This is a genomic window from Streptomyces sp. NPDC052012, assembly GCF_040689265.1.
In the GTDB taxonomy this organism is placed as follows: domain Bacteria; phylum Actinomycetota; class Actinomycetes; order Streptomycetales; family Streptomycetaceae; genus Streptomyces.
Window position 1 is genome coordinate 1 of the sequence record NZ_JBFAXA010000028.1, and the last position, 55,640, is coordinate 55,640.

Annotated in this window: 53 protein-coding genes and 1 riboswitch (1 of these 54 running past the window's edge); of the genes, 22 read left to right on the forward strand and 31 right to left on the reverse strand. The window is 72.6% G+C overall.

The window, feature by feature from the left end; all coding sequences use genetic code 11:
- Positions 1-1,022, reverse strand: a 1,022-nt coding sequence (locus tag AB0412_RS30910; protein ID WP_366405897.1) for a methylmalonyl-CoA mutase family protein, incomplete at its 3' end; no start/stop codon positions are given.
- Positions 1,023-1,189: 167 nt separating this feature from the next.
- On the opposite strand from AB0412_RS30910, the gene AB0412_RS30915 reads away from it, so the two are divergent.
- Positions 1,190-2,071: a L,D-transpeptidase family protein gene (locus AB0412_RS30915; protein WP_366405898.1), complete on the forward strand. Its 882-nt coding sequence runs from the start codon at positions 1,190-1,192 to the stop codon at positions 2,069-2,071.
- A gap of 192 nt (positions 2,072-2,263) precedes the next feature.
- Here AB0412_RS30915 and AB0412_RS30920 read toward each other — a convergent pair whose 3' ends face one another.
- The 4 genes from AB0412_RS30920 to AB0412_RS30935 all read right to left on the reverse strand — a co-directional run bounded on the left by AB0412_RS30920 (position 2,264) and on the right by AB0412_RS30935 (position 6,106).
- Complete coding sequence (locus tag AB0412_RS30920; RefSeq protein ID WP_366405899.1) at positions 2,264-3,436, reverse strand: hypothetical protein; 1,173 nt, start codon at positions 3,434-3,436, stop codon at positions 2,264-2,266.
- Positions 3,436-4,110 carry an RNA polymerase sigma factor gene (locus tag AB0412_RS30925; protein WP_366405900.1) on the reverse strand — a complete coding sequence of 225 codons (675 nt, stop codon included), beginning with the start codon at positions 4,108-4,110 and terminating at the stop codon, positions 3,436-3,438. The genes AB0412_RS30920 and AB0412_RS30925 overlap by 1 nt, the downstream gene beginning before the upstream one ends.
- 388 nt (positions 4,111-4,498) lie before the next feature.
- Positions 4,499-5,344 carry a hypothetical protein gene (locus AB0412_RS30930; RefSeq protein ID WP_366405901.1) on the reverse strand — a complete coding sequence of 282 codons (846 nt, stop codon included), beginning with the start codon at positions 5,342-5,344 and terminating at the stop codon, positions 4,499-4,501.
- Positions 5,345-5,488: 144 nt separating this feature from the next.
- Complete coding sequence (locus AB0412_RS30935) at positions 5,489-6,106, reverse strand: RNA polymerase sigma factor (RefSeq protein ID WP_366405902.1); 618 nt, start codon at positions 6,104-6,106, stop codon at positions 5,489-5,491.
- A gap of 364 nt (positions 6,107-6,470) precedes the next feature.
- On the opposite strand from AB0412_RS30935, the gene AB0412_RS30940 reads away from it, so the two are divergent.
- The gene (locus AB0412_RS30940; RefSeq protein WP_366405975.1) at positions 6,471-9,152 is read left to right on the forward strand and encodes an FG-GAP-like repeat-containing protein; all 2,682 of its coding nucleotides are present in this window, start codon (positions 6,471-6,473) and stop codon (positions 9,150-9,152) included.
- A gap of 58 nt (positions 9,153-9,210) precedes the next feature.
- Here AB0412_RS30940 and AB0412_RS30945 read toward each other — a convergent pair whose 3' ends face one another.
- The 4 genes from AB0412_RS30945 to AB0412_RS30960 all read right to left on the reverse strand — a co-directional run bounded on the left by AB0412_RS30945 (position 9,211) and on the right by AB0412_RS30960 (position 12,766).
- Positions 9,211-9,606 carry a hypothetical protein gene (locus AB0412_RS30945; RefSeq protein ID WP_366405976.1) on the reverse strand — a complete coding sequence of 132 codons (396 nt, stop codon included), beginning with the start codon at positions 9,604-9,606 and terminating at the stop codon, positions 9,211-9,213.
- Between the two features lie 152 nt (positions 9,607-9,758).
- Positions 9,759-10,322: a hypothetical protein gene (locus AB0412_RS30950; protein WP_366405903.1), complete on the reverse strand. Its 564-nt coding sequence runs from the start codon at positions 10,320-10,322 to the stop codon at positions 9,759-9,761.
- A gap of 107 nt (positions 10,323-10,429) precedes the next feature.
- Positions 10,430-10,939, reverse strand: coding sequence for a hypothetical protein (locus AB0412_RS30955; protein WP_366405904.1), 510 nt, complete (start codon positions 10,937-10,939; stop codon positions 10,430-10,432).
- Positions 10,940-11,053: 114 nt separating this feature from the next.
- Entirely contained in the window at positions 11,054-12,766 is a 1,713-nt protein-coding gene (locus AB0412_RS30960; protein ID WP_366405905.1) for a glycoside hydrolase family 20 protein, read from the reverse strand.
- A gap of 196 nt (positions 12,767-12,962) precedes the next feature.
- On the opposite strand from AB0412_RS30960, the gene AB0412_RS30965 reads away from it, so the two are divergent.
- The 8 genes from AB0412_RS30965 (at position 12,963) to AB0412_RS31000 (ending at position 18,984) form a co-directional block, all read left to right on the forward strand.
- Positions 12,963-13,466, forward strand: a complete 504-nt coding sequence (locus AB0412_RS30965; RefSeq protein WP_366405977.1) for a 2-oxo-4-hydroxy-4-carboxy-5-ureidoimidazoline decarboxylase — start codon at positions 12,963-12,965, stop codon at positions 13,464-13,466.
- A gap of 212 nt (positions 13,467-13,678) precedes the next feature.
- Positions 13,679-14,059: a succinate dehydrogenase, cytochrome b556 subunit gene (gene sdhC / locus AB0412_RS30970; RefSeq protein ID WP_164332902.1), complete on the forward strand. Its 381-nt coding sequence runs from the start codon at positions 13,679-13,681 to the stop codon at positions 14,057-14,059.
- Between the two features lie 5 nt (positions 14,060-14,064).
- A complete protein-coding gene (locus AB0412_RS30975) occupies positions 14,065-14,547 on the forward strand; it encodes a succinate dehydrogenase hydrophobic membrane anchor subunit (RefSeq protein ID WP_184818201.1) in 483 nt (160 codons plus the stop codon).
- Between the two features lie 19 nt (positions 14,548-14,566).
- On the forward strand, positions 14,567-16,321 hold the full coding sequence (sdhA, locus tag AB0412_RS30980) for a succinate dehydrogenase flavoprotein subunit (RefSeq protein ID WP_366405906.1): 1,755 nt from the start codon (positions 14,567-14,569) through the stop codon (positions 16,319-16,321).
- Positions 16,321-17,100: a succinate dehydrogenase iron-sulfur subunit gene (locus AB0412_RS30985; protein ID WP_366405907.1), complete on the forward strand. Its 780-nt coding sequence runs from the start codon at positions 16,321-16,323 to the stop codon at positions 17,098-17,100. The genes sdhA and AB0412_RS30985 overlap by 1 nt, the downstream gene beginning before the upstream one ends.
- A 167-nt stretch (positions 17,101-17,267) precedes the next feature.
- Entirely contained in the window at positions 17,268-17,675 is a 408-nt protein-coding gene (locus AB0412_RS30990; protein ID WP_366405908.1) for a hypothetical protein, read from the forward strand.
- Positions 17,672-18,187 carry a DUF393 domain-containing protein gene (locus AB0412_RS30995; RefSeq protein ID WP_366405909.1) on the forward strand — a complete coding sequence of 172 codons (516 nt, stop codon included), beginning with the start codon at positions 17,672-17,674 and terminating at the stop codon, positions 18,185-18,187. The genes AB0412_RS30990 and AB0412_RS30995 overlap by 4 nt, the downstream gene beginning before the upstream one ends.
- A 44-nt stretch (positions 18,188-18,231) precedes the next feature.
- On the forward strand, positions 18,232-18,984 hold the full coding sequence (locus AB0412_RS31000; protein ID WP_366405910.1) for a TetR family transcriptional regulator: 753 nt from the start codon (positions 18,232-18,234) through the stop codon (positions 18,982-18,984).
- Between the two features lie 24 nt (positions 18,985-19,008).
- On the opposite strand, the gene AB0412_RS31005 is transcribed toward AB0412_RS31000, so the two are convergent.
- Positions 19,009-21,420 (reverse strand): MMPL family transporter, encoded by a 2,412-nt coding sequence (locus tag AB0412_RS31005; RefSeq protein WP_366405978.1) that lies wholly within the window; start codon positions 21,418-21,420, stop codon positions 19,009-19,011.
- Between the two features lie 165 nt (positions 21,421-21,585).
- Between AB0412_RS31005 and AB0412_RS31010 the strand changes: the two genes are divergently transcribed.
- Together AB0412_RS31010 and AB0412_RS31015 are read left to right on the forward strand one after the other, a co-directional pair.
- Positions 21,586-22,275: a response regulator transcription factor gene (locus AB0412_RS31010; protein ID WP_366405911.1), complete on the forward strand. Its 690-nt coding sequence runs from the start codon at positions 21,586-21,588 to the stop codon at positions 22,273-22,275.
- Positions 22,272-23,795, forward strand: coding sequence for a HAMP domain-containing sensor histidine kinase (locus AB0412_RS31015; RefSeq protein ID WP_366405912.1), 1,524 nt, complete (start codon positions 22,272-22,274; stop codon positions 23,793-23,795). Before AB0412_RS31010 ends, AB0412_RS31015 begins: the two co-directional genes overlap by 4 nt.
- An 8-nt stretch (positions 23,796-23,803) precedes the next feature.
- Here the strand turns inward: AB0412_RS31015 and AB0412_RS31020 are convergent, their stop codons facing one another.
- The 3 genes from AB0412_RS31020 to AB0412_RS31030 are packed head-to-tail and all read right to left on the reverse strand — an operon-like array spanning position 23,804 to position 25,987.
- Positions 23,804-24,331, reverse strand: coding sequence for an isochorismatase family cysteine hydrolase (locus AB0412_RS31020; RefSeq protein ID WP_366405913.1), 528 nt, complete (start codon positions 24,329-24,331; stop codon positions 23,804-23,806).
- 57 nt (positions 24,332-24,388) lie between these two features.
- Positions 24,389-25,714 carry a metallophosphoesterase gene (locus AB0412_RS31025; protein ID WP_366405914.1) on the reverse strand — a complete coding sequence of 442 codons (1,326 nt, stop codon included), beginning with the start codon at positions 25,712-25,714 and terminating at the stop codon, positions 24,389-24,391.
- Between the two features lie 24 nt (positions 25,715-25,738).
- Positions 25,739-25,987 (reverse strand): hypothetical protein, encoded by a 249-nt coding sequence (locus AB0412_RS31030; RefSeq protein WP_366405915.1) that lies wholly within the window; start codon positions 25,985-25,987, stop codon positions 25,739-25,741.
- Positions 25,988-26,078: 91 nt separating this feature from the next.
- Between AB0412_RS31030 and AB0412_RS31035 the strand changes: the two genes are divergently transcribed.
- Positions 26,079-27,368 (forward strand): D-alanyl-D-alanine carboxypeptidase, encoded by a 1,290-nt coding sequence (locus AB0412_RS31035; protein ID WP_366405916.1) that lies wholly within the window; start codon positions 26,079-26,081, stop codon positions 27,366-27,368.
- Here AB0412_RS31035 and AB0412_RS31040 read toward each other — a convergent pair.
- From AB0412_RS31040 to AB0412_RS31055, 4 genes are all read right to left on the reverse strand, one after another.
- The gene (locus AB0412_RS31040; RefSeq protein WP_366405917.1) at positions 27,316-28,251 is read right to left on the reverse strand and encodes a YihY/virulence factor BrkB family protein; all 936 of its coding nucleotides are present in this window, start codon (positions 28,249-28,251) and stop codon (positions 27,316-27,318) included. The two genes, AB0412_RS31035 and AB0412_RS31040, sit on opposite strands and share 53 nt — an antisense overlap.
- On the reverse strand, positions 28,239-28,646 hold the full coding sequence (locus tag AB0412_RS31045) for a GtrA family protein (RefSeq protein WP_366405979.1): 408 nt from the start codon (positions 28,644-28,646) through the stop codon (positions 28,239-28,241). The genes AB0412_RS31040 and AB0412_RS31045 overlap by 13 nt, the downstream gene beginning before the upstream one ends.
- Positions 28,647-28,720: 74 nt before the next feature.
- Entirely contained in the window at positions 28,721-29,665 is a 945-nt protein-coding gene (locus AB0412_RS31050; protein WP_366405919.1) for a decaprenyl-phosphate phosphoribosyltransferase, read from the reverse strand.
- Positions 29,658-30,224, reverse strand: coding sequence for a phosphatase PAP2 family protein (locus tag AB0412_RS31055; RefSeq protein WP_366405920.1), 567 nt, complete (start codon positions 30,222-30,224; stop codon positions 29,658-29,660). The genes AB0412_RS31050 and AB0412_RS31055 overlap by 8 nt, the downstream gene beginning before the upstream one ends.
- Positions 30,225-30,357: 133 nt before the next feature.
- Here AB0412_RS31055 and AB0412_RS31060 point away from each other — a divergent pair, with 133 nt between their 5' ends.
- Together AB0412_RS31060 and AB0412_RS31065 are read left to right on the forward strand one after the other, a co-directional pair.
- Positions 30,358-31,713: an FAD-binding oxidoreductase gene (locus AB0412_RS31060; RefSeq protein WP_366405922.1), complete on the forward strand. Its 1,356-nt coding sequence runs from the start codon at positions 30,358-30,360 to the stop codon at positions 31,711-31,713.
- Positions 31,714-31,724: 11 nt separating this feature from the next.
- Entirely contained in the window at positions 31,725-32,480 is a 756-nt protein-coding gene (locus AB0412_RS31065) for a decaprenylphospho-beta-D-erythro-pentofuranosid-2-ulose 2-reductase (protein WP_366405923.1), read from the forward strand.
- Between the two features lie 15 nt (positions 32,481-32,495).
- Here AB0412_RS31065 and AB0412_RS31070 read toward each other — a convergent pair whose 3' ends face one another.
- The gene (locus tag AB0412_RS31070) at positions 32,496-33,074 is read right to left on the reverse strand and encodes a 2'-5' RNA ligase family protein (RefSeq protein ID WP_366405924.1); all 579 of its coding nucleotides are present in this window, start codon (positions 33,072-33,074) and stop codon (positions 32,496-32,498) included.
- 105 nt (positions 33,075-33,179) lie between these two features.
- Entirely contained in the window at positions 33,180-34,193 is a 1,014-nt protein-coding gene (trpS, locus tag AB0412_RS31075; RefSeq protein ID WP_366405925.1) for a tryptophan--tRNA ligase, read from the reverse strand.
- Between the two features lie 142 nt (positions 34,194-34,335).
- On the opposite strand from trpS, the gene AB0412_RS31080 reads away from it, so the two are divergent.
- The 3 genes from AB0412_RS31080 (at position 34,336) to AB0412_RS31090 (ending at position 36,644) form a co-directional block, all read left to right on the forward strand.
- Entirely contained in the window at positions 34,336-34,896 is a 561-nt protein-coding gene (locus AB0412_RS31080) for a sigma-70 family RNA polymerase sigma factor (RefSeq protein WP_366405926.1), read from the forward strand.
- Positions 34,889-35,758 carry a hypothetical protein gene (locus AB0412_RS31085; protein WP_366405927.1) on the forward strand — a complete coding sequence of 290 codons (870 nt, stop codon included), beginning with the start codon at positions 34,889-34,891 and terminating at the stop codon, positions 35,756-35,758. The genes AB0412_RS31080 and AB0412_RS31085 overlap by 8 nt, the downstream gene beginning before the upstream one ends.
- A 199-nt stretch (positions 35,759-35,957) precedes the next feature.
- Positions 35,958-36,644, forward strand: coding sequence for a hypothetical protein (locus AB0412_RS31090; protein ID WP_366405928.1), 687 nt, complete (start codon positions 35,958-35,960; stop codon positions 36,642-36,644).
- Between the two features lie 68 nt (positions 36,645-36,712).
- Here AB0412_RS31090 and AB0412_RS31095 read toward each other — a convergent pair whose 3' ends face one another.
- The 3 genes from AB0412_RS31095 to AB0412_RS31105 all read right to left on the reverse strand — a co-directional run bounded on the left by AB0412_RS31095 (position 36,713) and on the right by AB0412_RS31105 (position 39,948).
- Positions 36,713-38,167, reverse strand: a complete 1,455-nt coding sequence (locus AB0412_RS31095) for a glycine hydroxymethyltransferase (protein ID WP_366405929.1) — start codon at positions 38,165-38,167, stop codon at positions 36,713-36,715.
- Between the two features lie 32 nt (positions 38,168-38,199).
- Positions 38,200-38,289: riboswitch (ZMP/ZTP riboswitch) on the reverse strand.
- Between the two features lie 72 nt (positions 38,290-38,361).
- Positions 38,362-39,546, reverse strand: coding sequence for a glutathionylspermidine synthase family protein (locus AB0412_RS31100; protein WP_366405930.1), 1,185 nt, complete (start codon positions 39,544-39,546; stop codon positions 38,362-38,364).
- A gap of 54 nt (positions 39,547-39,600) precedes the next feature.
- Entirely contained in the window at positions 39,601-39,948 is a 348-nt protein-coding gene (locus AB0412_RS31105) for a hypothetical protein (RefSeq protein ID WP_366405931.1), read from the reverse strand.
- Between the two features lie 148 nt (positions 39,949-40,096).
- On the opposite strand from AB0412_RS31105, the gene AB0412_RS31110 reads away from it, so the two are divergent.
- Positions 40,097-40,948, forward strand: a complete 852-nt coding sequence (locus AB0412_RS31110; protein WP_366405980.1) for a hypothetical protein — start codon at positions 40,097-40,099, stop codon at positions 40,946-40,948.
- A 238-nt stretch (positions 40,949-41,186) separates the two neighbouring features.
- Here the strand turns inward: AB0412_RS31110 and AB0412_RS31115 are convergent, their stop codons facing one another.
- Positions 41,187-42,572: a PLP-dependent aminotransferase family protein gene (locus AB0412_RS31115; protein ID WP_366405932.1), complete on the reverse strand. Its 1,386-nt coding sequence runs from the start codon at positions 42,570-42,572 to the stop codon at positions 41,187-41,189.
- 47 nt (positions 42,573-42,619) lie between these two features.
- Between AB0412_RS31115 and AB0412_RS31120 the strand changes: the two genes are divergently transcribed.
- The 3 genes from AB0412_RS31120 to AB0412_RS31130 are packed head-to-tail and all read left to right on the forward strand — an operon-like array spanning position 42,620 to position 44,291.
- Complete coding sequence (locus AB0412_RS31120) at positions 42,620-43,129, forward strand: carboxymuconolactone decarboxylase family protein (protein WP_366405933.1); 510 nt, start codon at positions 42,620-42,622, stop codon at positions 43,127-43,129.
- A complete protein-coding gene (locus AB0412_RS31125) occupies positions 43,126-43,572 on the forward strand; it encodes a carboxymuconolactone decarboxylase family protein (protein WP_366405934.1) in 447 nt (148 codons plus the stop codon). The genes AB0412_RS31120 and AB0412_RS31125 overlap by 4 nt, the downstream gene beginning before the upstream one ends.
- The gene (locus AB0412_RS31130; RefSeq protein ID WP_366405981.1) at positions 43,569-44,291 is read left to right on the forward strand and encodes an isocitrate lyase/phosphoenolpyruvate mutase family protein; all 723 of its coding nucleotides are present in this window, start codon (positions 43,569-43,571) and stop codon (positions 44,289-44,291) included. The genes AB0412_RS31125 and AB0412_RS31130 overlap by 4 nt, the downstream gene beginning before the upstream one ends.
- A gap of 29 nt (positions 44,292-44,320) precedes the next feature.
- Here AB0412_RS31130 and AB0412_RS31135 read toward each other — a convergent pair whose 3' ends face one another.
- The 8 genes from AB0412_RS31135 to AB0412_RS31170 all read right to left on the reverse strand — a co-directional run.
- Positions 44,321-45,298, reverse strand: coding sequence for an ABC transporter substrate-binding protein (locus tag AB0412_RS31135; protein ID WP_366405935.1), 978 nt, complete (start codon positions 45,296-45,298; stop codon positions 44,321-44,323).
- A 1-nt stretch (position 45,299) separates the two neighbouring features.
- Positions 45,300-47,249 carry an ABC transporter permease subunit gene (locus AB0412_RS31140; RefSeq protein ID WP_366405936.1) on the reverse strand — a complete coding sequence of 650 codons (1,950 nt, stop codon included), beginning with the start codon at positions 47,247-47,249 and terminating at the stop codon, positions 45,300-45,302.
- Positions 47,249-48,361, reverse strand: coding sequence for a betaine/proline/choline family ABC transporter ATP-binding protein (locus AB0412_RS31145; RefSeq protein ID WP_366405937.1), 1,113 nt, complete (start codon positions 48,359-48,361; stop codon positions 47,249-47,251). The genes AB0412_RS31140 and AB0412_RS31145 overlap by 1 nt, the downstream gene beginning before the upstream one ends.
- The gene (locus AB0412_RS31150; RefSeq protein WP_366405938.1) at positions 48,361-49,890 is read right to left on the reverse strand and encodes a GMC oxidoreductase; all 1,530 of its coding nucleotides are present in this window, start codon (positions 49,888-49,890) and stop codon (positions 48,361-48,363) included. The genes AB0412_RS31145 and AB0412_RS31150 overlap by 1 nt, the downstream gene beginning before the upstream one ends.
- A gap of 495 nt (positions 49,891-50,385) precedes the next feature.
- Entirely contained in the window at positions 50,386-51,906 is a 1,521-nt protein-coding gene (locus tag AB0412_RS31155; protein ID WP_366405939.1) for an aldehyde dehydrogenase family protein, read from the reverse strand.
- 206 nt (positions 51,907-52,112) lie between these two features.
- Positions 52,113-52,808 (reverse strand): hypothetical protein, encoded by a 696-nt coding sequence (locus AB0412_RS31160; RefSeq protein WP_366405940.1) that lies wholly within the window; start codon positions 52,806-52,808, stop codon positions 52,113-52,115.
- Between the two features lie 840 nt (positions 52,809-53,648).
- Entirely contained in the window at positions 53,649-54,011 is a 363-nt protein-coding gene (locus tag AB0412_RS31165; RefSeq protein ID WP_366405941.1) for a hypothetical protein, read from the reverse strand.
- Positions 53,998-55,640, reverse strand: partial view of a hypothetical protein gene (locus AB0412_RS31170; protein ID WP_366405942.1) — the 3' portion only. 139 nt of this gene lie beyond the right edge of the window; 1,643 of the gene's 1,782 nt are visible here — the last part of the coding sequence; its start codon lies off the right edge, out of view — the gene reads right to left on this strand; it ends in the stop codon at positions 53,998-54,000. The genes AB0412_RS31165 and AB0412_RS31170 overlap by 14 nt, the downstream gene beginning before the upstream one ends.

A 55,640-nucleotide genomic window follows, 5' to 3' on the forward strand; every position in this document is an offset into this window, starting at 1 on the left:
GCGATCGCCTCGTCGAAGGAGTTGGTGTGCAGCGACTGCGTACCGCCCAGCACCGCCGCCAGACCCTGCACCGCGACCCGGACCAGGTTCACCTCCGGCTGCTGCGCCGTCAGCTGCACCCCGGCCGTCTGCGTGTGGAACCGCAGCATCATCGACTTCGGATTCCGCGCGCCGAACTCCTCCCGCATCACCCGCGCCCACACCCGCCGGGCCGCCCGGAACTTCGCCACCTCCTCCAGCAGCGTGGTGCGCGCCACGAAGAAGAACGACAACCGAGGGGCGAAGTCGTCCACGTCCATCCCGGCCGCCACCGCCGTGCGCACGTACGCGATACCGTCCGCCAGCGTGAACGCGATCTCCTGCGCCGGCGAGGCGCCCGCCTCCGCCATGTGATACCCGGAGATCGAGATCGTGTTCCACCTCGGGATCTCGGCCTTGCAGTACTGGAAGATGTCCGCGGTCAGCCGCAGCGACGGCTTCGGCGGGAAGATGTACGTGCCCCGCGCGATGTACTCCTTCAGCACATCGTTCTGAATCGTCCCCGTCAGCTGCCGCGCAGACACCCCCTGTTCCTCGGCCACCAGCTGGTACAGCAACAGCAGCAGCGCCGCCGGCGCGTTGATCGTCATCGACGTCGACACCTGGTCCAGCGGGATCCCGCCGAACAGCACCCGCATGTCGTCCATCGAGTCGATCGCCACCCCCACCTTGCCGACCTCACCGTGCGCGATCGGCGCATCGGAGTCATGCCCCATCTGCGTGGGCAGATCGAACGCCACCGACAACCCCGTCGTGCCATGCGCGATCAGATCCCGGTACCGGGCATTGGACTCCGCCGCCGTACCGAAGCCGGCGTACTGCCGCATCGTCCACGGACGACCCGTATACATCGACGGATAGACCCCACGAGTGAACGGATAGGAACCCGGCTCGCCCAGCCTCTCCCCCGGATCCCAGCCCTCCAGGACCTCCGGCCCGTAGACCGGTTCGATGGGCAGTCCGGACTCCGACTCGCGCGTCATCGTGTGAGCCTCCCGCCAGTCGGTGGGTCGTCGGTGGAGGATGTCGTTCGGTCACTCACCACCATGCCCCGTAGTTCGGAACCGGTCACGTCCGGGGAGACATCTGTCAGGCGAGGGCCGGTGGTGTCCCGGTGAGACGGCGGGGGGCTTGGGTGCGTAGGACGGGCATGAGGAAGAGAACGAGCGCCGCCGTCTCGGCACTGGCGGCCGTGTCGGTCTGCGCGGCGGCCGGGTGCACGGTGCAGCCGGCCGGCGGGGACGGCAAGCAGCAGTCGCCGGTGCGCATCGAGCTGCCGAGCGGCACGCCGTCCGGGGCCGGGAAGGACCGGCCGGAGGGATCCGGTGACGGGCGGGACGCCGCCCCGGAGCGGCCCGTGCCGAAGCGGTCCGCTCCCCCGAAGCCGTCCGCGCCGCCGCCGCGGGTGCTGTGGTCCCCCGGTGACACCGGACGCGACGTCCGTGAGCTCCAGGCCCGGCTGCGTCAGGCCGCCTGGCTGCTCCACGGGCCGACCGGCAGGTACGACGAGCTGACGGCGAAGGCCGTCCGGGGCTTCCAGGGCAAGCGGGGACTGCCGCGGACCGGGCGGACCGACACCGTCACCTGGCAGCGGCTGGTGCGGATGACGCGTGAGCCCGGCACCTGGGATCTGTATCTCATGGGCGGCCAGCCGGCCGACGCGCCCGACCCGCGCTGCCGGACCGGGCGGGTGCTGTGCATCAGCAAGTCGAGCCGCACCCTGCGCTGGATGGTCGACGGACGCACGCTGGCGACGATGCCGGTCCGCTTCGGCTCCCAGTACACGCCCACCCGCGAGGGGGTGTTCCGCGTCTACTGGAAGTCCCGGCACCACGTGTCCACGCTCTACGACTCACCGATGCCGTACGCCATGTTCTTCAGCGGCGGGCAGGCCGTGCACTTCTCGTCCGACTTCGCCGCCCGCGGGTACGCCGGTGCCTCCCACGGCTGCGTCAACGTACGGGACGAGGCGGCCATCGCCGGGCTGTACGCGCAGGTGCGCAAGGGCGACAAAGTCGTCGTGCACTGGTGAGGGAGATTCGGGGCGCGGGCGGGACCGGGGGAACGTGTCCCGCCCGCGCCAATGCACGAGCCGCAGGTACGGGGGGAACCCCGGCTCTGTGCGACGGCCGATGACCAGTCGGCTCACTCATTACTGCGCCATGGCGGCCGAAAACGTCACACCCTTCGGCGAAGAAATTTTGGCCGGGCGGAAAAACGCAGGTCAGACGGGCTGGCGGGGAGAAAAATCGGGGTCACCCGGCCGGGTCAACCGGTCATCGAGCACGGCGGACGTCACCCGGGCGTGGCGGCTCCCGGCGCCGCCGTCGGCGGCCCTGGCGCCGGTGTCCCTGCCGTTACCGTTTCCGTTTCCGTGTCCGTCGCCGCCGCCGTGCCGGCCCTGACGGTCCTTGCCGCCGTGCCGGTCGCTGCCGCCGCCGTGCCTGCCGTGGCCGCGACGGTCACTGTCCTTGTCCTCGTCGCCGCCGGCGTCCTCGCGCTCGCCCTCGCCGGCGCGCTCGCGGGTGTCCTGCTCGGCGCCCTTCGTGAGCTCGGAGCCGACGTCGGCGGTGGCCAGGACGCCCTTGCAGTACGTGGCGACGCGGGAGGCGTTGCCGGCCGCGCCCTCGAGCATGCGCCGGCGGTCGCCGTCGAGGCCCCTGCCGTCGCGCAGGTCGCGGCAGGCCGCGGCGATCTGCTTCCAGTCCCGGCCCGAACGGGCCGCCGGGTCACCGGAGTCCGCACCCGGCTTCGCCGTGCCGCCGCCGCCCGGGTCCTTGTCGCCGGGGGCGGCGGATCCGTCCGGTCGCGCCGTGCCGGCGGCGCCCGCGGAGGGCTGTCCGCCGCTGTCGGGGGTGGCGCCGCCCCGCGTGCCCTCCGGTGACTCGGGTGACGCCAGGGGGCGTTCGTTCGGCGCGGCGGTGGCCGTGACAGAGGCGGCCGGGTCGGATCCGGGGTCGCCGGCCGGGCCCGGGAGGACTCCGGTTCCGGCCAGGGCGGCGGCCCCGCCGACCATGCCGGCGGCCACCGCGGCGGCCAGCGCGAACCGGACCGGACGCGTCCAGCGCGGCCGGCGGGCGGTCGCGGGTGCGTCCGTGCGCGGGGTGCCGATGCGGACGACGCCCGCCTCCACGGCCGCAGGTGCGGTCCTGCGGCCCGCGCCGTGCGGCTCGTACCGTCCGTCGCGCTCCTCGCGCGCCTTGCGGAAGGCGGCGAGGGCCGCGGCCTCGCCGGGGAGTTCCTCGCTGGTCAGCGGGGCCGGGGAGAGCGCGCCGAGGGTCCTGGCGAGGCGTTCGGCCCGTTCGCGGGCAGCCGGATCGGCAGCTTCGGGCGGCAGGCCGCTCAGCAAACGCTCCGCCGTCTCGCGGTCCAGCCACCTGTGCTGCTCGTCGGCCATCACATGTCCTTCTGCGTCCGCGCTCGCATATGCGTCACACTCGCGGACGTCACCGCACGGCGGTGCGGTTCTCTCTGGGGCGGGAGGGCGTCGAGCACCCCGGCGGATTCCGGATGCGCCTCCGGATCGTCGCCGATCATGTCCGCCAGTCGTTTCAGGCCACGGTGCGCGGCGGTCCGTACGGCGCCGGGCCGCTTGCCGAGCGTCTCGGCGGCGGTCTTCGCGTCGAGGCCCACGACCACCCGCAGCACGACGGCCTCGGCCTGGTCCTGCGGCAGCCGGGAGATGAGGGAGAACGTGCCGTCGGTGGCCAGCGCCTCGATGGCCTCACCGGCGGTGTCGGACTCGGCGGCCCGCCCGGCCAGCTCGGTCTCGTCGCCGCCGATCGCGGGGCGGCGGCCGCGCATGCGTATGTGGTCCAGGGCGCGGTTGCGGGCGATCCGGGCGGCCCAGCCGCGGAACCGGTCCGCGTCACCGCTGAACCGCTCCAGGTCACGGGCGATCTGCAGCCACGCCTCGGACGTCACGTCCTCGGCGTCGGGTTCGCCGACCAGTGTCCGTACGTACCCCAGCAGCCGCGGGTGCACGGCGCGGTACACAGTCCGGAACGCGGTCTCGTCCCCGTCCTGTGCCGCACGCACCGCGGCGGTCAACTCCGCGTCGTCCCCCAGCACCGCAGGCCCTTCTGCGCCCAGACCGGCGCCGCTCTCGCGGACCGGGTCGCTCGCCGTTGTGGTTCCTCGTTTGGTCGTCGCGGTATCAAGACCGCTGGTGGTCGCGGTGGTCCTGCCCCCGCCACGATGGCGCGAAAGGCACGTTACGACCTGAAACCACTCGCCGTCCATGTCTGTCCAGGATGCAACTAACCCGTGACACAGCGGGGTGTGACAGAAAACGCACTCCCGGCGCTGTAGGTAGTACGGGCCGCCGCGCGGCCCGTGCCGCGCGACGGCCGGGGCCTCTCCTGTGGGGGGTGGCGGCCCCGGCCGTTGCTTTGGCCACGGCACGCCGCAGCCACGGGCGCGTGCGGTGTCGTACGTCCTGCCTGGTCACGGGCGTAGGTTACGGGGTCTTGCCGTCCGGCCGGCCGGGCGCACCCCGGTCGCCGCCCTTGCCGCCGGTCTCACCGCTCCGGTCGCCGCCGGTTCCGCCGCTCCCCTCGCCGCCGGTTCCGCCGCTCCCCTCGCCGCCGGTTCCGCCGCTCCGGTCGCCGCCGGTGTCGCCGCTCCCCTCGCCGCCCGGGTTGCCCGTGGGACCCTTCTCGGCCGGCGCGGGATCAGCGGTCTTCTGCTCCTCCCGCGTCTGCCCGGCGCAGTAGGCGTCGACGTTCTCCTCGCCGCCCGCGGCCTGGGTGAGCCGCTGCCACGCGGTCGCGTCGAGCGCCTTGCCCCGGCCGCCGACCAGTTCGTACGCACGGCAGTGGGCCTCGATGTCCTGTGCCGCGGCGGGGCGGTCCGGTTGCGCCGAGGCGCCGGGGGCGGCGGGGCCGGTGGCCGACGGGCGGCCCGCGGGCGGGCCGGACGGGGCGGGCGAGGTGCCGGTGCGGTCACGGTCGTCGGGGGCGTCCGTGGCGGGTCCGGGGGTGCCGATACCCGCGACCGCGACGCCGCTGAGGGTGAGCCCGGCGAGCAGGACCCCGAGCAGGGCCTTCACCGAGTGGCCGCGCAGCCGTCGCTCACGGGGCCGCCAGTCGTCCCGGCGCCGGGTGCGCGCCCGGTGCGCTCCGCTGTCGCGGGCGGCGCGGAAGGCGGCGAGGGCCCGCTGCTCGGCCTCGGTGGCCTCGCTCTCGGCGGCGAGGCGCAGGGCGGCGGCCAGTCGCTCCTCCAGCGCGGCCTCGTCGAAGCCGCCGGCGCGGCCGTCGGCCTGCCGACGGCCGGGGGCCGTTCGGCCGCTGTGCCCTTCACCCATGTCCGCTGTCCGTTCCCGTCCGGCTGCGCGGCCGGTCCGACGTGTTCGTGGTGCCGGCCGTGCGCCCGCGCCCGTACATACGGCTCAGCAGCCGCAGCCGACTCACGCGCCGCTCGGGCCGGTCCGGGCCGCGGCTGAGGCCGTTCACTTCGACTCACCCAGCGTCCGGGGGCCGTCATCCGTCACACCCGCCGCGCCCAGTTGCTTCGCCAGACGCTTCAGCCCGCGGTAGGCGGCGGTGCGCACCGCGCCCGGCCGCTTGCCGAGGACGCGTGCGGCGGCGGTGCCGTCGAGGCCGACGACGACCCGCAGCAGCACCGCCTCGGCCTGCTCGCGCGGCAGCCCGCGGATCAGTTCCAGGGCGTACTCGGTCGACAGGGTCTCCAGGACCTGATCGTGCGTGCTCTGCGGCCCGGGCAGCTCCAGGACGTCCTGCTCGAGTGCCGACGCGCGGGGCCGTACCCGCTGCCGGCGCAGATGGTCCAGCGCCCGGTGCCGGGCGATCGTCGCCGTCCAGCCGCGGAAACCGGCCCCGTCGCCCTTGAAGCGGCCGAGGTCGCGGGCGATCTCCAGCCAGGCGTCGGAGGCCACGTCCTCGGCGTCGTCGCCGACCAGCCCGCGCAGATAGCCGAGCAGTCCGGGCTGCACGATCCGGTAGGCGACCGCGAAGGCGGCCTCGTCACCCTCCTGGGCCCGCGCGACGACCGCGCCCAGTTCCCCGTCGTTCGCGTGCACGCGGCGGGGTTCCCCTCCCTGGCCCAAGAACTGTCCTCGTCCGTACCGGTTCCGTGGCGGATCCGTGCCGTGCGGCACGGTCGTGCTTGCCCTTGTCCTCCACGGTCATCAGCGCCGGGCCGGACGCAAGTGTCACAGGGAGGCCGGCACGGCGCGGTTTCCCGTGCGGGCGTCGGCGTGACAACGGCAAGCAAAACGTGACGTGTGTCACTTAGGGCCCCGCCGCGGTGATGTTTCTTCAGCGGTCAGCGCTGGAAGAGCGGGCCATCCATGTGACGGATGTGCCACGTGTGACCAATGACTTTCAGGCCCTCGAGGGGCCTTCTATCGGGTGGGGTTCGTCTTGAGTCGTCGTACTCGTCGTACGTCGCGTGCGTACAGACCGCTGAGCCTGAAACGAAGGGCGTGGCTGACGCTCGGCGCGGTGGTCGTGGGAGGGGGCGGCATCGTGACGTACGCCGTCGCCGGGCCGTCCGAGGAGCCCGGGCCGCCGGAGCTGCAGCCCAAGCGGCCCGTCAAGGTGTACGACCTCGCCCTCCAGGGCACCGGCAGCAGCAAGCGTGCGCTGCCGCGCAGGGGAACCGAGCAGTTCTCCCTCGTCGGCGTCTCCTGGACCGGCGCCGCGAAGCACATCGACGGCACCGCGCAGGTGCGCACCCGCGGCATCGAGAGCGGTGAGTGGAGTGCCTGGCAGGACCTCGAGGTGGACGAGGATCCGCCCGAGGACGTCGAGCCGGGCATGCGGGGCGCCTCCGCGCCGCTGTGGGTCGGCCCCTCCGACGGCGTCGAGGTGCAGGTGGTGCGCGCCGACGGCACGTCAAGTGCCGGACTGCCCAAGGGGCTCGAGGTCAACCTGGTCGACCCGGGTGTCGTGACCAAGGCCGAGCGGCGCTACGACCCCGCCTCGGTCGAGCCCGCGGCGTACGCCGCCGAGACCGCTCCCGCCACGGAGCCGGCCGCGAGCTCCGGCGCGCCGAGCACCGGTGCCACCGGGCCGGAGGCCACGGCCTCCGTCTCGCCGTCCGGTTCGCCCTCGCCGTCCGACTCCGTGCCGGCCTCCCCCACGGGATCCGTCCCTCCCACGGACACCGCGTCGCCGTCGCCGACCGCGACCAAGCCGACCGCGCCGCCGTCCACCGTCACCCGGCCGCCCATCGTCTCCCGGGCGCAGTGGGGCGCGGACGAGACGAAGGTGGAGGACCCGCCCACGTACATCGACAAGGTGCAGGCCGTGTTCGTGCACCACACGGTCGGTTCCAACAGCTACAGCTGCGCCGAGTCGGCGTCCCTGGTGCGCGGCATCATGGCGTACCACGTCGAGGTGAACGGCTGGAACGACCTCGGCTACAACTTCCTGGTCGACAAGTGCGGCCAGATCTTCGAGGGCCGCGGCGGCGGCGCCGACCTGCCGGTGACCGGCGCGCACACCTACGGCTTCAACAGCTACTCCACGGGCATCGCCGTCCTCGGCGACTACCAGGGGGACGCGGCGAAGGGCGTTCCGGCCGGCAAGCCGACGCGCGCCGCGCTGGAGTCGGTCGCCCGGGTGGCCGCCTGGAAGCTGGGCCAGTACGGCGGCGACCCCAAGGGCACGGTCACGCTGACCGCGGCGGGCAGCACCGGCGTCTGGGACAACGGTGAGCAGGCCACCCTCAACACCATCTCCGGTCACCGCGACGGCTACGCCACCGCGTGCCCCGGCACCAACCTGTACTCCAAGCTCGGTGAGATCCGCCGCTTCGCCGCGAGCGCCGGGAGGAACGCGGCGATCCCGACCGCGGACCACAACCGGGACGGCGTGACCGACCTGGTCGCCGGTGTGCCGAAGGCCAACGCGGTGCGGGTGGTTCCGGGCAGCGTGAACGGGCCCGTCACCTCCGCAGCGGTCGCGCTCACCCAGAGCAGCCCCGGAGTTCCCGGTTCCTCCGAGTCCGGTGACGGCTTCGGCTCCTCCACCGCCTGGGGTGACGTCAACGGCGACGGCTACGCCGACCTCGCGATCGGCGCGCCCGGCGAGGACGACACCAGCGGCCACGCCGACCGCGGAGCGGTCACCGTCCTGTACGGCCCGGCGCTGAACACCGGCTTCTCGTACACCACGTCCGGCGTCACGCAGACCGGCGCCAAGCTGGGCACCACGGTCGCCGTCGGTGACTTCGACGGCGACGGCAAGGCGGACGTCTTCGCGGCCGGCACCGGCCGGGGCGGCAACTGGAACGCCCGCACGACCGGCGGGGCCACCAAGTACGGCACGCTGACCTCCGCCACGGGTGCGGTCGCCCACCTGGACGCCGCCACCGGTGACTTCAACCGGGACGGCTACGCGGACGTCGCCGTCAACTACCGCGACACCGGCGGCATCGGCCGTGTCGTCCGCTTCGCGGGCTCCGCGTCGGGGCTGACCAAGGCCGGTGTCATCTCGGTCAGGGGCGGCCGGTCGATCGCCGCGGGCGACTTCAACGGCAACGGCTACGACGACATCGTGATCGGCCAGCCGGTCGCCGCCGAGTCCGGCGGCTCCGCGCCGGGCGGCCGGATCACCATGGTCCTCGGCACGTCGAGCGGGTTCACCACGACCGGTCTGAAGACGCTCCACCAGGACACGGCGTCCGTCCCCGGCGGCAACGAGTCCGGTGACGCCCTCGGCACCTCCGTCTCCGCCGGTGACGTCAACGCCGACGGCTACGCGGACGTCCTGGCCGGCGCCCCCGGCGAGGACCTCAGCCGCAGCGGCGCCAACCGCTCCGACGCGGGCGACGCACTGCTGTTCAAGGGTTCCTCGTCCGGTCTCACCGGCTCCGGTTCCATCGCCGTGTCCCAGGACACCGCCGGTGTGCCGGGTTCCACCGAGTCCGGTGACCGGTTCGGTTCCGCCGTGTCGCTGACGGACCTGTCCGGCTACGGCCGCGCGGACGTCACGGTCGGCGCCGAGGGCGAGGACACCTACGACGGCGTCCTGCTGTACGTCCCGGGCAACAGCGCGGGGCTCGGCTTCGGGGACTCGTTCGTGTTCGGCAGGGGCACGCTGGGGATCCCGGCGGACACCCGGCTGGGGCAGACGCTGACGCCGTGACGGCGGGGGCCTCGTGCCGCGGGCGGAGCCGGGTGACCGGTTCCGCCCGCGGGCGTTCTCAGGGCCTCGCGGTCCCGCTCGACGCGTCCCGGCACAGCAGCCGCAGCGACCCGTCGCCCGTGTAGCAGCGGCGGGCCTCCTCGACGGGGTCCCAGAGGCGGCCGTCGGGGGTGCGGACCCAGTGGTCGCCGCCCGAGGCCCACCACTCGCCGCCGGTCTGACGCACGATCACCTCACCGGCGTACGCCCCGAACCCGCGCAGCACCGTCTCGACGGCGGCGTACGGGGCGGACTCGCGGCGGATGCTCTCGATCATCCGGTCGACGCTCCACAGACTGCGCGCCGAGTAGTCGAGGCGCAGCCGTGCTCCTTCGCGCATCGCCGCCACCGCGTCCGCCGCCCACCGGACGGGTTTCGCGGCGGCGGAGGGCCTGGTCTGCTGCTGTGTCGTCACGTTCGTCGCAGTCGTCACATGGGAAAGAGCGCCCCGGCGCCGCGTTTCGTCACGGGATTCCGGCGGCTTTCCGCAACCGGCGCGGGATGGGCGCAGGTCCGCCCCACCTCCACCGCACGACTGTCACAGGTCACCTGGACGGCACCCCGGGACTAACCGTCCCTGCGGCTGCGGCGGGACAGGGCGGCGCGCAGGACGCGGCGACCCTCCGTCGTCACCTCCAGGGCCCGGCGCAGCCCGGCCGGGCCGTGGCCGGCGAGGACCTCCAGGACGGTGACCTGGCGGCGCAGTTCGGCGGCGACGAGCGGTGACATGCCGTCGGTGCGGCCCTCGCGGGGCGCGTCGACGGTGTCGGTGCGGTCCTCGGCGGGGTCGGCGCCGTCGAGGAGGCGGTGGATGCGCAGGGCGGCGACGGAGCAGGCGTCGGCCCAGGGCCGCAGTTCCCCGGCGGAGCGTTCCGCCGGGGCCGCGGCGAGCATGCGGTGCGCGAGGGTCACGGCCTCGTCGGCGGCTCCGGGCTGGTCGAGCTTGTCGCGCAGCAGCGCCAGCTGCTCCGGCCAGTCGCCCGGGGCGGCGTCCGCGGCGAGGCTCGCCCACAGCGGGCGCAGCAGCTCGTCGTCGCCGCCCAGCACCGGCACACAGCGATCCAAACAAGCCAACCCGCTCACGGCCAGCCCGAGCTCGTCGGCCTGCGCGATCCGTTCCACAAGGCTCATCCACGCCTCCCTCAGCGGGGTGTCACGGGCCCCCGGTGAGGCCCTGACGGGCCTCGTCCCTCACGGAGCCCGCACTTCCCCTTACTGCGTGCGACGGCCCGGGAGTGTCACTCGGGTACCACCCCGAGCCGGTCCAGCAGACGGAAGAAGAGGTTTTCGGCCACCGGGTCGGGGTCGGCGGACAACACCTCCACCAGTTCCTCGGCGGACACGGTGTGCCCGGCCTCGGCGGCCCAGTCGACGGCGCGGTCGGCCGCGTCCCGGGGTTCGAGGAAGTAGTCCTCGAGCGTGAGCTCCTCCTCGCCGCCCCCGCCGATGTACCCGGCCATCGCGGTGCGCGCCAGGCAGGTCGTCCACGCGCCGCTCTCCGGCGCCGCCGCCTCCACGACCACGCAGTCGCTGTCCATGACGTAGCCGAACAGCGCCGGTGCGCCGGTCTCGCGTGCGACGTCGTTCATGTTCCCGATGTCGCCGCCGCCGCTCGGGTACTCCCACACCTGCCAGCCGTCCGGCGCCGAGGTGCGCAGGGTCATGCCCTGGGCGGCGCCGGCCAGCGCGTCCAGTTCGGCGAGCGGCCGCTCCCCACGGCCCACGACGAAATACCCCCAAAAACCCATGTGCTGATGTTCCCCCTGATGTATCGGTTCGGGCTCAGCAGAACACCACCACAGTCGCACGGCAGTTCGCAGCCGTATGCGGCAATCCGTCCCTGGTGCGGGGGCGTCGGCGGGTCAGCCGAGCCGGTCCGCCAGGGCGCGGAACTCCGCCCAGGACAGGGCGGGCCGGTCCGGATTCCACAGCTTCTGGACCGTCGCCCGCAGCGGCAGCCGGATACCGGCCGCGACCTGCTCCTGGGTCTGGGAGCGGGGCAGGTCGCCCCAGATGGCGAAGGACCCGCCGATGATCTGGTCGTCGTAGCGCTCCGGCACGGCGGTGGTGCCGCGCAGCACCCGCGGCGTCCACTGCTCGTAGATCCGCTGTCCCGTCGGGTAGACGAAGGTCAGCGGCTCGCCGAGGACGTAGTAGAGGAACTCGTCGTTGTAGTTGATGACCTTGCGGCCCTCGGCGAGATACTCGGCGGGCTGCCGGGCGCCGATCTCCTTGCCGGTCCAGTAGGCGACCTGGATGTCCTTCGCGGCCTGCACCGACCCGCCCCGGAAGAAGCCGTCGTTCCAGGCGCGGGGCGTGCGGTCGTGCGCGCGGACGGTGGCGGCCCGGTCGTTCAGCCAGCCGGTGGTCAGGTCCTCGACGGTCGCCCCGGGGCCGTAGCGCTCCCGCGCCGCGGCGGCGAGCTTCGGGAACGACGCCTCGGGGTCGGACACCACCAGCGCCTGGTACTCGTCGGCGCCGAGGTGCCACTGCCGGCCGGGGAACAGCCCGGCGTACTCCTTCAGCAGGTCGTCGACGATCCGGGCGGACTCCTCCTCGGAGATGTCGATGGCGCCGCGCACGGCCCCGCCGCTCGCGTTGCGCAGCTGGAGGTCCGGGTGCGCGGCGATGACCGCGCCCAGGTGGCCCGGGGAGTCGATCTCGGGCACGACGGTGATGTGCCGGCTCGCCGCGAGGTCGACGATCTCCTTCACCTGCGTCTTGGTGAGGTGATCCCGCGACACGACCTCGGGGTGCGAGTCGGACTCGATGCGGAAGCCCTGGTCGTCGGAGAAGTGCAGCCCGAGCTCGTTGAACTTCAGGTCGCCGAGCTCGCGGATCCGGTCCTCGATCCAGTCGGCGCTGTAGTGCTTGCGCGCGATGTCCAGCATCAGGCCGCGCCGCTGCTTTGCGGGCTCGTCGCGCACCACGCCCTCGGGTGCGGTGCCGGCGCCCTTGATCTCCTGCTTGAGTGTGCGGGTGCCGTAGAACACGCCCGCCTCGCCCGGCCCGCTGACGGTCACCCGCCCGCCCCGCACGGTCAGGGTGTACGACTCGGGATTCGCCCCGGAGTCCCGGTTCAGCACCAGCCGAAGGTCCCCCGCCCGCTCGTCGTCCTTCTCCCCCGCGTACGTCAGTCCCAGCTCACCGGCTATCAGCCGCCCCTCGTCGGCCAGCGCGGGATCGTCCACGACCACCCGGTGGCCTTTCGCGGGCTGCCAGCCCGGTCCGCGCTCGGCCGTGTGGTCGCGCACCGCGGGTATGGTGCGCGGCGCCGCCGACAGCGGATACGAGCGACTGGGACTCGGACTGGGGCTCTCCCCCGGCGTCGTCCCGGCGGCCCGGCCGGACCCGTCACCCCGCCCCTCGGAGGAGGTCGCCGCCGGCCCCTCGGACCCGCCGTCGTCGTCCGAGGAGGCCCAGAGCCCGAGACTGACGCCCGTCGCGGCGACCAGCGCGCCCGCGGTGAGGGCCACGACCGCCACCCGCCGCTGCTTGATCCTCTGCACGGATGCCCGACGCCTGTGCTGCCGCTGCTGCCTGTGCTGACTCACACCCGCCAACCTACGGCCCATCCGGGTGAAGGACGTCGTCGAGCCGTTCCGAAACTCTGCCGTCCGGGTGAATTTCGGATATCGATCGGACACGTCGTGGGCTCACTCGATAACGTGATGTCACAACTCTCACACCATCCACCGGACCCACACGCGACACCCACGAGGACCCACGCTGCCTGCGCACCGTCTCCCAGACCTCCCCGGCCGTGTCGCCATACCCGGACAGTCCCGCGACACGCCCCCACTGATCCTTTTCAACGCGGCCCCGCCGGACGTCGCCCAGCGCACCTTGCTGACCTGCCTGCACAGCCACACCTGGGCCCAGCGCGTCGCAGGCCACCGCCCGTACCCGGACGTGCCGTCCCTCCTGGCGGCCGCGGACGAGGCGGCGTACGACCTGAGCACCGAGGATCTGACCGAGGCCCTGGCCGCCGAGTCGATGCCCGCCCTCCCGGAGGACACCTACTCGGCCGCCCATACGGCCCTGAACGCGGCGCAGGCGGCGTACGAGACCAAGTTCGGACATGTGTTCGTCGTCTGCCTGGACGGGGTTCCCGCGCAGGAGTCCCTGGACCATGTCCTCGAGGCCATCCGGTCACGATTGGCGAACGATCCGGAAGAGGAACGGTCCGTGGTGGCCGACGAACTCCGTGGACTGGCCAAGCAACGGCTGCGGCACGCCCTCAGGGGCGCGGGGAACCGCGCGACCGGCCACTGACACGCCGCACCCGGCAAACCACCGCAAACCCCACCCCGGTAGCCGCTCCCTAGCCCAGACGCGTGCCACTTTGATCACACCGCGAGGCCCCCTGTGAGCGCCGCAGGCAACCGTCGCTACGATGCTGGGGGCCGGTGGACCGTACCCGGCCGGGCCCGACCGACACGACAAAGCCGGCGCGGCCCCAATCCCCGCTCCCGGAGGAAACTTCCGTGCCGGCTGGAACGCTGTACCGCGGCCGGGAAGGAATGTGGTCCTGGGTGGCTCACCGAGTCACCGGCGTCCTCATTTTCTTCTTCCTGTTCGTTCACGTGCTGGACACCGCCCTCGTGCGGGTGTCCCCGGAGGCCTACGACACCGTCGTGGCCACGTACAAGACGCCGATCGTCGCGCTGCTGGAGTACGGCCTCGTCGCCGCCATCCTCTTCCACGCGCTCAACGGCCTGCGTGTCATCGCCGTCGACTTCTGGATCAAGGGCGCCCGGTACCAGAAGCAGATGCTCTGGACCGTCGTCGCCGTGTGGGTCGTGCTGATGCTCGGGGCGATCTACCCCGTCCTCGGTCACGCCGCTCGTGAACTGTTCGGGAGCTGACGCCAATGTCCACGACTGAAACCTCCGCCTCGGGAATCGGCCCCGTCGAGGGCGCGTCCCTCTACTCCGTCGACAACCCGGCGCCGGTCATCGAGCCCCCGCGCAAGCGCACCAAGAAGACCCCGAAGACCACCCGCGGCAACTTCGAGCTGGCCGCGTGGCTGTTCATGCGCCTGTCGGGCGTCGTGCTGGTCGTGCTGGTCATCGGTCACCTGCTGATCCAGCTGGTGCTGGACGGCGGCGTGTCCAAGATCGGCTTCGCCTTCGTGGCCGGCCGCTGGGCGAGCCCCTTCTGGCAGGTCTGGGACCTGCTGATGCTGTGGCTCGCGATGCTGCACGGCGCGAACGGCCTGCGCACGGTCATCAACGACTACGCGGAGCGGCCGAACACCCGGCTGTGGCTCAAGGGCCTGCTCTACACCGCCACGGTGTTCACCATCCTGCTGGGCACGCTGGTGATCTTCACCTTCGACCCGAACATCCGCTAGGCACGGGGCTGCGAGAATCATGAAGATCCACAAGTACGACACCGTCATCGTCGGCGCCGGTGGCGCCGGTATGCGCGCCGCCATCGAGTCGACGAAGCGCAGCCGCACCGCTGTCCTGACCAAGCTCTACCCCACCCGCTCCCACACGGGCGCCGCGCAGGGCGGCATGGCCGCCGCGCTGGCCAACGTGGAGGAGGACAACTGGGAGTGGCACACCTTCGACACGGTCAAGGGCGGTGACTACCTGGTCGACCAGGACGCCGCCGAGATCCTGGCGAAGGAGGCCATCGACTCCGTCCTCGACCTGGAGAAGATGGGCCTGCCGTTCAACCGCACCCCGAACGGCACCATCGACCAGCGCCGCTTCGGCGGTCACTCCCGCAACCACGGCGAGGCCCCGGTCCGCCGGTCCTGCTACGCCGCGGACCGCACCGGCCACATGATCCTCCAGACGCTGTACCAGAACTGCGTGAAGGAGGGCGTGGAGTTCTTCAACGAGTTCTACGTCCTCGACCAGCTGATCACCGAGGTCGACGGCGTGAAGCGCTCGGCCGGTGTGGTGGCGTACGAGCTGGCCACCGGTGAGATCCACGTCTTCCAGGCGAAGGCCGTGATCTACGCCTCGGGCGGCTGCGGCAAGTTCTTCAAGGTGACGTCCAACGCGCACACGCTGACCGGTGACGGCCAGGCGGCCGTCTACCGGCGGGGCATCCCGCTGGAGGACATGGAGTTCTTCCAGTTCCACCCGACCGGTATCTGGCGCATGGGCATCCTGCTGACGGAGGGTGCCCGCGGTGAGGGCGGCATCCTGCGCAACAAGGACGGCGAGCGCTTCATGGAGAAGTACGCGCCGGTCATGAAGGACCTCGCCTCGCGCGACGTCGTCTCCCGCTCCATCTACACGGAGATCCGTGAGGGCCGCGGCTGCGGTCCCGAGGGCGACCACGTCTACCTGGACCTGACGCACCTGCCGCCGGAGCAGCTGGACGCCAAGCTGCCGGACATCACCGAGTTCGCGCGGACGTACCTCGGTATCGAGCCGTACACGGACCCCATCCCGATCCAGCCCACGGCGCACTACGCGATGGGCGGCATCCCGACGAACGTCGAGGGTGAGGTCCTGGCGGACAACACCACGGTCGTCCCGGGCCTGTACGCGGCCGGTGAGGTCGCGTGCGTGTCCGTGCACGGCGCCAACCGCCTGGGCACCAACTCGCTGCTGGACATCAACGTGTTCGGCAAGCGGGCCGGTATCGCGGCGGCGGAGTACTCGCAGCGGGCCGACTTCGTGGAGCTGCCGGAGGACCCGGAGGCCTTCGTCGTCGGGCAGATCGAGCGGCTGCGCTCCTCCACCGGCACCGAGCGGGTGGCCCAGCTCCGCAAGGAGCTGCAGGAGACCATGGACGCCAACGTCATGGTGTTCCGCACCGAGCAGACGATCAAGACGGCGGTCGAGAAGATCGCCGAGCTGCGCGAGCGCTACAAGAACGTCGCCATCCAGGACAAGGGCAAGCGGTTCAACACGGACCTGCTGGAAGCGATCGAGCTGGGCAACCTGCTGGACCTCGCCGAGGTCATGGCGGTGTCCGCCCTCGCCCGCAAGGAGTCGCGCGGCGGTCACTACCGCGAGGACTACCCGAACCGCGACGACGTCAACTTCATGCGCCACACCATGGCGTACCGCGAGGTCGGCGCCGACGGCTCCGAGACCGTCCGTCTGGACTACAAGCCGGTCGTCCAGACCCGCTACCAGCCGATGGAGCGTAAGTACTGATGGCTACCCCTGTTCTGGACAAGGCGGACGCGGCCGGCAAGCCCGAGCCCGGTTTCGCCGACTCGCCCTACATCACCGTCACCTTCCGGATCCGCCGGTTCAACCCGGAGGTCTCGGCGGAGGCGACCTGGGAAGACTTCCAGCTGGAGATCGACCCCAAGGAGCGTGTCCTCGACGGCCTGCACAAGATCAAGTGGGATCTGGACGGCACGCTGACCTTCCGCCGCTCCTGCGCCCACGGCATCTGCGGCTCGGACGCCATGCGGATCAACGGCAAGAACCGCCTGGCGTGCAAGACGCTGATCAAGGACATCAACCCGGAGAAGCCGATCACGGTCGAGCCCATCAAGGGCCTGACGGTCCTGAAGGACCTGGTCGTGGACATGGAGCCGTTCTTCCAGGCGTACCGGGACGTGATGCCCTTCCTGATCACGAAGGACACCAACGAGCCGACGCGTGAGCGTCTGCAGTCGGCGGAGGACCGCGAGCGCTTCGACGACACCACGAAGTGCATCCTGTGCGCGGCCTGCACCACGTCCTGCCCGGTCTTCTGGAACGACGGCCAGTACTTCGGCCCGGCCGCCATCGTCAACGCGCACCGCTTCATCTTCGACTCGCGTGACGAGGCCGGCGAGCAGCGCCTGGAGATCCTCAACGACCGCGACGGCGTCTGGCGCTGCCGCACCACCTTCAACTGCACGGACGCCTGTCCGCGCGGTATCGAGGTCACGAAGGCGATCGCCGAGGTGAAGCGAGCGCTGATCACGCGCCGCTACTGAGGCCGACGTCGGCTGTACGTCCGTGAGGGCCCCGTCTCCTGTGGAGGCGGGGCCCTTCGCCATGTACGTGACGCACGGCACGCGAACCTCTGTTGAACATGTTCAAAAAAGGGGGCTACAGTCATCCTGTCAGCGTTTTGAACGCGTTCAAGAAAGGCTGGGGGATCATGGACCGTACGGTCGTCGCCTATGTCATCTATCTGGTGGTCAGCATCGCGCTGACCGTGTGGGTGGCGCGCACGCTCAGCAGGAACGGGCGGGTGTTCCTCGCCGATGTGCTGAAGGGGAACGAGAAGCTGGCGGACGCGGTCAACCACCTGCTGGTGGTGGGCTTCTATCTGGTCAACCTCGGCTTCGTGGCGCTGTACCTGAACGACAGCGGGTCGATCGACGACACCCGCGGGATCTTCGAGGCGCTGTCGGCCAAGCTCGGGGTGGTGCTGCTGGTGCTCGGCGTGATGCACCTGGGCAACGTGTACGTCCTCAACCGGATCCGGCGACGCGGGGTGATGGAGCGGGAGCAGGTGCCGCCCGTACCGGCGCAGGACTGGGTGGCCCCGTCGGCCGGGGTGTGAGCGCCGTGGCGGCCACCGCCGAGGACCGGGACGCGGTGCGCGTCCCGGTCCGCCGGCTCACCGTGCTGTACGACGCCGAGTGCTCGCTGTGCCGCTTCGTGCGGGACTGGCTGGTGCGCCAGCCGCAGCTGGTGCCGCTGGAGCTGGTCCCGGCGGGGTCCGAGGCGGCGCGGGAGCGCTTCCCCGGGCTCGATCACCGGAGCACTCTCGAGGAGATCACCGTCGTCGGGGACGCCGGGCAGGTCTACCGGGGCGCCGCAGCCTGGATCGTCACCCTGTGGGCGCTGCGTGAGCACCGTCCCCTCGCACACCGGCTGAGCACCCCCTCGGGGGCCCGGCTCGCCAAGGGGGCCGTGCTCGCCGCCGCCAAGTGGCGCGGGGCCCAGTGGCCGTCCGGGGCGCGGTGGGGCGGGCAGGCGTATCCGCGCCGCGAGGGGTGGGCGTACGATCCCCGCGACGGCTGGCACTACATGCCTCCCGGGTGCGCGGACGGCTCCTGCTCCACGCACTGAGCGCCCGTCCTGCGGCCCCTGTTCCTGGCGTTAGGCTCCTTTCCGTGCCCGTGAAGAACGACGGCCCCGGCGACGGTGGCGCACCCAGCAAGTCCGAGCAGACCCGTGCCCTGATCCTGGAGACGGCCATGCGGCTGTTCCAGGAGCGCGGGTACGACAAGACGACCATGCGGGCCATCGCCAAGGAGGCCGGGGTCTCCGTCGGCAACGCGTACTACTACTTCGACGGCAAGGAACACCTCATCCAGGGCTTCTACGACCGGATCGCCGCCGAGCACCAGCAGGCGGTCCGGGAGGTCCTGGCACGGGAGACCGACCTGGAGGCGCGGCTCGCGGGCGTGCTGAAGGCGTGGCTGGACATCGCCACGCCGTACCACGAGTTCGCGGTGCAGTTCTTCAAGAACGCCGCCGACCCGGACAGCCCGCTCAGCCCGTTCTCGCCGGAGTCGGAGCACGCGCGCACCGAGGCGATCAGCGTGCACCGCGCGGTCCTCGCCGGGACGAGGACGAAGGTGCCCGAGGAACTGCGCGACATCCTGCCCGAGTTGATGTGGCTCGCCCAGATGGGGCTGTGCCTCTACTGGATCTTCGACCGGACCGAGGGCCGCGAGCGCAGCTACCGGCTCGCCGAGCGCGGCGCCCGGCTCACCGCACGCGGTGTCGCGCTGGCCCGTTTCCGCGTGCTGCGGCCCCTCGTACGGGACGTGCACGAGCTGTTCACGGAGTTCCTGCCGGGGATGACCGGGGCGCTGCCCGACCCGGCGAGGAAGCGGGCGCCCGCCGGCCGCCGGCCGTGACGGCGACGGGCGCCCCCGGACAGGTCAGTTGACCGGGTCCATGTCGCCCACGGCGAGCTCCACGTCGTACACCGTCGGGCCGTCGGACACCGTGACGTGCGCCGCGCGGGAGGCGAACGGGGTGGCGGTGACCGCGATCAGGTAGGTGCCCGGGCCCGGCACGGACAGGATGTACGCGCCGTCGGCCAGGGACACCACGCGGTCCAGCTGGCGTCCGCCCGCCGTCAGCAGCGTGACCGCCGCGCCGTCCACCGGCTCGCCGTCGGCGGTGCGGACGAAGCCGTGTACGACGGAGGACGCACCGGGGGTCCGCGGTTCCGGGGCCGCCTTCGCCGTGTCCTCCTTCGGTTCGACCGCCAGATGCGGCAGCCGCCGGTCCAGCCAGGCCGGCAGCCACCAGTTGGACGTGCCGAGCAGATGCATCACGGCCGGCACCAGCGCCGTGCGCAGGATGAACGCGTCCAGCGCGACCGCGGCGGCCAGGCCGACGCCCGCCATGGCGGCCCCGTAGTCGCCGCTGAGCACGAAGGCGAGGAAGACGCACACCATGATCAGGGCCGCGGAGTTGATGACCCGGCTGGTCTCGGCGAGACCGACGCGGACCGCGCGGGCGTTGTCCCGCGTGTGCACCCACTCCTCGTGCATCCGGCTCACCAGGAACACCTGGTAGTCCATGGACAGGCCGAACAGGAGCGAGAGCATGATGATCGGCAGGAAGGCCGCGATCGGGCCCTCCTTGCCGAGGCCGAGCAGGTCCAGGCCCCAGCCCCACTGGAAGATCGCCACCAGGACGCCGAAGGAGGCCGCCGCCGCGAGCAGGTTCATCAGCGCCGCCGTCAACGGCACCACCAGCGAGCGGAACGCGACGAGCAGGAGCAGGAAACCGAGGCCGATGATCGTGGCGACGAACAGGGGCAGGCGGTCGCCGGTGACGGAGGCGAAGTCCTTGGACACGGCGGTCACACCGCCCACATGGGCCTCGGCGCCCGCGCCGGGGATGACGTCCTCGCGCAGGGTGTCGATCAGCCGGTCCGTCCGTTCGTCCGTCGGGGACGTGGTGGGCACCACCTGGAGGACCGTGACGCCGTTCGCGGGCGGTGCGGCGGCGACCTGGGCGACGCCCTCGGTCCGCTCCACCGCCGTCACGAGACTCGGGGACGCCTCGCCGTCGACCACCACCTGGAGGGGGCCGTTGAAGCCGGGACCGAAGCCCTCGGCGAGCAGGTCGTAGGCCTTCCTGGTGGTCGTGGACGCCTCGTCGTTGCCCTGGTCGACCGTGCCGAGGCGCAGCGACAGCAGCGGGACGGCGAGGGCGGCCATCAGGACCACGGCCAGCACGGCGACGGAGCGCGGGCGCCGCTGGACGCCGGCGGCCCAGCGGGCGGCGAGGCCGCTCGCCTGCTCCGTCTCGGGCCCCTGGGCGGCGAGCCGGCGCCGCTGGCGGCGGCTGAGCACCCGGTGGCCGAGGAGTCCGAGCAGCGCCGGCAGCAGGGTGACGGCCGCGAGCACGCTGAGCACGACGGTGAGCGAGGTGCCGATGACCACACCGTCCAGGAAGCGCAGGTTCGTCACCAGCATCCCGGCGAGCGCGATGCAGACCGTGCCGCCGGCGAACAGCACCGCCCGGCCGGAGGTGTTGAGGGCGGTGACCGCCGCCTCCTCGGGGTCGGCGCCGCGCAGGATGCCGCGCCGGTGCCGGGTGACGATGAACAGGGCGTAGTCGATGCCGACGCCCAGGCCGATCAACGTGGCCAGCAGCGAGGCGAGTTCGGGCACGTCGGTGACATGGCTGAGCAGCTGGGTGCCGAACATGCCGGTGCCGACGCCGAAGACGGCGACCACGATCGGCAGCAGCATCGCGAACAGCGACCCGAACGCCACGAACAGCACCACGGCCGCCGCGAGGATGCCGACCAACTCGGCCGTTCCCGTGGGCGGTTCCTGGACGCGGGTGATGGCCTGGCCGCCCAGCTCCACCTGAAGTCCGTCGCCGGCCGCGTCCTTGGCCGTGTCGACGACGTCCTGCACCAGTTCCTTCGGCACCGCGTCCGCCTGTTCGGCGAACGTCACCTGCGCGTAGGCGATCCGCCCGTCCCGGCTGATCTGCGCCGCGCCCCGCGCCCCGTAGGGGTCGGTGACCTCACCGACGCCCTCCATGCGGCCGATCTCCGCGAGCGCCGGGGCGATCCGGGACCGCACGGCGTCGTCGCGCACGGAACCCTCGTCGACCTTCCACACCACCGTGTCGGTGTCCCCCGCGCGTTCCGGGAACGCCTTCTCCATCAGGTCGTACGCCCGCTTGGAGTCGGTGTCCGGCAGGGAGAAGACGTTCGCGTAGTTCGTGCCCGCGCCGCTCGCCGTCACCGCGAGTCCGAACAGCGCCCCCACCCACAGCAACAGGACCACCAGCCGATGCCGATAGCACCAGCGTGCCAATACCGCCACGTTTGAGCTCCTTCGGTTGCTCGGTAGGTCCCCCAGGTCCTGCGCAGCAGCATCCGTGGCGGCACGTGCGAGGGGACATCCGACACGGCGGACTCTCAAGGAACTCCAAAGCACGGAAGCGGTACGGCTGTCGGTGGTGCCGCCGATACTGGGGGCATGACGACGGCTCCAGGCACCGTGCTGGTGGTCGAGGACGAGGAGAGCATCGCGGACGTCCTCGCCATCGCCCTGCGCTACCACCGGTTCGAGGTCATGACGGCGGGCACCGTGCGCGAGGCGCTCGCGCTCACCGAGCACACCGCGCCCGACGCGGCCCTGCTCGACGTGATGCTCCCGGACGGTGACGGGCGGGCGCTGGGACGTGAACTGCGCACGCGGCGGCCCGAGACGGCCCTGGTGTTCCTCACCGCGCGTGACGCACCCGCGGAGATCGTGGGCGCCCTCGGCTTCGGCGACGACTACATCACCAAACCGTTCAACATCGACGAGGTCGTCGCGCGGATCACCGCGGTCCTGCGCCGCACCCGGCCCGCCGACGTCCTGCCGCAGCGGGCGCCGCTGCGCTACGGCGACCTGGAGCTGGACGAGACGACGTACTCGGTGCGCCGCGCCGGGCACACGGTGGAGCTCACCCCCACCGAGTACGCGCTGCTGCGCTTCCTGGTGCGCAACGGCGGCCGGATCGTGCCGAAGGAGCAACTGCTGCGCCACGTCTGGCAGTACGAGCACACCCCGCCGGAGTCGACCGTCGTGGAGACCTACATCAGCTATCTGCGGCGCAAGCTGCACGCCCTCGGCCCGCCGGTGATCACCACCCGGCGCGGGGTCGGATACGGGCTGGCATGAGGCGGTTCAGGGTGCCGAGGCCGGGCTGCGGGCGGGGCATCCACTCGCTGCGCGGGCGACTGACTCTGGCGAACGTGGTGCTGCTGGCGCTCGGCATCGTGGCGGCCACCGTGGTCAGCGTGTGGGGCATGCGCTACTACCTGCTCGACCAGATCGACTCCGAGCTCACCCAGACCCGTGACTCGCTGGGCGGCTCGCAGCTGACGCTGCGGCAGATCGACTCGCTGAGCGTGCTGAGCTTCTTCCGGGAGCGGGTGGAGCCGGAGTGGGACCGGGAGGGCACGCCCGACTCGCTGTTCGCCGCCGTCGACGCACGCGGCGAGACCGTCGGCGTGTTCGGCTTCGAGCCGACACCGGCGCAGCGCTCCTTCGCGGAGACGGTGGGCGACCCGCGCCCGCTGGCCGCCGATCCCGAGCCGCGCGACGTGACCGTGAGCGGCGCCGCCTACCGGGCGACCGCTACCCGGCTCGCGGACGGGACGTACATCCTGATGGCCACCTCGACCGAGTCCCTGCGGCAGGGCGTCACCAAGGCGGTCAAGTTCGATCTCGCCATCGGCACGCTGCTGTTGCTGCTGCTGGCGTGCGTGACGATGTGGAGTGTGCGCCGCCGGATGCGGCCGCTGGAGGACATGGTGGAGACGTCGTCGGCGATCGCCGAGGGCGATCTGACCCGGCGGGTGCCCTCCAGCCGGGACCCGATCCTGGAGGTGGAGCAGCTGCGGCTCGCCCTCAACTCCATGCTCCAGCAGGTCGAGTCGGCCTACCGCACGCGCGAGCGCAGCGCGGCCCAGCTGCGCCGTTTCGTCGCCGACGCCTCGCACGAGCTGCGGACCCCGCTCGCCGCCATCCGCGGCTATCTCCAGCTGTACGACCGGGGGATGCTGCGCGAGCCGGACGAACGCAGGCGCGCCTGGGACCGGATGATGGCGGAGTCCGACCGGATGGGCCGGCTCGTCGACGAGCTGCTGGTGCTGGCGCGGCTGGACCAGCGGCCCGAACTGCGGCTGCGGGACATGGACGTGAGCCGGCTGGTGCGGGACGCGGCACAGGATCTGCGGGTGCAGCAGCCGGATCGGCCCGTGAGCGTCGAGGCCGAGGGCGCGGTGCTGGTGCGGGCCGACGAGTCGGGGCTGCGGCAGGTGCTGGGCAATCTGCTGGCCAACGTCCGCACCCACACGCCCGCGCAGGTGCCGGTGCGGCTCGGCGTGACCCGTACGGAGGATGCCGTACGGCTGTGGGTGGAGGACGACGGGCCGGGGCTCTCGGCGGAGGACGCGGCCCGGGTCTTCGACCGCTTCTTCCGGGCGGGCGGCGGCGCGGGCAGCGGCCTGGGCATGGCGATCGTGCAGGGCGTGGTCCACGCCCACGGCGGCGAGGTGAGCGTCCGCACGGCGCCGGGTGAAGGGCTGGCGGTGACGGTGACGCTGCCGGTGCGGGAGGTCCCGGGCGCCGGGGAGCCGGCGGACGAGCCGACGGCCGGCGAGGACGCGGTACCGGTGCCGGCGACGCCCCCGTGAGGCGGCGTTCAGCGAGCGGGCGCGGCCACGAGGTCCGCGACCCGGGCGGTGCGGGAGCCGAGCGTGGTGAGCTGCTGGAGCGCGGTGCGGTGCTGCGCCTCGTTCACGCTCGCGGTGGCGTCGTCGGCGACCGTCACGCCGTAGCCGAGGCGCAGGGCCGTGGCGGCGGTGGCCGCGACCCCGTGCGCGGTGGACAGGCCGGCGATCACCAGGTCGGTGACGTCCTCGGCGCGCAGCATCTCGTGCAGGCCGGTGCCCTCGAAGGCGTCGAGAGCGGTCTTGGTCACCAGGTGGTCGCCGTCGCGCGGCGCGCACTCCGGGACCAGCTGGTTGCGCGGGGCGCTGACGCCACCGTCCGCCCCGTCGGCACTCACGTGCCGGACGAGGACGACGGTGGAGGCGGCGTCGGCCGTGAAGTGCTCACGCAGCCGCCCGCACGCTGCGACGACCGTGGTGCCGTCGACCGGCTGCCACGGCATGTCGACGATCCACCGCTGGAGGTCGATCAGGACAAGTGCCGTGCGGACGCGGGCCATTGGTTCCCCCCCGGGGACGGTGAGCAGCGGTCCGTCGCACGCTACCAAGGCGCCCGGTCAGGCCTGACGGGACGCCAGCTCGATCACCGTGATGTCGGACGGGGCGCCCACGCGGGTGGGCGGCCCCCAGGCGCCGGCGCCGCGGCTGACGTAGAGCTGGGTGTCGCCGTAGCGGTCCAGGCCCGCGACGGTCGGGTTGGCGGAGGCGGCGACGAGGTTGCCGGGCCACAGCTGCCCGCCGTGGGTGTGGCCGGAGAGCTGGAGGTCGACGCCGTGGTCGACGGCCTCGTGGATCTGCACCGGCTGGTGGGCGAGCAGCACGCACGCCCGCGTGCGGTCGCGGTCGCCGAGGGCGCGGGCGAAGTCGGGGCCCTGGCCCTCGTCCTCGCCGGCCAAGTCGTTGACGCCCGCGAGGTCGAAGTGCGGCAGTTCCGTGCGGGCGTTCTCCAGCGGGCGCAGGCCGAGCCGGCGGACCTCATCGACCCACTGCTCGGCGCCGGAGAAGTACTCGTGGTTGCCGGTGACGAAGAAGGAGCCGTGCCGTGCGGTCAGCTGCGCGAGGGGCGCGGCGGCCGGACCGAGGTCCTTCACGCTGCCGTCCACCAGGTCGCCGACGACGGCGATCAGGTCGGGCTGCGTCGCGTTGATCGTGTCGACGACCTTCTGCGCGAAGCCGCGGCCTAGGACCGGGCCCAGGTGGATGTCGCTGACCACCGCGATCCGGTAACCGTGCGCCGCCCGCGGCAACTTGGCGAGCGGCACGGTGACCCGCTTGACCTTCGGCCCGCTCAGCACGCCGTAGGTGCCGTACCCGACGGTCGCCACGGCGGCGGCAGCGGCGGCCCCGCCGACGACACGGGAGACGAAGAGACGGCGGGAGGGGTCGATGGGACCGGTGGAGTCAGTGAGGCCGGTGGGTGCCCCGGGATCGCCGGAGCTCTCGGGAGCGTCCGGGCTGTCCTGGCCGTGCGGGCTGTCCGGGGTCTCGGCGGCCGGAGACGGCGCCGTGCCCGCCGGTATCGGCGTCGGCGCCTGCTCCCGAACCGGCACCGCCCGCCGCGCCCGGCGCTCGAGCAACCTCCGCAGGACCGGGCGTACGAGCTCGCCGGCGAGGACCGCCAGCACCAGGTACAGGGCGAGGGCCAGCCACAGGAAGCCGGGCCAGGCCAGGGTCTGCTGGAGCCAGAACGGGGCCCCGGCCCGCTCGGCCACGAGGGCGCCGATGGTCAGCACCCAGCCGCCGACGATCACCACCGCGCCCGCGCGGCGCAGTGCGCCCGGTCCCCGGGTGGTGTCCCGGAAGAGTCGGCGCCACACGTACCAGTTGCCCGTCACCAGGACGGCCAGGACCAGCAGTGCGATGAGGACGAAAACGACGGCCACGGTGCCCAGTTCCCCTGTTTCCGGTCAGGACGTCCGTGACGTCCGGCTCAGTGCGCGCAGTCCGCGCAACCCGATGCCCCCGATGACCGTCCCCAATACGAAGGAGACGACGGCGAGCAGCAGGTGCACCCAGAAGTACGCCGTGGGCTCACCGTCGTCGAAGGCGAGTCCGCTGCTGTCCTTGACCAGGTTCTTGACGAAAGTGATCCAGATGACCCAGCTCCACACCCCGAAAGCGAGCAGGAACCAGGACACGGGGCGGCTGAGCTTCATGGGTCCAGTATCACCGGGGGCTGTCCGAAATCCTGCCCGGGGTGGGGACCGGGCGACGACGGGCCCGGAGACGGCATGTACGTTTCCGACCGTGCCCGCACCCAAGAACACCGTCCGGCGATCGCTGCTGGCCGCTTCCGCCGCCCTCGTGTCCGCCGCGCTGACCGCGCCCGCCGCCGTCGCGGCACCGAGCCCCACGACGAGCCCGTCGGCCGCGCCCCCGGCGAAGATGTCGACGATCGGCGGCGCCCGGCTCGGGCAGCCGGGCACGCAGGTCAATCTCGCGACCGGTGTGCCGGTGCTGCCGAAGGGCATATCCGCGCGGTCCTGGATCGTCGCCGACGCCGAGTCGGGCGAGGTGCTCGCCGCGCACAACGCGCACTGGCGGCTGGCCCCGGCGAGCACCCTGAAGATGCTGTTCGCGGACACCCTGCTGCCGAAGTGGCCCAAGACGGAGAAGCACAAGGTCGTCCCCTCCGACCTGGCGGGGATCGGCTCCGGTTCCAGCATGGTCGGGATCAAGGAGGACGAGACCTACACCGTCCACGACCTGTGGCTCGGCGTGTTCCTGCGCTCCGGCAACGACGCCGTGCACGTGCTGTCGGCGATGAACGGCGGCGTCGAGAACACCGTCCGGGAGATGAACGAGCACGCCGAGGAACTGCAGGCCCTCGACACCCACGCGGTCAGTCCGGACGGCTACGACGCCGAGGGCCAGGTGTCCTCCGCGTACGACCTGACGCTGATCGCCCGCTCCGGGATGCAGAAGAAGGACTTCCGCGAGTACGCCTCGACGGTCCGCGCGAAGTTCCCCGGTGAGACGAAGAAGAGCAAGAAGGGCAAGAAGGTCCGGGAGACCTTCGAGATCCAGAACACCAACCGGCTGCTGACCGGCGACACGGACGTGCCCGTCTACCAGGGCATCGCGGGCGTGAAGAACGGCAACACCACCAACGCGGGCGCCACCTTCACCGGTGTCGCCGAACGCGACGGCAAGGTGCTGCTGGTCACCGTGATGAACCCGGAGAAGAACGAGAGCAACGAGGTCTACAAGGAGACCGCGAAGCTGTTCGACTGGGGGTTCAAGGCCGCCGGGAAGGTGGAGCCGGTGGGTGAGCTGGTGCCGCCGAAGGGTGCCGCGCAGGCCGGTGGCCAGGCGGGGGCCGGCGCCTCTGCCGGTGAGGCGGGGGGCTCGTCGCAGGGGGCGGCGGGCGGTGGTGCGAAGCCGGTGGCGAGCGCCCCGTTCCAGGGCGGCTCCAGTGGGATCGGGGTGGCGCTCGCGATCACCGGTGGTGTGCTGGCGCTGCTCGCGGCAGGTGCGTTCCTGGTCAACCGCCGCTGGCCGCTGCCGGACCTGGTGCGCCGCCGCTCCCGTCCGTGACCTCGGCCGCCCCGCCGGTCACGGCGGCCTCGGCCTCCTTGCTCGGGGTCGCCGTCCAGGCGGCGCAGAACAGGACGAGTTTCGACGTGAAGTTGATCCACAGCAGCAGGGCGACCGGGACGCCGAACGCGCCGTACATGCTCTTCGCTGCCACGCCCTGCAGATAACCGCTGAGCAGCAGCTTCAGCAGCTCGAAGCCGACCGCTCCGGTGAGGGCCGCCACGAACAGGCGGTGCCGGGTGGGTTCGACGCCGGGCAGCAGGGTCAGCACGTACAGCAGGAGCAGGAAGTCCGCGCCGACGGCGACGGCGAAGGCGGCGATCCGCAGCAGGACGCCGCCCCAGCCGCCCTCCTCCAGGCCGATCCCGTCGCTGATCCGGCCGACCAGCGCCGAGGCGACGGTGGAGGCGCCCAGGGTGATCAGCAGCGCGCCGCCGAGTCCCAGGAGGATGCCCAGGTCCTTGCCCTTGCGCAGGACCGGGTTCTCCTCCTCGTCGGGCAGCTCCCACACCGCCCGCAGGCACTCCCGGGTGGACCCGGCCCAGCTGACGCCGGTGAACAGCAGCAGCACACCGGCGATCAGACCGACGGTGCCGGCGTTCTGTACGAGGCCGTCGAGGTTCAGCCGGTCGGCGATGCCGGGGATCTGTTCGGCGATCTTGTCCTGGAGGGTGTCCTGCTGCTGCTCGCTCAGGGTGGCGGCGGCGATCGCGGCGGCCACGGTGAGCAGCGGGAACAGCGCGACGAAGCTGGTGAAGGTCATCGCGGCGGCCAGCCGGGTCCAGTGCACGCGGTCCATCCGCTCGTACGTCCGCCACGCGTGCGTGAGCATCAGCCGTGCGAACCACGGCCCGACGACCGGAAGTTTCTTCAGCCAGTCCATGATCCGCCCCTGCCCCTGTTGTGGAAGACCAATGTTCTGGTGCCCCAGAACCGCAGCATGGTTGCCAGGGCCATGCCGATGACGGCCCCGGAGACGGTGTCGGCGCGCTGGGAGGTGAGGCCGAGGCCGTAGTGACTGACGGCCAGGCAGAGCAGTTGCACGGCGGCGCCCGCGAGGTTCACGGCGCAGAACACCGCGAAGGTGCGCACCCCGGCACGCGTGCGTGCGGTCCGGTAGGGGCCGAGCGCGTTGCCCGCGTAGGCCACCGTGCAACCCGCCATGAAGGACAGTGCCTTGGCGGTGAGCGGGTCGGCACCGGCGGGGCCGCGCAGGAAGGTGAACAGGGCGAGGTCGACGGCGTAGGCGAGCAGTCCGGCGGCGGCGAAGCCGGCCAGCTCACGCCGTCGGTCTGTCCTCCGTGCGGGCCTCGCATCACGCCGACGGTCTGCCGACGGCGCAGGCGCACCGGCTACCAATTCGCCACCGCCAGGGCGTACATGGCCACCCACACCGCGCCGATCACGGCGAGCGCCCGGTCCCGCAGCACCACGTCCTCGGGTTCACCGGCGGTGCCCCGGTCGGCGAAGACGGCGTAGCGCAGCACCGCGAGGACGAAGGCGACCACGGACAGCTGCCGCCAGGGCAGCACGCTGGTGTGCGGCACCCCGCCCTCCTCCAGGGCCCACAGGCAGTAGCCGAGCACGGCGACCCCGGCGGCGAGCTGCCAGACGAAGCGGAGGTAGCCGGTGGAGTACTCGGTGAGCAAGGCGCGCGTGGCGCCCTGTCTTCCGGCCATCTGCACGGCCTCGGAGTAGCGCTTGGCGGCCACCATGAACAGCGCGCCGAATCCGGTGGTGATCAGGAACCAGCGCGACAGCGGGATGCCGAGGGCGAGCCCGCCGCTCACGGCCCGCATCAGGAAGCCGGTGGTGACGACGACGAGGTCGACGACCAGGACGTGCTTGAGGCTGATGCAGTACGCCAGTTGCATGCCGAGGTAGGCGGCCAGCAGCGCGGCGACCTCCGGGGTGCACAGCCAGGCGGCGGCGAGCGGCGCGAGGACGCCGAGGACGGCGCCGGCGGCGTAGGCGACGGGCACGGGCACCTGGCCCGCGGCGACCGGGCGGTGGCGTTTGGTGGGGTGGGCGCGGTCGGCCTCGGCGTCGCGGGCGTCGTTGAGCAGGTAGACGGCCGCGGCGCAGGCGGTGAAGAGGGCGAAGACGAGGGCGAGCCGGCTCAGGGTGTGCCGGGAGAGGAGTTCACCGGCGGCGGCCGGGGCGGCGATCACCAGGACGTTCTTGACCCACTGCTTGGGGCGTGCGGTGATCAGCAGGCCCTTGAGGAGCCCGCGCCCGTGCGGTGGTGGCGGCTGTTCGCGGGGGGCGCGCTGGCGCAGGAGCGTGGTGTCAGCCATGGGCGCCCTCCTTGATCCAGCGGACGCCGAGCCGGGCCGTCAGCGCGCCCAGGGCGGCCCCTGCCGCCACGTCCGAGGGGTAGTGGACGCCCGCCACGAGCCGCGAGAGGCACACGGCCGCGGCCAGCGGCGCCGCCGCGGGTGCGCCCAGCGCCCCGAAGGCGACGGCGGCCGCCGCCGCGGAGGTGGCGTGCGAGCTGGGGAAGGAGTGCCGGCCGACCGTGCCGACGAGTGGTTCGACATGCGAGGGGCGCGGACGGCGCACGACCCGTTTCACGCCCATGCTGACGGCGTGGGCGCCCGCGGTGAGCGCCGTACCGCGCAGCCACGCGCGGCGCCTTCTGCGGTCCACTGCGGCGGCGGTGAGGCCCGCCGCCAGCCACAGCGCCCCGTGCTCCCCCGCCCGGGACAGCGCACGCGCGGCACCGGCGACCCGCGGGTCCGCGCCGCACCCCCGGAGCGAGGCGACGATCCGGTGGTCGAGGCCGCGGAGACCCGTGCCGTGGGCATCCGTGCCGTGGAGACCGAGCGGGTGGTGGAGGTCGTGGAGGTCGTCCATGTGGACTCACTGTCCACGCCCGGCGCGCCGGAGGACCGCCCCTATTGAGCGACATCCCATTAATCACCCATTTCGGGGAGGGAGATGACGTTTCAAAACCAATCGGTCACATAGGGGCGATACGGTCGCCGCCATGCCTGCCGAGACCGTTTCCGTCACGGGATGGGGCCGCACCGCTCCCACCGTCGCCCGGCTGATCCGCCCCCGGACGTACGAGGAGGCCGCGGCGGCCGTCCGGGACTGCGGGGCCCGCGGGGGCATCGCACGGGGCCTGGGGCGGGCGTACGGGGACGCGGCGCAGAACGCGGGCGGTGCCGTGCTCGACATGACGGGCCTGGACCGGGTGCACGCGATCGACGCCGACGGCGGTACCGTGCTGTGCGACGCGGGCGTGTCCCTGCACCGGCTGATGGAGGTGCTGCTGCCGCTCGGCTGGTTCGTGCCGGTGACGCCGGGCACCCGCCAGGTGACCGTCGGCGGCGCGATCGGCGCCGACATCCACGGCAAGAACCACCACGTCTCCGGCTCCTTCTCCCGCCATGTGCTGTCCCTGGAGCTGCTCACCGCCGACGGCACGATCCGCACGGTCGTCCCGGGCACGCCCCTGTTCGACGCGACCACGGGCGGCATGGGCCTGACCGGGATCATCCTGACCGCGACGGTCCGCCTCCAGCCGGTGGAGACGTCCTTGATGTCGGTCGACACCGAGCGCGCGAGCGACCTCGACGACCTGATGGCCCGCCTGACCGCGACCGACCACCGCTACCGCTACTCGGTCGCCTGGATCGACCTGCTGGCCCGCGGCGCCGCGACCGGCCGCGCGGTCCTCACCCGCGGCGACCACGCCCCTGTGGACGCGCTGCCCGAGGGCACCCGCGCACGCAGCCAGCCGCTGGCCTTCCGCACCTCCCGCCTCCCGAGCCCTCCCGCCCTCTTCCCCGACGGTCTGCTCACCCGCACCTCCGTCGGCCTGTTCAACGAGCTCTGGTACCGCAAGGCGCCCCGCTCCCGCACCGGCGAGCTCCAGCGCATCTCCACGTTCTTCCACCCCCTGGACGGCGTGCCGCACTGGAACCGGGTGTACGGCCGCGGCGGCTTCGTGCAGTACCAGTTCGTGGTGGGCGAGGGCCGGGAGGAGACGCTGAGAAGGGTGGTGAGGCGCCTGTCGGCCCGCCGCTGCCCGTCCTTCCTGGCCGTCCTCAAGCGCTTCGGCGAGGCCGATCCGGGCTGGCTGTCCTTCCCGGTGCCGGGCTGGACCCTGGCCCTGGACATCCCGGCGTCGCTGCCCGGTCTCGGCCCCTTCCTCGACGAGCTGGACGAGGAGGTCGCCTCCGCGGGCGGGCGCGTCTACCTCGCCAAGGACTCCCGCCTGCGCCCGGAACTGCTCGCCGCCATGTACCCGCGTCTGGACGACTTCCGCGCCCTGCGCGCGGAGCTGGACCCGCGCGGGGTGTTCGTGTCCGACCTGGCCCGCCGTCTCGACCTCTAGGAGCTGCTGTCATGAAGGACGCCTTCGGCCTCCCCCAGTCCCTGCTCGTCCTCGGCGGTACGTCTCAGATCGCGCTGGCCACCGCCCGCTGGCTGATCGCCCGCCGCACCCGCACGGTCTGGCTGGCGGCCCGCCCGTCCCCCGCGCTGGACGAGGCCGCCGAGCACCTGCGCGGCCTGGGCGCGCAGGTCCGCACGCTCCCCTTCGACGCGCTGGACACCGCCACCCACGAGGAGGCCCTCGGCAAGGTCTTCGCCGAGGGCGACATCGACATGGTGCTGCTCGCCTTCGGCACCCTCGGCGACCAGGCCCACGACGAACGCGACCCGCAGGCCGCGGTGCGCGTCGCGCAGACCAACTACACCGGCGCGGTGTCGGCGGGCCTGGTGTGCGCCGCGGCCCTCCAGGCCCAGGGCCACGGCTCCCTGGTGGTCCTGTCCTCCGTCGCCGCCGAACGCGCCCGCCGCGCCAACTTCATCTACGGCTCCAGCAAGGCGGGCCTGGACACCTTCACCCAGGGCCTGGGCGACGCCCTGCAGGGCACCGGCGTCCACGTCATGGTCGTGCGCCCCGGCTTCGTCCGCACCCGGATGACCGCCGGTCTGCCCGAGGCCCCGCTCGCGACGACCCCGGAGGCGGTCGCGACCGCCGTCGAACTGGGGCTGCGCCGCCGCTCGGAGACGGTGTGGGTGCCGGGGGTGCTGCGGGTGGTGATGGCGGTGCTGCGGCATCTGCCGCGGGGGGTGTTCAGGCGACTGCCGGTGTAGCGGCGCGCGGGGGGCTCAGCGCGCCGAGACGGAACCGCGGTCCACGCACCCCGCCTGCGGCGGTACCACGCCGGACCCGAACGGGAACTCCCGCAGCTTGCGCCACACCCCGTCCGCGCCCTGCTCGTACAGCGCGAAGCCGGTGCAGGGCCACTCGGCCTCGTAGTCGGCGAGTTCCTCGAAGGCGCGGTCCATCGCCGCGTCCTCGATGCCGTGCGCCACCGTCACGTGCGGGTGGTACGGGAACTGCAGCTCACGCGCGACGGGACCGGAGGCGTCCCGGACCTGCTTCTGCAGCCACGTGCACGCCTCCGCGCCCTCGACGACCTGGACGAACACCACCGGCGACAGCGGACGGAACGTGCCCGTGCCCGACAGCCGCATCGGGAACGGCCGGCCGCTCGCGGCGACCTCGTTCAGATGCGCCTCGACGGCCGGCAGGTCACCGGAGTCGACCTCCGTCGGCGGCAGCAGGGTGACATGCGTGGGGATGCCGTGAGCCGCGGCGTCGCCGAAGCCCGCGCGCAGCTGCTGGAGCTCGCTGCCGTGAGGCTCCGGGACCGCGATCGACACGCCGATCGTTACGGTCCCCACGTCGTCTCCTGTCGTTCTGTCGGACACCCGGTTATCGACTGTACGGCCACGCCGGTGGCGCGGGCAGGCGCAACCGACGTGATGTGCGGCTCGTGAGCGCCCGGCTCAGTGCTTCGCGGGCAGGAAGCCCACCCGGTCGTACGCCTGGGAGAGGGTCTCCGCGGCGACGGCACGCGCCTTCTCCGCGCCCTTGGCCAGGATCGAGTCGAGCGTCTCGGGGTCGTCCAGGTACTGCTGGGTGCGCTCCTTGAACGGGGTCACGAACTCGACCATGACCTCGGCGAGGTCCGTCTTGAGCGCACCGTAGCCCTTGCCGGCGTACTTCTCCTCCAGTTCGGTGATACCCGCCCCGGTGAGGGTCGAATAGATCGTGAGGAGATTGCTCACACCGGGCTTGTTCTCGACGTCGTAGCGGATCACCGTGTCGGTGTCGGTCACCGCGCTCTTGACCTTCTTCGCGGTGGTCTTCGGCTCGTCGAGCAGGTTGATGAGGCCCTTCGGGGTGGACGCCGACTTGCTCATCTTGATCGTCGGGTCCTGCAGGTCGTAGATCTTCGCCGTCTCCCTGAGGATGTACGGCTTCGGAACGGTGAAGGTCTCGCCGAACCGGCCGTTGAAGCGCTCGGCGAGGTCACGCGTGAGCTCGATGTGCTGGCGCTGGTCCTCGCCGACCGGCACCTCGTGCGCCTGGTACAGCAGGATGTCGGCGACCTGCAGGATCGGGTACGTGAACAGGCCGACGCTCGCGCGGTCGGCGCCCTGCTTGGCGGACTTGTCCTTGAACTGGGTCATGCGGCTCGCCTCGCCGAAGCCGGTGAGGCAGTTCATGATCCAGGCGAGCTGGGCGTGCTCGGGGACGTGGCTCTGGACGAACAGCGTGCAGCGCTCGGGGTCGAGACCGGCGGCCAGCAGCTGCGCGGCGGCGAGGCGGGTGTTGGCGCGCAGGTCCTTCGGGTCCTGCGGCAGCGTGATCGCGTGCAGGTCGACGACCATGTAGAACGCGTCGTGGGTCTCCTGCAGGGCCACCCACTGGCGGACGGCGCCGAGGTAGTTGCCGAGGTGGAACGAGCCTGCGGTGGGCTGGATTCCGGAGAGCACGCGGGGTCGATCAGAGGCCATGCCCCCCATTCTCTCAGGTTCCGGGAGGCGATCCGGAACCGACCGGAAACAGGTGGGAACCGAGTGGGAACCGATCCGGGCCCGGCGGTGTAACAAGAGCGTGAGGACGCGGGAGGGGGGCCGCATCGTCGATGAGGCCGCGGTGATCGCACGCGTACGCGCCGGGGAGCCGGAGGCGTACGCGGAGCTGGTGCGCGCCCACACGGGCATCGCGCTCAGAGCGGCCGCCGCGCTCGGGGCGGGGGCGGACGCGGAGGACGTGGTGCAGCAGGCCTTCGTCAAGGCGTACTGCGCGCTGGGCCGGTTCCGGGACGGCATGGCGTTCCGGCCGTGGCTGCTGTCGATCGTGGCCAATGAGACACGGAACACAGTGCGCGCGGCGGCTCGCCGGTACACGCTCGCCGACCGCGAGGCGGCGTTCGCGGCGGCGGAGCCGGTGATACCGGAATCGGCGGATCCGGCGGTCGCGACGCTCGAGACGGAGCGTCGCGGCGCGCTGGTGGCCGCCCTGGAGACGCTGAGCGAGGAGCATCGGCTGGTCGTCACCTACCGCTATCTGCTGGAGATGGACGAGAAGGAGACCGCCCAGGCCCTGGGCTGGGCGCGGGGCACGGTGAAGTCACGGCTGAACCGCGCCCTGCGCAAGCTGGAGCGCCTGCTGCCGGACTTCCGGCCCGGGGAAGGGGGTGAGAGGCGTGAGTGAGCGGTACGACGGCGAGGCCGAGCGGCTGCGGGAGGAGCTGCGGGCCTTCGGCCGGTCCCTGGACGGGCCGGGTGGGCCCGCGGAGACCGAGTCGATGGTCGAGCGGGTGCTGGGGCAGATACTCGCCGAGGAGCTGCCGGTGCCGGCCGCCGAGCCGGCGGGCGGCGGCGCGCGGCTGCGGGCGGTGCGGCGCTGGACGCGGGCGCGGTGGCGGTCGCTGGTCGCGGCGCTGTGCGGGCTGCTGACGGTGCTCGCGCTGACGCCCCCCGTGCGGGCGGCGGTGTCGGACTGGTTCGGCTTCGGCGGGGTCGAGGTGCGGTACGACCCGTCGGCGGTGCCGTCCCCGGGGGACGGGGTGCCGGACTGCGGGCGGCCGGTGTCGCTCGGCGAGGCGGAGCGCCGGGCCGGTTTCGCTCCGCTGGTGCCGCAGGCGCTGGGTCCTCCGGACGCGGTGGGGGTGAGCGCGCTGCCGCGCGGGCGCTTCCTGGTGAGCCTGTGCTGGACCGAGCGGGGGCGGACGACACGGCTGGACGAGTTCCCGGCGCGGTTGGACCTCGCCTTCGCCAAGACGGTGCGGGAGCAGCCGCAGTGGCTCCGGCTGGGCGAGGGCGAAGCGCCGGGCGGCACGGCGGACACCGCGCTGTGGTTCGCCCGGCCGCATCGGCTGGGCTTCTGGCTGGTGGACGCTGACGGGCAGCGGTTCACCCGTGAGGAGCGGACGGCCGGTCCGACCCTGCTGTGGACCGCCGGTGGCGGCAGCGGTACCGGGGATGCGGACGGGGTGACGCTGCGACTGGAGGGGGTGGCGTCGAAGGCTCGGGCGCTCGAGATCGCGCGGTCGGTGGAGCGCGCCGGTGACTGAACGTGGCAGGTGGGTGATCCGCCGCCGGGCTCGCGAGGTTGGCCGGAAATCGGGCGGCGGCGGATGGGAACCCCGGCGGCTCGGGCGGTGTACCAGAAGTGACAGGCGGCTCGCGGAGCGGGTCGCACGGGGTTCGGCCGGCCGAGTGGGGGTCCGGATGCGCGGGTGGAAGGGCAGTGTTCGACAACTGACTGCGGGGATGGGGGCGTTGGCGGCAGCGCTGGCCCTGACGTTGTGGGGAGCGTCGCCGGCCTTCGCCGGAGGCCCGACGAGCGTGCTGGTGGTCTCACCGCAGAGCGAGGAGACGGCGTCGGTGTACCACTCCGACAAGCAGTACGGCGAGCTGGAGCGGCTGCTCGGCCCCGTCGGCAAGGGCACGCGTGAGAGGCCGCCGGAGGCCGCTTCGGTATCGGCCCGGCTGATCAATGTGACGTGGATGGTGCACGACGTGACGCCGTGGCGGGTGGACCGGGTCTTCCTGGCGGACGCGGACCAGGACGTGTGGATACACACGGCGGCGCGGTTCAACGAGTCGTCGAACGGCCTCTGGCACCGCGCCGAGCACCCTTCGGATCTGCACAAGCTTCTGTACGCGCTGGGCGTGACGGGCGACGGGACGGGCACCGGATCGGCTCCGGGGATCTACCCGGCACCGTGGGACACAGAGCAGGCCGCTGCCGGAAAGGATGAGGGCGCGGCGGCTGCGGCCGCCGTGACCCGCGCCGCGCCGGCGACGGGCGACGGCACCGACTGGTGGTGGGCGATACCGGGGGTGGTGGCCGGAGCGGCGCTGGCCCTGGTGCTGCGCCCGTATGTGACACGGTTGCCGCTGATGGGCCGACGGAAGGACGACCCGGGACCGAGGCAGGAGCTGCTGGACACCTGACGACGGCACCCGGCGGCCCGGTGGGTGACCGGACCGCCGCGGGGCGCGTCGAGGAGGGCCGGGCTGCCTCAGCCGAGGTCGATCTCCGGGTAGAGCGGGAAGCCCGCCACGAGGTCGGTGGCGCGGCGGGAGATCTCGTCGGCGATCTTCGGGTCGAGGACGTGGGCGGCCTTGGACGGGGCACCCGACTTGGTGGTGCCCGGTTCCGTGCTGGTCAGGACCCGGTCGATGAGGCCGGCGACCTCGTCCATCTCGGCGATGCCCAGGCCGCGCGTGGTCAGCGCGGGGGTGCCGATGCGGATGCCGGAGGTGTACCAGGCTCCGTTGGGGTCGGCGGGGATGGCGTTGCGGTTGGTGACGATGCCCGAGTCGAGCAGGGCGGCCTCCGCCTGGCGGCCGGTGAGGCCGTAGGAGGTGGCGACGTCGATCAGGTTCAGGTGGTTGTCGGTGCCGCCGGTGACGAGGGTGGCGCCGCGGCGCATCAGACCCTCGGCGAGGGCCCGGGAGTTGTCGACGATGCGCTGCGCGTAGTCCTGGAAGGAGGGCCGGCGGGCCTCGGCGAGGGCGACCGCCTTGGCGGCCATGACGTGCGGGAGCGGGCCGCCGAGGACCATCGGGCAGCCGCGGTCGACCTGGTCCTTGAGGGAGTCGTCGCACAGCACCATGCCGCCGCGCGGCCCGCGCAGGGACTTGTGGGTGGTGGTGGTGACGATCTGGGCGTGCGGCACCGGGTCGAAGTCGCCGGTGAGGACCTTTCCGGCGACGAGACCCGCGAAGTGGGCCATGTCGACCATGAGCGTGGCACCGACCTCGTCGGCGATCTCGCGCATGATCCGGAAGTTCACCAGACGGGGGTAGGCGGAGTAGCCGGCGACGATGATCAGCGGCTTGAACTCGCGGGCCTGGGCGCGCAGCGCCTCGTAGTCGATCAGGCCGGTGGCCGGGTCGGTGCCGTAGGAGCGCTGATCGAACATCTTGCCGGAGATGTTCGGGCGGAAGCCGTGGGTGAGGTGACCGCCGGCGTCCAGGGACATGCCGAGCATGCGCTGGTTGCCGAAGGCCTGGCGCAGTTCGGCCCAGTCGGCCTCGGAGAGGTCGTTGATCTGGCGGACGCCGGTCTTCTCCAGGAACGGGGCCTCGACGCGGTCGGCGAGGACGGCCCAGAAGGCGACGAGGTTGGCGTCGATGCCGGAGTGCGGCTGGACGTAGGCGTGGCGGGCGCCGAAGAGTTCGCGGGCGTGCTCGGCGGCGAGGGACTCGACGGTGTCGACATTGCGGCAGCCGGCGTAGAAGCGGCGGCCGACGGTGCCCTCGGCGTACTTGTCGCTGAACCAGTTGCCCATCGCCAGGAGGGTGGCCGGGGAGGCGTAGTTCTCGGAGGCGATCAGCTTGAGCATCTCGCGCTGGTCGGCGACCTCCTGGCCGATGGCGTCGGCGACGCGGGGCTCCACGGCGCGGATGACATCGAGGGCGGCGCGGTAGGCGGTGGACTCCTGGGAGAGGGGCGCAGACGTGTCAGACATCAGGGACCTCCGGACGTGGCGTTCGGCGTACACGGTTCGGCCCAGGCGCACGGCACACATTCCCGTACGGGCCGCTCCCCGATGGTCGGTCCCATCCCAGCGCGCCAGTCACGGCCCTCGGTCAGCCTACCGGGTGCCCCCGGCGGTTCCAGGAGAGCGTCCGCCATGCGGGCGCAGGCGCCTGCCGGCGGCGGTCACAGGATCACGTGCGGCAGGAAGCGGGCGTACTCGTCCGTCACCAGGCCCGAGGACTCGCGGATGCCGAGGCCCGCGGACTCGTTCTCGACCACCCAGGTGCCCAGGACGACGTGGTTGCCGTCGAATTCGGGGAGGGGGGCCAGTTGCTGGTAGCAGCAGGGTTCGTCGCGGATCACCGGGGCGCTGCCGGGGTCGTGCAGCGTGACGCCGGCGCCCTCGCGGCCGAGGAGGGGCTTGGCGGCGTAGCCGGTGGTGGCGGCCAGGTCCCTCGGGCCGTCGAGGTAGGCGGGCAGGAGGTTGGGGTGGCCGGGGTTGAGCTCCCAGAGGATGGCCAGGAGGGCCTTGTTGCTGAGCAGCATCTTCCAGGCCGGCTCGATCCACAGGGTGCTGCCGGTGCCGCCGCCGTTGTCGAGGGTGTCGAGGACGTGGCCGGCGAAGCGGTCGGTGGTGAGCCACTCCCAGGGGTACAGCTTGAAGATGCTGCGGATGAAGCGGAGCCTGGTGTCCACGAAGCGGCCGGAGAGGCGGTCCCAGCCGATCTCCTCCATGGAGATCCACTCGGTCTCGAGTCCGGCCTGCTCGGCGGTCTCCTTGAGATAGGCGACCGTCATCAGGTCCTCGCCCAGCTCGTCGGCCTCGGAGTTCGCGAAGTACAGCGGGCTGCCCGGCGGGAGGAGGGCGGCCTGCTTCCTCCAGGCGTCGACGAGGCGTTCGTGGAGGGAGTTCCACTGGTCGGCGCCGGGGAAGCGCTCCTCCATCCAGAACCACTGGGGGGACGCCGCCTCGACCAGGGAGGTGGGGGTGTCGGCGTTGTACTCCAGGAGCTTGGCGGGGCCGGTGCCGTCGTAGTGGAGGTCGAAGCGGCCGTAGACGGAGGGGAGTTCGGCGCGCCGGTGCCAGGCCTCGGCGACCGCGGCGGCGAGGCGCGGGTCGGTGATGCCGAGGTCGGCGAAGCGGTCGGCGGTGACGATGTGCTCGGCGGCGGCGAGGCACATGCGGTGCAGTTCCTCGACGACCTCCTCCAGCGCCTCCACCTCCTCCAGGCTGAAGACGTAGTAGGCGCTCTCGTCCCAGTAGGGGCGCAGGGAGTCGTCCGGGTAGCGGGTCAGGGGGTAGATCAGCCCCTGTTCCTCGACGGTCTGCTGCCAGCCGGGGCGGGGCGCGATGGTGCGGCGTTCCATGGAGGGCCTTCGGTCGGCGTCGGGCGGCGGCGTCGGCGGGTGCTCGGCGGCCGCTCAGCCGCCGCCGCTGCCGGAGCCCGAGCAGCCGAAGCCGCCGCGGTCGACGGCCTCGCTGCGGCTGAACGTGCCGTTGTCGGCGTAGCCGCCGCTGACGTCGGCGTCGTAGTACCAGTCGGCGTCGACACGCTGGGACACCCCGCGCTTCTTGCCGGACGAGGACGTGCCGGAGGACGTGCAGTTCTGGTCGGCGACGATCTTGTAGCCGTTGATGTAGTCGTAGCTGTCCCGGTCCACGCAGCGGCGGTCCGGGTCCGAGCCGCACGCGGACAGGGTTGCCGCGAGGACGCCCATGCCGCCGAGCACCACCGTGCTGGACCGCAGCCGTCGCGGTGTCTGTGCCATGTTCTCCACTCCCCCATGTGCTGCCGGTGCGCGCGGCCGGCCGTCTGCTCCCCGGCTCGCGGCGGACAGCCTAGAGATCGGCCGGACGGCGGTCACGGGAGCCCCCCGTCCGGGCCCCTCGCCCTACTGTCTTTTTGTGATCTTTGGCATGGTGTGCGCCCTTGGTGCGGCGGTCTGCTACGGCACGGCGACGGTGCTCCAGGCCATCGCCGCGCGCACGGCGGCGGCCACGCACCCGGGCGGCGATGTGGTCCTGCTGTGGCGGGCGTTGCGGCAATGGCGCTACGTGGCCGGGCTGGCTCTCGACGGCATCGGCTTCGTGCTCCAGATCATCGCGTTGCGGCTGATCCCGATCTACGCGGTGGGGGCGGCGTTGGCGGCCAGTCTCGCGGTGACGGCGGTGGTGGCGGCGCGGCTGCTCGGGGTGCGGCTGAGCCGGGTCGAGTGGACGGCGGTCGCGGTGGTGTGCGCGGGGCTGGCGATGCTGGGGCTGGCGTCGGGGGCGGAGGGCGACCGGTCGGGCCCGCACTGGCTGAGCTGGGCGATGCTCGGCACGGCGGCGGGGGTGCTGCTGCTGGGCGCGGTGGGCGGCCGGCTGCCGGAGCGGGGCCGGGCGGTCGTGCTCGGTCTGGGCGCCGGCTTCGGCTTCGGTGTGGTGGAGGTGTCGGTCCGCCTCGTCGACGAGTTCTCCCCCGCCGCGCTCCTCACCGACCCGGCTACGTACGCGTTGCTGCTCGGCGGCGGCGCCGCGTTCCTGCTCCTGACCTCGGCTCTGCAGCGCGGCTCGGTGACGACGGCCACGGCCGGTCTGGTCCTCGGCGAGACGGTGGGCCCCGCCCTCGCCGGAGTGACCTGGCTCGGCGACCGCACCCGTCCGGGCTGGACCTGGCTGGCGTTCCTGGGCTTCGCGGTGGCGGTGGCGGGCGCCCTGGCCCTGAGCCGCTTCGGGGAGGCACCGGACACCCCGGAGACATCGAGCCCGGCCCGCACGATCGGTTGAGCGTGAAGGCACCGCCCATGGAGGGACGCTCCTGGATGGTCCGGCGGGGGCCGCGATGCCAGGGTGGTCCAAGTCACCCGCGGTGCCTAGGGGGTGTCCGCAACGTCGCGCCGTCCGCCCGAAGGGCGGGCCCTGCGGCGTCCGGTGCGTGCTCTGGGGCCCCCGGCCGGAGGCTGGGGGAGTGCCGCGAGAGGGCGTGCCGGGCGTCGCGGGGCAGGCGGGACTTTGCGGACACCCCCTAGGGCAGCGCCTTGCACAGGGCCTCCAGGGTGGCCGCCCAGGCGTGGTCCGGTGGGGTGGCGTAGCCGACGACCAGGGCGTCCGGGGAGGAGACCTCGGCCGACGGGTGACGGTAGCGGGTGAGGCCGTGGACGGTCAGGCCCTGCCAGGTGGCCGCCTGGACCACCGACCGCTCGGTCCCGGGCGGCAGTCGGAGGACGGCGTGCAGGCCCGCCGCGATGCCGGTGACCCGTACGTCGGGAGCCCGGGTGGCCAGCGCCTCGACCAGGGCGTCGCGGCGGCGCCGGTAGCGCAGACGGGCCGAGCGGACGTGACGGTCGTAGGCGCCGGAGGTGAGGAACTCGGCGAGGGTGAGCTGTTCGACCACGCTCACGGAGTGGCCGCCGCCGTGGGCGAGCACGTCCGAGAGGAGGGACGGGGGCACCACCATCCAGCCCAGGCGCAGGCCCGGCGCGAGGGACTTGCTGGCCGTGCCGAGGTAGACCACACGGTCGGGGTCGAGGTCCTGGAGCGCGCCGACGGGCTGACGGTCGTAGCGGAACTCGCCGTCGTAGTCGTCCTCCAGCACGAAGCCGCCGGTGCGGCTCGCCCAGTCGACCACGGCGGCGCGGCGTTCGGGGCGCAGGGCGCCGCCCAGGGGGAACTGGTGGGCGGGGTTGAGGAGAACCGCGTCCGCCTCCGCGAGCGTGTCCGTGCGGGTGCCGAGGTCGTCGTACGGGAGCGGGGTGGTGCCCAGGCCGGTGCGTTCGGCCAGGTCCCAGTGGGCGTCCAGGCCGTAGGACTCCACGGCGAGGGTGCGGGCGCCGCGGGCGTGCAGGACCTCGGTGAGGAGACGCAGGCCGTGGGCGAAGCCGGAGCAGACGACGATGCGTTCGGGGTCGGTGCGCACGCCCCGTACGCGGGCGAGGTACTCCGCGAGGGCGGTGCGCAGTTCGGGCCGGCCGCGTGGGTCGCCGTAGCCGAGGGCCTCGTTGGGTGCGGCGGACAGGGCGCGCCGGGTGGCCTTGAGCCACTCGGCCCGCGGGAAGGAGGCGAGGTCGGGGGTGCCGGGCACGAGGTCGTACGGAAGGCGGCCGGGGGTGCGCCGCGGGGAGGCGGGGCGGGCGGACGGCGACGGCACCGCGCGGTCCGCGACCCGGGTGCCGGAGCCCTGCCGTGCGGTGAACCGGCCCTCGGCGACCAGGTCGGCGTAGGCGTCGGCGACGGTGTTGCGGGCGATGCCCAGGTCGGCGGCGAGGGCGCGGGAGGAGGGCAGCCGTGTGCCCGGGGCGAGCCGACCGGTGCGGACGGCCTCGCGCAACGCGTCGGTCAGGCCACGGCGCAGTCCGGGACCGGTGGGTTCCAGATGGAGGTCGACCCCGAAAGTGGCCCATGGTTTCCCCATGGAAATGGACCATACTCCTGGGCTGCTCAACTCGTAGGGTCGAGGGCATGACGACCACCACCAACGCGGACCCGACCGTCCCGTACGCCCCCGAGCAGACCCCCCGTCTCGACTGGGCCGCCCTCGCCCCGGACGTCTTCAAGGCCATGGTCCGGCTCGACGCGGCGGCCCGCGAGGGACTCGACCCGAAGCTGCTGGAACTGGTGAAGATCCGCGCCTCCCAGATCAACCACTGCGCCCTGTGCCTGGACATGCACAGCAAGGACGCCCTCGCGGCCGGCGAGAGCGTCGAGCGGATCATCCAGCTGAGCGCCTGGGAGGAATCGAGGCACTTCTACACGGAGAAGGAGCTCGCGGCGCTGGAGCTGACCGAGGCGGTCACCGTGCTCACGGACGGCTTCGTGCCGGACGAGGTGTACGAGCGGGCCGCGAAGCACTTCGAGGAGGCCGAGCTGGCGCGGCTGATCGCCGCCGTCACGGTGATCAACGCCTGGAACCGGTTCGGTGTGACCTGCCGCCGTACCCCGGGCCACTACCAGCCGGGGCAGCACGCGTGACGGCACGGACCACCCACCTGGACGACGGCGTTCGCACCGCGATGCAGGCACTGAGCGCCGCCGCCAAGAAGGGCCTCGGCGATCCGGCCCTCGCCGAGCTCGTCCAGATCCGCGCCTCGCAGCTCAACCGGTGCGCCTTCTGCCTGGACATGCACCTCGCCATCGCCCGCAGGCACGGGGTGAGCGAGCGTCAGCTCGACCTGCTGGGCGCCTGGCAGGAGGCCGGGGACGTCTTCAGCGAGCGGGAGCGGGCCGCGCTTGGGCTCACCGAGGCGGTCACGGTCCTCACGGACCGCCATGTGCCGGACGACGTGTACGAGCAGGCCGCGAAGCACTTCGACGACACCCGGCTCGCCCACCTCGTCGCGCTGATCACCGTCATCAACAGCTGGAACCGGCTGATGGTCGGCCGGCGGATACCTCCGGGGAGCACCGAATGGTGAACAAGGCCCGCACCTTCCGCGCGCTGCACCATCACCGCGCTCCGGGCGACCCCCTCGTCCTGCCCGGCCCCTGGGACGCGGCGAGCGCCCGGGTGTTCGCCGAGGCCGGCTTCCCGGCGCTCGCCACGCCCAGCGCCGCGGTCGCCGCCTCGCTCGGCTACGCGGACGGCGAGACCCCGGCGGACGAGATGTTCGCGGCGGTCGCGCGGATCACGCGGGCGGTGGACATCCCGGTGTCGGCGGATGTCGAGGGCGGTTACGGGCTCGCGCCGAAGGAGCTGGTGGAGCGGCTGCTGGAGGCGGGCGCCGTGGGCTGCAACCTGGAGGACTCCGAGCACGGTGTCCTCCAGGACCCGCACGCGCACGCCGACTGGCTCGCCGAGGTGCGGTCCGCGGCGGCCGACGCGCTGTTCGTCAACGCCCGGATCGACACCTTCCTGCGCGGCGTCACCGACCCCGAACGGGTCATCGAGCGGGCGGCGTTGTATGTCGCCGCGGGCGCCGACTGTGTGTATCCGATCGGCGCCCCCACCGCCGTACTGCCGCTGCTGCGGGCCGGGATCCAGGGGCCGGTCAACGTGTTCGCCCCGCTGGACGGCGAGGGCCCCTCGCTCACCGCGCTCGGTGAACTCGGGGTCACTCGCATCACGTTCGGCCCGGGGCTGCAGCGCCGGGCCGCGCGGGCCCTGCGCGACATCGCCGCCGGACTCACGGCATGAGGCTCAGGACGGCCGCTGCTTCATGAGGGTCAGGACAGCCACTTCCGCCATGTGGACTCGTGGCTGTCCACCCACTTCTTCGCCGCCTCCTCGGGTGTCATCTTCTGGTCGGCGATCATCAGGGACACCTCGTTCTGGTCCTCGGTCGTCCACCGGAACCGCTCCAGGAAGTCCGCCGCCTTGCCGCCCTTCTTCGCGAAGTCCGCGTTGAGGTACTTCTGCAGCGGGGTGTGCGGATAGGCGCAGGCGACCTTCGCCGGGTCGGCGTCACAGCCCTCCTTGTACGCGGGCAGCTTCACCTCGGTCATGGGCACCTTCTCGAACAGCCACTGGGGGGTGTACCAGTAGGTGAGGAAGGGCTTCTTCTCCTTGGCGAACTGCCTGATCTGCGTGATCTGCGCGGCCTCGGAACCGGCGAACACCACCTGGTAGTCCAGCTTCAGGTTCTTCACCAGCGCCTTGTCGTTGGTGACGTACGACGGTGAGCCGTCCAGCAGCTGTCCCTTGCCGCCGCTCTCCGCGGTGCGGAACTGCTCGGCGTACTTGTTCAGGTTCTTCCAGTCGGTGACGTCGGGGTGCGCCTTGGCGAAGTACGTCGGCACGAACCAGCCGATGTGCCCGGTGACGCCGAGGTCGCCGCCCCGTGCGATCGTCTTCTTGTCCTCGACGTACCGCTGTTCCTGCTCGGGGTGGCCCCAGTCCTCCAGGATGGCGTCGACGCGGCCCTGGCTGAGCGCGTCCCAGGCGGGCACCTCGTCGACCTGGACGGTGTCGACGCGGTAGCCGAGCTCGTGCTCCAGCAGGTACTGGGCGACGGCGACGTTGGCCTGCGCGCCGACCCAGGACTGCACGGACAGGGTGACCGTCTTCGCGCCCCGGGCGTTCGCGAACGGGGACGCCTGCTTGGTCATGTCGGCGGCACCGCAGCCGGTCAGCGTCAGCAGCAGGAGCGCGGACGCGCCGGCCACCGCGGGGGCCGTACGGATCCGAGTGGTACGGAATCGCATGTCACGCTCCCTTCTTCGCGCGGCGTTCGGTGGGCTGGGTCACCCGGTCGAGCATCAGTCCCAGGCAGACGATCGCGGCGCCGGCCACCAGTCCGGTCGCCAGGTCGCCCTGGGCGAGGCCGAAGACGACGTCGTAGCCGAGCGCTCCGCCGCCGACCAGGCCGCCGATGATGACGACGGCGAGGACCAGCACCACGCCCTGGTTCACGGCGAGCAGCAGCGCCGGCCGGGCCAGCGGCAGCTGGACCTGGCGCAGCTGCTGGCCGCTGGTCGCCCCGAGCGAGCGGGCGGACTCCAGCGCGGCCGGGTCGACCTGGCGCAGTCCCTGGGTGGTGATGCGGACGACGGCGGGCAGTGCGTAGACGATCGCGGCGGCGACGGCCGGGGCGCGGCCCACCCCGAACAGCGCGACGACCGGGATCAGATACACGAACTGCGGCATCGTCTGGAAGACGTCCAGGACCGGACGCAGCAGGCGCTCGACGCGGTCGCTGCGGGCGGCCGCGATGCCGGTCGCGAAGCCGATGACGAGGGTGACCGCGACGGCCGCGAGGACCTGGGAGAGCGTGTCGAGGGACTGGTCCCACACGCCGAGCACACCGATCGCGGCCATGGCGAGGACGGCGGTCAGCGCGGTGCGCCAGGTGCCGATGAGCCAGGCCAGGGCGGCGACGGCGAGCAGCACCGACCACCACGGCAGCCACTGCAGTCCGTCGCGCAGCGGGTCGAGCACCCAGGTCGTGAAGCGGGCCGCCCAGTCGGCGGTGCCGCCGATCACGGGCACGCCCGAGTACAGGTGGGCGGTCATCCAGTCGACGGCCCGGTTGACCGGCTCGGCGATGCCGACGATCCAGCCGGCGGGCCACTCCAGCCGGCCCGCGAGGCGTCCGGCGACCGCGACGGCGACCGCCGCGGCCAGGGCGGACAGCCACAGCACACGGGCGCCCTGCGCGGGCGCCTGTCCGAGCCGCGCGCCTGCCGCGCCGGTCACGCGGTCGAGGACGACGGCGAGCAGCACGATCGGGACACCGGCCGCGAGCGCGGCGCCCACGTCGACGGAGGCCAGCGCCTGGTAGACGCGGTCGCCGAGACCGCCGGCGCCGATGACGGAGGCGATGACCGCCATCGACAGCGCCATCATGATCGTCTGGTTGAGGCCGAGGAGGAGTTCCTTGCGGGCCAGCGGGATGCGGGCGGTCAGCAGCCGCTGACGCGCGGTGGCGCCGAGCGACTCGACCGCCTCCAGCACCTCCTTGTCGGCGCCGCGCAGCCCGAGCGAGGTCAGCCGGGCCATCGGCGGGGCGGCGTAGACGACGGTGGCGAGGACCGCCGCGGGCACGCCGATGCCGAAGACCAGGACGACGGGCAGGAGGTAGGCGAACGCGGGCAGGACCTGCATGGTGTCAAGCACCGGCCGCAGGACGCGGTCCATACGGTCGGACAGTCCCGCGGCGAGTCCCAGCAGCGCGCCGACGAGGACGGACGCGGCGACGGCCACGACCATCAGCGCGAGCGTCTGCATGGTCGGCACCCACATGCCGAGCAGGCCGCAGGCGAGGAACGCGGCGGAGGTTCCGAGCGCGAGGCGGACGCCGGCGACGCGCCAGGCGACGAGCCCCGCGACGGCGGTCACTCCCGCCCATCCGACGGCGAGGAGGGCGAGGTAGACGGCGCGTACGGCGATGACGACGGCGTTGCTGACGTGGCCGAAGAAGTAGAGGAAGAGCGGGTGGGAGTCGCGGTTGTCGATGATCCAGTCGCTGGTGGTGGCGAGGGGGCCGGAGACGTCGACGGTGAGGGCGTCGGGCCAGGTGCCGGTGGACCAGCGGGTCGCTGCGAGGGGGACGAGGATCGCGGCGATGAGGGCGAGCGCGAGGAGCTTGCGGGCGGCCCGGTTCTTCAGGATGCCCGGCGGGGACGTCTTCTGGGTCGTCGCGGTGATCGTTGCCATCAGACCGGCTCCTCGCCGGCCGCCGTGCCCGCCACTACGGCGAGCAACGCGTCCGCGTCGACCACTCCCAGGCAGCGGCCCTGCTCCATCACCCGGGCCGGGCTGCCCGCGCGGGCGACTGCCTCGATGGCCTCCGAGACCGTCGCCTCGGGGCGGACGGCCGGGCCGGTGCCCGCCTCGTCCGCCGACGTGGCGGGGCGCATGGCCGTACGGACCGTCATGACCTGCTCGCGCGGGACGTCACGGACGAACTCGCGGACGTAGTCGTCGGCGGGCGAACCCACGATCTCCTCGGGCGTGCCGAGCTGGACCACACGGCCGTCGCGCATCAGGGCGATGCGGTCGCCCAGCTTGAGCGCCTCGCTGAGGTCATGGGTGATGAAGACCATCGTGCGGCCCTCCTCGCGGTGCAGCCGGACCACCTCCTCCTGCATGTCGCGCCGGATGAGGGGGTCGAGCGCGCTGAACGGCTCGTCGAAGAGGAGGACTTCCGGGTCGACGGCGAGGGCGCGGGCGAGTCCCACGCGCTGGCGCTGCCCGCCGGACAGCTGGGCGGGCCGGCGCTGCTCCATGCCCTCCAGGCCGACCTTGGCGACCACCTCGGCGGCCTTGGCGCGCCGCTCGGCCCTGCCGACGCCCTGGATCTCGAGGCCGTAGGCCACGTTGTCGAGGACGGTGCGGTGCGGGAGCAGGCCGAAGTGCTGGAAGACCATGGCGGCGCGGTGCCGGCGCAGCTCGCGCAGCCGTGTCCTGTCCATGGCGCGGACGTCCTCGCCGTCGATGGCGATGGTGCCCGCGGTCGGCTCGATGAGGCGGGTGAGGCAGCGGACCAGCGTGGACTTGCCGGAACCGGACAGGCCCATGACGACGAAGACCTCGCCCTTGCGGACGTCGAAGGAGACGTCCCGGACGGCGGCCGTGCAGCCGGTGCGGGAGCGCAGCTCGGCCGGGTCGAGTGCGGTGAGCTCGGGGTCGCCGGGGATCCGGCCGGCCTTCGGGCCGAAGACCTTCCACAGGCCGTCGACGGAGAAGACGGGGGCCGAGCCCTCGGTGGCGGTGGCGGCCCCGGTGACGGCGGTGGCGGTGGTCGTGGTCTGTGCGGCGGTACCCATCACGCATCACCACCGATCAGGTCGACGGCTCGCTCCCCGACCATCAGTACGCCGATCATCGGGTTGACCGCGGTCATCGTCGGGAAGACGGAGGCGTCGGCGATGCGGATGCCCTTCAGGCCGCGGATGCGCAGCTCCGGGTCGACCACGGCGAGTTCGTCGGTGGCGGCGCCCATCTTGCAGGTGCCCGCGGGGTGGTAGACGGTGTGGGCGACCTTGCGGGCGTACTCGCTGAGCTCCTCGTCGCCGGTGACGTGCGGGCCGGGGGCCACCTCGCGCTTGAGCCAGCCGGCCAGCGGCTCGCTCCTGGCGATCTCACGGGCGATGCGGATGCCGTCGACGAGGGTGCGGCCGTCGTAGTCGTCCTCGTCGGTGAAGTAGCGGAAGTCCAGCGCGGGCTTGACCTCGGGGTCGGCGCTGGTGAGGTAGAGCCGGCCGCGGCTCTTCGGCTTGGGGATGTTCGGGGTCATGGAGACGCCGAACTCGGGCCGCTGGTAGCCCAGTCGCTCGGGGTTGTCCGTGAACGGGATCTGGTAGAAGTGGAACATCAGGTCGGGGCCCGCGTGTTCGGGGTCGCGGCGCACGAACAGGCCGGCGTCGGAGTCCATCGCGGAGTTCTCCGGGATGGGTCCGTTCGTCTCCCACACGATCACCGACTCGGGGTGGTCGAGCAGGTTCTCGCCGACACCGGGCAGGTCGTGCACCACGGGTATGCCGAGGGCTTCGAGATCGGCCCTGGGACCGATACCGGAGTGCAGCAGCAGCCGGGGCGAGTCGACGGCGCCGGCGCACAGCACGACCTCGTTGCGCGCCCGCACCAGGATCTCCTCGCCGCCCTTGGTGCGCACCTGGACGCCCTCGGCGCGGGTGCCGTTCAGCTGGAGCTTGTACGCCCAGGTCTCCAGCATGATCGTGAGGTTGGCCCGCTCGTCCATCACGGGGTGCAGATACGCCACGGAGGCCGACGACCGCTTGTTGTTCTCGGGGTGGTAGGCCAGGTCGAAGAAGCCGACGCCCTCGTTGAACGGCTTCCGGTTGAAGCCCTCGATGCGCGGCACTCCGAGGGCGGCCTGCGCGGCGTCCACGAAGTCACGGGCGATGGCGTTGCGGTCCTTCTCGTCGACCGGGACGATGTTGTTCTTCAGCCGCGCGTAGTACGCCTCCATCTGCACGGCGCCCCAGCCCTTGGCACCGGCTTCCTCCCACTCGTCCCAGTCGGACGGCAGCGGCTTGAACGCGATGAGCGTGTTGTGCGAGGAGCAGCCGCCGAGGACACGGGCCCGGCTGTGCCGGATGTGCGAGTTGCCGCGCGGCTGCTCGGTGGTTGGGTAGTCGTAGTCCAGCTCGCCGCCGAGCAGGCCCATCCAGCGCCGCAGCGTCAGCACGTCGTCCCGGCCCACGTCACTCGGGCCGCCCTCGATGACGGCGACGGTCACGTCCGGGTTCTCGGTGAGCCGGGAGGCGATGACGGAGCCTGCGGTGCCGCCGCCGATGACGACGTAGTCGAATTCTCGGGTGTGCTCGGGCATGGGAGGTACTCCTCTGGGGACTTGAGATCGGGGTGGATCGGATTCCTGGGCTTGCTGGGTTGTCGAGTCACAGCGGGGCGAGGCCGGGTGCAGGCGGCTCGGGGAAGGGCGGGGCAGGGGGTCGGGGCGGAGAGGGCCGGGGTCCGGGGTTCGTGGTCCGGGTCCGGGGAGTGCGGTGTCCGGCGCAACTCCCGGCCCACGTTCCAGCGTTCGCCCAGGACTCCCGGTCCCGGCGCTACGGCGCTCGCTGCCACCGCCCGCCCAGGGCTACGGCGGCGGCCTCCACCCGGTCCGGGGCTACGACGTTCACCGTCACCACCCGTCCGGGGCCACGACGTTCACCCGCCACGCCTGGTCCGGTGCCGCGGCGGTCACCGCAGCACCCAGGCAGCGATCGGCACCGGCGTCGGCGCGCACCGAGGGCGCCGCGAGCCCGGCACCACGGGGACGACCGGCACCCGCGCTCCCGCGCTCCGCGCCACCCGCCGTCGCGGCTCAGCCCGCGAACCAGCGCACCGGCTTCGGCGCGAGGTTCTGGTACACGTGCTTGGTCTCGCGGTACTCGGCGAGGCCGGCGGGACCCAGTTCGCGGCCCACTCCGCTCTTGCCGAAGCCGCCCCACTCCGCCTGGGGGAGGTAGGGGTGGAAGTCGTTGATCCACACGGTGCCGTGGCGCAGCCGTGCGGCCACGCGCCGGGCGCGCCCGGCGTCGGCGGTCCACACCGCGCCGGCCAGCCCGTACTCCGTGTCGTTGGCGAGCGCGACGGCCTCGTCCTCGGTGCGGAACGTCTCGACGGTGAGCACCGGCCCGAAGACCTCCTCGCGCACGACCCGCATCTCGCGGTGGCAGTGGTCGAGCACGGTCGGCTCGTAGAAGTAGCCGCCCTCGGGCCGCTCGGCGGACGGCTCGGGCCGTCTGCCGCCGGCCCGCAGCACCGCGCCCTCCGACAGCGCGGAGGCGACGTACGCCTCCACCTTGGCGCGCTGCTGCTCGGAGACCAGGGGCCCGCACTCGACACCCTCCGCCGTGCCGCGTCCGAGGCGGATCTTCTCGGCCCTGCGGGCGAGTTCGGCGACGAAGCGCTCGCGCACCGACTCCTCGACGATGAGCCGCGCGCCCGCGGAGCAGACCTGCCCGCTGTGGATGAACGCCGCGTTGAGGGCCTGGTCGACGGCCGTGTCGAAGCCCTCCTCGGTGGCGCAGGCGTCGGCGAAGACGACGTTGGGGTTCTTGCCGCCCAGTTCGAGGGCGACCTTCTTCACGCTCGGCGCGGCGGCCTGGGCGACCTTGACGCCGCTGACCAGTCCGCCGGTGAAGGAGACCAGGTCGACGTCGGGGTGCTCGGCGAGCCGGGCACCGACCGTGTGGCCGGGACCGGTGACGATGTTGGCGACCCCGGCCGGGAGACCGGCCTCGACCAGCAGGTCGATGAGCGCGACGGTCGTCAGCGGAGTGATCTCGCTCGGCTTGATCACGAAGGTGTTGCCCGCGGCCAGCGCGGGCGCGATCTTCCAACTGGCCTGGAGCAGCGGATAGTTCCAGGGCGTGATCATCGCGCACACGCCGACGGGCTCGTGCACGACGACGCTGTGGATGTCGCTCGACCCCGCGTCGACCACCCGGCCGGGCGCCTCGGCCGCGATCAGGTCGGCGAAGTAGCGGAAGGCGTCGGCGACACAGTCGATGTCGACGCGCCCCTCCTCCACCGTCTTGCCGGCGTCCCGGCTCTCCAGCAGGCCCAGCTTCTCCCGGTCCCGCACGAGGAGTCCGGCGACGCGGCGCAGCAGCGCGGCCCGCTCAGCGGCCGGCGTGTGCGGCCAGGGGCCCTCGTCGAAGGCACGCCGTGCGGCGGCCACCGCGAGGTCGGTGTCCTTCTCGTCGCCCTCCGCGACCACGGCGAACGGCAGCGCGTCCGCGGGGTCGAGAATCTCGCGTGTGGCCCCCGAGACGGCCGCCCGCCACTCGCCCCCCGCATGGATGGTGTCGCGCGCCTGAAGTTCCGTACTGTCCGCCATGATCGGTTACTGCCTTCCGTTCCTGTTCAACGCCCGTGTGTCACACAGGTGTCACCCACGGGACCGGGTGCTCCTGCCCCTCGGCCCCGCATGCATGCGCGATTTCCCGCCGAACGTGCCCCGCGTCACGGACAATACGGACATGACGGAAGAAAGAACCCAGGCCGTGAGCGTGTGGTGACGAGACGTGCCGCCCCGGTGGCAGGTCAGCCGCCGCAGGTGGTGGACGGCGGGCAGAACACGCTCAGCGCCGTCCGCAGCAGCTCCCGTTCGTCGTCCCGGCCGTCGGCGTCCGCTCCGTAGGCGGCGACCGCGTACAGCTTTCCGTCCGCGGCCTCGAAGCGTTCGTCGACGACATGCCAGGTGCCGACGTCGGGCTCGCCCTTGATCGAGTCGGCGAGGTACTCCAGCCGGGAGCCCGTGAAGTCGCCGTCGTCCAGGTTCTCCAGGGAGAGCTCGGTGAATCCGGGGGCCTTCGGCACGGCGTCGGACAGGAACAGCTCGTGCGACGCGTCCGGGGACGCCTCCGACACCTCGAACACCTGGAGCCGCCGCTCGCCGTCCGGGCTGCGGTAGTGGACCACGTCCATGCCGAACTGCGAGGGCACGGTGGAGCGGGTCCACCCCGCGGGGCGGGCGATGGTGAAGCCCTCGGGATCGGCGTACGACTCGAATCCGGCGGGAAGATCGCTGTTCAGGGCGGACGGCGAGCCGGAGGGGGTCTCCTGCGCCCCGGGGTCCGCGGCCGACCCGGAGCCGGCGTCGCCGGGCGTCCGCGACGCGCTCGCGGAGACCGACGCGTTGCCGTCGTCGGCCCGCCCCTGCGGCCCTTCACCGTCTCTGACGACCAGCGTCACGACCAGCCCCACGACCACACCGACCGCGGCGGCACCTCCCACCACGGCCCAGACCCTGCGGGCCCGACCGCCCGACCCGGGCCCGGGAACACCGGGCGGCGGATAGCCGGGCCCGGACGGGTAGCCGGGCCCGGACGGATAGCCGAGCCCGGGCGGCGAGTGATCGGGCCCGGGCGGCGGGTGACCGGGCCCGGGGGCCGGCGCCCCGGAACCCGGCCAGGACCCGGCACCCGGCGCGCCGCCGGGCCCCTGAATCCCGGTGAGGGTGGGCGAGTGGGCGAGATCGGGATGCAGCGGCGGCGCAACCGCGGCCGGCCCGGCATCGCCGACAGCCGGTGAGACGGACTGCCCCCCATGGGCATCCGCGGCGCTGCCGCTCCGCGGCGCCCCCGGGCCTCCCGGCGCCGGCGACGCAGCGGGCCACAGGCCCGGGCCACCGTCACCCCCGGCCCCCGAGGCGGACCGACCGCCCCCGCCCTCGTCCGCCCCGGCGGCACCCGCTGCTCCGGGACCGGACCGGCTGCCCCCGGAATCCGCACCGGACGCGACATCCGCCCTGGCACCGGCACCCGCATCGGCATGGGAGCCGGGCGCATGGGAGCGGGGCGGGCGGGCGTCGGTGGCCGGGCTGTCGTCTTCGGGCGCCCCCGCACCGGCAGCCCGTGCCCCGTCCGGGCTCGCGGGCGGCCCGCCCTGGGGCCCACTCGCCCCGCCGTCCTCGACAGGCCCTGGACCCGGCCCACCGGCCCCCTGGCCGCCCCCGGACGCCGAGTCACCCGCCTCCTCCCACCGCTGGGTCTCCTCGTTCCAGTACAGCGGTCCGGTGCCCGTGCCCATCAGATCCCCCTCGCCTCCGTCACCTCACCCGTGATGTTCCCACCCGCGTCACATCCCGAGCAGCCCCGCCACGGTGCCCGCGGAGGCCAGCAGGGCCGTCAGCGCCTGGGCGTCCGTGAGGAGGTCCCGGAGTCTCTGCAGCCGGCTCGGGCCGGCCGCGCCGGTGCGGTTGATCTCCTCCTCCGTGTCCGCGAGCGCCGCGTCGAGCTCCGCCGTCTGCTCGCTCTGCCGCACCCGGCCGCTCGACAGGTCCGCCCGCAGTTCACGCACCGCTCGCAGCAACTCCTCGGCCGCCTCGTCGCGTTGTGCGGGCCCGCCGTGGTGGTGGCTCTCCGCGCGCGCGTGGCTGCCGATGGCGAAGGTGCTGCCCGAGACATCCCCGATCCGGACGTTCGGCTCATCGCTTGCCATGGCTCGCGGTTCCCTTCTGCGACCCGGGGCCGCCGCTGGTGGCGCTGGCGTGCTCGCCGATGGCGAAGGTGGACCCCTCGACCCGGTCGATGTGCACGGCGCCGTTGCTGATGTTGACGATCTTCTGGACGAACTCACCGGTCTCGTACCCGGCTTCGGACAGCGCGAGCCGCACTCCGCGCCCGATGCGGTCCTGAACGCTGCGCAGATACCGGGCCACGTCCATCTCCTGGAAGGTGGACCCCGTGTCCACCGAAGCCAGTTCCCGCACGGACAGCGACGGGCCCTCGGGCAGCGCGCTCGCCTGCCCGCCGATCAGCAGCCGCCACCCGTACACCGCGCCCCGGCCGAGGGTGACGAGCGCCCGCCCGGCGGAGCCCGGCACCAGCACCACGGCGGCGACGGCCTTGCCGAAGGCACTGCTGGTGCGGAACCGGTGCGCGGTGCGGTCCGCGTCCTTGAACTCGGCGACCACCGGGGTCAGCACATGCGGGGCGACCTCCAGCATGAGCATCCGGCCCTGGGTGTGGATGCGGACGTAGACGGTGACGACCAGTTCCTCCTCCCAGCCGCCGACGCGCACGCGCAGGAAGTGCCGCCGCTTCTCCCCGCCCTCCTCCACCGACCGCAGCCGGTGCTGCTCGAACTGCTCGGGCGCGTAAGGCGCCTGGTCCCGGCCCGTCAGGCCCTCGACGGGCAGGAACACGCACTCGTCGATCTCCAGCCGCCGCAGCCGGTCGCGTACGGCCGTGCCCGCGTAGGCGGCGGGGATCCGGAGCTGTTCGAGCATGGGCCGGATCCGGTCGAGGATCGCCCGGTTGTTGATCGGCTGCTGCTTCTTGTCCTCGTCCGGCCTGAGCTCGACCGCGAGCACCCAAGTGTCGTACGGCGCGCCCGCCCCGCAGAACGGCCCGGCCTCGTTGTACATGATCAGCGGGGCGTGCTGCTCGCGTCGGATCAGGCCCGTCAGCCGTCGGAAGCGCAGCCCCTCCACCTGTTCCGCGGGGTCGTTCGCCACGTCCGGGAACTGCCGCGGGGAGAGTTCCGCGGCGAGCACCCGCGCGAACTGCCCGCGCCGCGCCGCCTCGCACAGCGCGATCAGCACGAAGACGGCGATCGCGAACCAGGCCTGCCACGGCTCGACGACCTCGGCGAACAGATCGGCGAACGGCGCCAGGAGCTCACCGGCGTCGGACGATCCGAACCCGTCCCCGGAGCCGTAGGGATCGTAGGAACCGTAGGGGTCGCCGTACGCCGACCCGGAGCCGTCCTCCCCGTCGGCCCCGAAGGCCACGCTCACGACGAGGAAAAGCCAGAACGCGAACATCACGCGGCCCCACCAGCGTGCGAGGAACGCGGCGAACAGCCGGTACAGGGGCTGTCGCGCGCCCCGCCCCCTGATCCACGGAGCGAGCGCGAGGAGCAGGCTCGGCCACACCAGGCCCGCGAGCAGCCAGCCGCTCAGCGGCATGCCGACCACCCACAGCCCGAGGATCGCGGCGGACCACAGCAGCTCCTGCCGCCGGGCGCGCAGCGCGTGCGCGAGGACGCGGGCGGCGTCGAAGCCCAGCGAGGGCGCCACCACCCGCTGCTCGTTCAGGTACAGCTCCTCGATCACGCGGTCGCGGT

What these genes read in the sequence shown, in the direction of transcription:
- AB0412_RS30915 (WP_366405898.1), top strand. Translation starts at nt 1,190, where the DNA reads ATGAGGAAGAGAACGAGCGCCGCCGTCTCGGCACTGGCGGCCGTGTCG.
- AB0412_RS30920 (WP_366405899.1), bottom strand. Translation starts at nt 3,436, where the DNA reads ATGGCCGACGAGCAGCACAGGTGGCTGGACCGCGAGACGGCGGAGCGT.
- AB0412_RS30930 (WP_366405901.1), bottom strand. Translation starts at nt 5,344, where the DNA reads ATGGGTGAAGGGCACAGCGGCCGAACGGCCCCCGGCCGTCGGCAGGCC.
- AB0412_RS30950 (WP_366405903.1), bottom strand. Translation starts at nt 10,322, where the DNA reads ATGAGCCTTGTGGAACGGATCGCGCAGGCCGACGAGCTCGGGCTGGCC.
- AB0412_RS30955 (WP_366405904.1), bottom strand. Translation starts at nt 10,939, where the DNA reads ATGGGTTTTTGGGGGTATTTCGTCGTGGGCCGTGGGGAGCGGCCGCTC.
- AB0412_RS30960 (WP_366405905.1), bottom strand. Translation starts at nt 12,766, where the DNA reads ATGGGCCGTAGGTTGGCGGGTGTGAGTCAGCACAGGCAGCAGCGGCAG.
- AB0412_RS30975 (WP_184818201.1), top strand. Translation starts at nt 14,065, where the DNA reads ATGTCCACGACTGAAACCTCCGCCTCGGGAATCGGCCCCGTCGAGGGC.
- sdhA (WP_366405906.1), top strand. Translation starts at nt 14,567, where the DNA reads ATGAAGATCCACAAGTACGACACCGTCATCGTCGGCGCCGGTGGCGCC.
- AB0412_RS30985 (WP_366405907.1), top strand. Translation starts at nt 16,321, where the DNA reads ATGGCTACCCCTGTTCTGGACAAGGCGGACGCGGCCGGCAAGCCCGAG.
- AB0412_RS30990 (WP_366405908.1), top strand. Translation starts at nt 17,268, where the DNA reads ATGGACCGTACGGTCGTCGCCTATGTCATCTATCTGGTGGTCAGCATC.
- AB0412_RS31010 (WP_366405911.1), top strand. Translation starts at nt 21,586, where the DNA reads ATGACGACGGCTCCAGGCACCGTGCTGGTGGTCGAGGACGAGGAGAGC.
- AB0412_RS31015 (WP_366405912.1), top strand. Translation starts at nt 22,272, where the DNA reads ATGAGGCGGTTCAGGGTGCCGAGGCCGGGCTGCGGGCGGGGCATCCAC.
- AB0412_RS31020 (WP_366405913.1), bottom strand. Translation starts at nt 24,331, where the DNA reads ATGGCCCGCGTCCGCACGGCACTTGTCCTGATCGACCTCCAGCGGTGG.
- AB0412_RS31030 (WP_366405915.1), bottom strand. Translation starts at nt 25,987, where the DNA reads ATGAAGCTCAGCCGCCCCGTGTCCTGGTTCCTGCTCGCTTTCGGGGTG.
- AB0412_RS31040 (WP_366405917.1), bottom strand. Translation starts at nt 28,251, where the DNA reads ATGGACTGGCTGAAGAAACTTCCGGTCGTCGGGCCGTGGTTCGCACGG.
- AB0412_RS31050 (WP_366405919.1), bottom strand. Translation starts at nt 29,665, where the DNA reads ATGGCTGACACCACGCTCCTGCGCCAGCGCGCCCCCCGCGAACAGCCG.
- AB0412_RS31055 (WP_366405920.1), bottom strand. Translation starts at nt 30,224, where the DNA reads ATGGACGACCTCCACGACCTCCACCACCCGCTCGGTCTCCACGGCACG.
- AB0412_RS31060 (WP_366405922.1), top strand. Translation starts at nt 30,358, where the DNA reads ATGCCTGCCGAGACCGTTTCCGTCACGGGATGGGGCCGCACCGCTCCC.
- AB0412_RS31065 (WP_366405923.1), top strand. Translation starts at nt 31,725, where the DNA reads ATGAAGGACGCCTTCGGCCTCCCCCAGTCCCTGCTCGTCCTCGGCGGT.
- trpS (WP_366405925.1), bottom strand. Translation starts at nt 34,193, where the DNA reads ATGGCCTCTGATCGACCCCGCGTGCTCTCCGGAATCCAGCCCACCGCA.
- AB0412_RS31090 (WP_366405928.1), top strand. Translation starts at nt 35,958, where the DNA reads ATGGGGGCGTTGGCGGCAGCGCTGGCCCTGACGTTGTGGGGAGCGTCG.
- AB0412_RS31095 (WP_366405929.1), bottom strand. Translation starts at nt 38,167, where the DNA reads ATGTCTGACACGTCTGCGCCCCTCTCCCAGGAGTCCACCGCCTACCGC.
- AB0412_RS31100 (WP_366405930.1), bottom strand. Translation starts at nt 39,546, where the DNA reads ATGGAACGCCGCACCATCGCGCCCCGCCCCGGCTGGCAGCAGACCGTC.
- AB0412_RS31105 (WP_366405931.1), bottom strand. Translation starts at nt 39,948, where the DNA reads ATGGCACAGACACCGCGACGGCTGCGGTCCAGCACGGTGGTGCTCGGC.
- AB0412_RS31110 (WP_366405980.1), top strand. Translation starts at nt 40,097, where the DNA reads ATGGTGTGCGCCCTTGGTGCGGCGGTCTGCTACGGCACGGCGACGGTG.
- AB0412_RS31115 (WP_366405932.1), bottom strand. Translation starts at nt 42,572, where the DNA reads ATGGGGAAACCATGGGCCACTTTCGGGGTCGACCTCCATCTGGAACCC.
- AB0412_RS31120 (WP_366405933.1), top strand. Translation starts at nt 42,620, where the DNA reads ATGACGACCACCACCAACGCGGACCCGACCGTCCCGTACGCCCCCGAG.
- AB0412_RS31135 (WP_366405935.1), bottom strand. Translation starts at nt 45,298, where the DNA reads ATGCGATTCCGTACCACTCGGATCCGTACGGCCCCCGCGGTGGCCGGC.
- AB0412_RS31140 (WP_366405936.1), bottom strand. Translation starts at nt 47,249, where the DNA reads ATGGCAACGATCACCGCGACGACCCAGAAGACGTCCCCGCCGGGCATC.
- AB0412_RS31145 (WP_366405937.1), bottom strand. Translation starts at nt 48,361, where the DNA reads ATGGGTACCGCCGCACAGACCACGACCACCGCCACCGCCGTCACCGGG.
- AB0412_RS31150 (WP_366405938.1), bottom strand. Translation starts at nt 49,890, where the DNA reads ATGCCCGAGCACACCCGAGAATTCGACTACGTCGTCATCGGCGGCGGC.
- AB0412_RS31155 (WP_366405939.1), bottom strand. Translation starts at nt 51,906, where the DNA reads ATGGCGGACAGTACGGAACTTCAGGCGCGCGACACCATCCATGCGGGG.
- AB0412_RS31165 (WP_366405941.1), bottom strand. Translation starts at nt 54,011, where the DNA reads ATGGCAAGCGATGAGCCGAACGTCCGGATCGGGGATGTCTCGGGCAGC.